The following is a 57448-nucleotide window of genomic DNA, read 5'->3' on the forward strand; positions in this document are numbered from 1 at the left end:
TCTGACCGACTGCGAGCCGCCCAAGAGCAGCGCCTATCACCCTGGGCCGAACGAGTCACCTGGCTGAATCTAGAAGAGATTCCCGACGACAGCATCACCGGCTGCTTTTTCACTAACGAACTGGTCGATGCCCTACCTGTGCATCAGGTGGTAATGACAGAATCGGGCTTGCAAGAAGTCTACATCACCCTATCCGACGGCCCAGACGCTTCTGTAGTAGAAGTCTTGGATTCTCCATCAACCCCGCGTCTAGCCGACTACTTTGCCTTTGTCGGCATCGACTTGGCCGACCCCCAGTATGCCTCCGGCTATCGCACCGAAGTTCACCTTGCCGCGCTCGACTGGATGAAAACGGTTGCGGCCAAACTGCACCGGGGCTATGTGCTCACCGTCGACTACGGCTACCCCGCCAGCCGCTACTACAGTCGCGCCCGTTCCCAGGGCACGCTCCAGTGCTACTACCAGCACGCCCACCACGACAATCCCTACAGTCACCTCGGCCACCAAGACATTACCGCCCATGTCAACTTCACCGCGCTGGAGCGCCAGGGAGAACACTGCGGCCTCGAAACCCTGGGAGCAACGCAGCAGGGCATATTTTTGATGGCGCTGGGCTTGGGCGATCGCCTCGCTGCTCTGGGCCAAATTCAGGCCAGCGACCCCACCACCGTCAATCTTGCTATTCAGCGGCGCGACAAACTTCACCAGCTGATCAACCCCATGGGCTTGGGAAATTTTGTGGTGCTGGTGCAGGGCAAGGGGCTAACACCTGCGGCCAAGACGCTGAAGGGGCTGACGGTGCCGCCGTTGATGTAGAGCGCGATCGCATTCACTTAACCTGCACTTAAAGCCGACGTTTCCCTAAGCCTCTACAGGCTCTAGTGGTTTAGCCTGCTGCTGCTCAACCCGACGGGGCTGGCCCCATATCACCGTTTCCTGTTTGTAGATCACCATGCCAGGGCGTGCTCCCTTGGGTTTGTAGACATGGCGGGGCTGGGTGTAAATCACCGGCACCTGGTCGGCCTGACGGGCGCGGCTAAAGTAGGCGGCTAAGTCAGCAACGTAGGCCAGGTCGCGATCGCTGGGCACATCCCCCGCCCCCAGCCGCAGCAGCACGTGGCTACCAGGAATTTCCTGGGTGTGGAACCAGAGGTCGTAGTCGGTGGCCACCGTCGAGATCAACAGATCGTTTTGGCGGTTGTTGCGGCCCACCAGCACCGGCAAACCATCGGGGGTCTGGAGGCGACGGAAGCCCTCATCATTGGCCCTGCGGTCGGTTGGGCGGTAGTCGGGCGAGGTCATATAGCCCTGCTGAATCAGCTCGTTGCGAATGTCGATCAACGCCTCCAGATCCGCCGGTTCGTCGTAGGTAGGGAGCTGAGTCAGGGCCGCCTCTACCTGCTCTAGGTAGGCCAGTTCGCCCTGCACCTCGGCCAGCAGCGGGGCCACCGCATCCTTCGCCCGCTTCAGTTTTTGATGCTGTTTGTAGAGGCGCTGGGCCTGCTGAATCGCCGTTTTGTCGGGGTCAATGGTGAGGGTGACGGGCGCTCCGGTGTCAAAATCTTCCACGGTGAGCTGGGTCATCCCAGGCTGCCACTGGTGGCTATAGGTCATCAGCAGATCAGCCTGCTGGCGATATTGGTCGGCCTGAGCCGACTGGTCGAGGCGCTGCCCAAAGGTGTTGGCTTTGAGCCGCAGCTTGTCGAGCACGCCCTTGAGCCGCTGCTGAATCTGGTTTTTGAGGCGATCGAACTGCTGTAGGGCAATCTCACGACCATAGTATTCATTTAGCAGTGTATGCACATCTGCCACCGGGGCCACCCCTTCCCAGTCGAGCACGGTGTAGCCGCCCTCCGCCCAGCCAGGGTAAAACTCGCCCTTCTCAAGACAGACCAGCCAGCGCTGCCACACCTCAAACAGGCGATCCCAGTCGCTTTGAGTGAGGCTTCCGGCAGCTTGGTCGGGGGTTAAGCGGGCGGCTGAGAGGAGCGATCGCACCAGCGACGAACTTAGCCCCCCATAGCTTTGCATCAGCATTTTTTTGAGCGTCGTGGGCACCAGCGTCACCCGCTCTTGCCAAGTATTCTGGGATTCCTTCAGGTTGGGCAGCGTATTCATGATCGCCGGGGGCAGCACGTAGGCATCGCCGGTTTGAATGGGCCGCACCCGCGACTGCTGATCGCTCACCTGGTGGGCAGCGGTAACAATCTGGTTCTGAGCATTGGCCAAAATCACATTGCTGTACTTGCCCATGATCTCAACGTACAGGTGCCACTGGGGTGGGTCGCCAGGGCGAGGGCCAAACTGCAAATCGATCGCGCGCTCCCAGGGGGCAACAGGGGCGATCGCCACCAGTGCCAGCTGGCTAATCTGGTGCTTCAACTGCTGGCTAAACGTAAACGTATCCTGCCCCTTAGGCGGCGCATCACCCAGATGCAGCCGCGCCGCCTGGGGGTGCCACGAAATCGTCAGCCAACTGCGGCGATCGAGGGTTCTAAGCGCCAGCGCCAGGGTGGTCGTGTCAATCTGCACCACGGTCTCGCAGCGGGCAGGCACCCAGTCAGCCTCAAGGCTCTGGCACAGGGCCATCAGAGTAGTAAAGTCAACCGGCTGCACAACACAATCCTCCAGGCTGAAACAGGGTAAGCAGGGCACCCTCTAAGGCTAGGTTAGCCAGGGAAACCCAAAAAAGGGCTAAGAAGTCCCGATTGGGCTGCCCTTAGGTCGAGCGATGTAGCCCAGGGAACGAAAACGCCAAAAATCTGAAATTTCGCCCGATATTCACCCTCAGCACCAGACGGATTCGTTAGTATGGCAATAAGTCTGATCTGGGCTCAAATGTAGAGCATAGTGCCAAAAAGCCTCGGGTTTTCTGGCTAGTCGGGGGTCAACCCTGGCGTTAGCACCAGCACCTCCCGTTATCGCCCTTCTATATATTATGGACATCAAGCTTATCAATATCGGCTTTGGCAACATCGTATCGGCCAATCGGGTGATTGCCATCGTTAGTCCCGAGTCTGCCCCCATTAAGCGCATCATCTCCGACGCCCGCGAGCGGGGGCAACTCGTCGACGCCACCTACGGTCGCCGCACCCGTGCCGTCATTATTACCGACTCAGGCCATACCATTCTGTCCGCCATTCAGCCCGAAACCGTTGCCCACCGATTTGTCAGCGGCAAAGATAGCGACGGCAAGGGGTAGAAAGACGAGGGGATGAGGAAGGTGAGGCGTTGAAGCAGGGGGAGTGCAAAATTCAAAATTTTGAATTCTCCAATTTTGAATTTTGAATTTATCCATCTCCCCACCCCCCTTATCTTCCCTATCCCCCTGATCTCCCTCATCCTCCGACACCGCTTGGTAGACTACTAGGAGGCCGTTACCCCATCCACCCCATGCCCGCCGATCGCCCCGAGTCTATTGAGAAAATTGTGGCCCGCTTTCAAAAGGCCGCTGACCCTAAGCGTCGCTACGAGCAGCTGCTGTGGTTTGCCAAGAAACTCGATCCCCTGCCCGAGGAGTACAAAACCCCTGACAACAAAGTGCCGGGCTGTGTCTCCCAGGTGTTTGTGGTAGCTGATTTGATTGACGGCAAAGTAGTCTATCAGGCTGACTCTGATGCTCAAATCACCAAAGGACTGGTGGCTCTGCTGATCAAAGCCCTCAACGGTCTGACCCCCGACGAAATTGTCACCCTGACTCCCGATTTCATTAAAGACACCCAGCTCGATGTCAGCCTCACACCGTCGCGGGCCAACGGCTTCTACAACATTTTTAAGACCATGCAGCAAAAAGCTCGGGGCCTGCACGATGGGGCGGCACCAGGGGCACTGCTAAGCTAAACTCCAGGCTGAACTTATCCCAAACAGTAGTAGTTACACCAAGGTGCTAGATGGTCTCTTGCTCTGGCACTTCCTCAAACTTTGGTAAACTTTGGAATGCGATTCAGCCTCGGTTGAATTCTGCCTGCATTCCTTCTGCCACTGGTTGGGCCTAATTCCATGAGCGAGTACAGTATTTTCACCTCTGAGTCGGTGTCTGAAGGCCATCCCGACAAAATGGCCGACCAGATTTCCGACGCCGTTTTAGACGCCATTCTTAAAGAAGACCTGCATGCCCGCGTCGCGGTCGAAACTTTGGTTAAGACCGGCATGGCCGTGATCGCTGGGGAGGTGCGCACCAACACCTACGTCGATCTAGAAGACATTGTCCGCAATGTGATTTTGGCCATTGGCTACGACAGCTCCGATGTGGGCTTTGACGGGGCCTCCTGCGCGGTGCTTAATGCCATTGGCAAGCAGTCGTCAGACATTGCCATGGGCGTCGATGTGGCCACCGACAAAGATTTGGGCGCAGGCGACCAGGGGCTGATGTTTGGCTACGCCACCAACGAAACCGACACCCTCATGCCCGCCCCAATTTACTACGCTCACCGGCTGGTGGAGCGCCAGGCCCATCTGCGTAAGCACGGCGTGCTGCCCTGGCTGCGCCCCGACGCCAAGAGCCAGGTGACCTTGCGCTACGAAAACCTCAAGCCCGTGGCGGTCGAAGCCGTGGTGCTCTCTACCCAGCACGACCCCGATATTTCTCAAGCCGACATCCGCGAAGCGGTGATGGAAGAGATCATCAAGCCGGTGCTGCCCAACGGCTGGCTCCATGCCGATACCCAGTACCACATCAACCCCACGGGGCAGTTCATTATCGGCGGCCCCGTCGGCGACTGCGGTCTTACCGGGCGCAAAATTATTGTCGATACCTACGGCGGCATGGCTCGCCACGGCGGCGGTGCCTTCTCGGGCAAAGACCCCACTAAGGTCGATCGCTCGGCGGCCTATGCTGGGCGCTACGTGGCCAAAAATATTGTGGCGGCGGGGCTGGCCGATCGCTGCGAAATTCAGGTCTCCTACGCCATTGGGGTGGCCCAGCCCACCTCGATCTCAATCAACACCTTTGGCACGGGCAAGATTGCGGACGGGGCGATCGCAGAGCTGGTGCGCAAACACTTTGACCTGCGTCCCCAGGGCCTGATCGACATGCTCGATCTGCGCCGCCCGATTTATCAACAGACGGCGGCCTATGGTCACTTTGGCCGCGAGCTGCCCGATTTTACCTGGGAAAAAACCGACAAAGCCGATCTGCTCAAAACCGCTCTTTAGGGTGTAACTTGGGCAGATACGACAACAAAAGGGGGCGGTTAGCTGACCGCCCCCTTTTGTTGCTGAATAAAACCTTCTACTGATTGATGACGGTGGTCTGGTGGGGCAAAGCGCGTTCGTCGTGGGGTTCGCTCTGGGTGCCGTCGTCGTGGTCTTTAGCGTCTTCGGTGCGGCGACGGCTCAGCAGTTCCTTGAGGGGGTCGCGCTTTTCTTCAGACATGTGAATTTGAATGTTGGGCCCCGATCGCGCCAGACGAATGACAATGCCGTCTTCTACAGGGACTTCGGTAATGCGACGACCATCGAGGTAGGTACCGTTGGTACCAATACTTTTCACCGCCCAGCCATTGTCGGTACGGTGGATTTCAACGTGGTGGCGAGAGACCACAGCGCTATAGAGAACCACGTTGTTATCGGTCGATCGACCAATGCGAATCACCGATTCTTGATCAAAAGACCAGCTCTGCACTGGAGTTTTGTGGAGAGGATGGAGCAGCGAGAGGGTAATCACATTACTCAATCAAAAACGATCCCTGTAGTGTCTAATCATAGAAGAGTCTGACGAAGCCCAACCCCCATTTTAGGATTCTCAGCCGCTGGCGGTCGGTAGGTACCGTCTATCTCCAAGACTGTCGAGCAGCCTGCTTAGATGATAGTTCAGCACCGCAGCAATTCAGAGAGGAGTGAAACCCCTGGTCGATTGGCCCTAGCTAGTGGCCGTCGCTGCCAGGTCGAGATCACCCACCGCTGAGCGATCGAGCAGCCAGCGCAGTTCTCCCTGAGGGCGCACCAGCCGGGAGGGATAGGCCTCGTCGTCGCCATCGGCGGCAAACACCTGGCTTAGGGCGGCCTGCTTGTCGGCCCCGGCCACCAAAAACATGACCCGATGGCTGTGGTTGATCAGCGGGGCGGTGAAGGTGAGGCGAGGGTCGCTGCCCTTTTGGCCCACGGTAACTAGGCGATCGTCTACCCCCAGCGCCTCGGTGTGGGGAAAGAGGGATGCAGTATGGCCATCGTCGCCCATGCCCAGCAAAATTAGGTCAAAGCGAGGCACCTGGCTGGGGCCGAGGCCTTGAAGCCCGCCAAAAATCGATTTGACCATCGCCTCGTACTGGCGGGCTGACGCTACTGGATCCCCCTCTAGGGTAGGAGCATAGAGAATGTGATCGGGCGGAATGGGCACCCGGTCGAGCCAGGCAGCCTTGGCCATGCCCCCGTTGCTGTCGGGATGGTCGAGGGGCACGTAGCGCTCGTCGCTCCAAAAAATGTAGAGTTTTTCCCAGGGCAGGTCTTGCTCGGCCAGGCCACTGTAGAGGGGTTTAGGAGTACTGCCACCGGCCAGCGCCAGGGTGCAGTAGTCATGGTCGGCTACGGCGCTGTGGATGGCCTCGACCACCAAGGCCAAAGCCCGCTGCACTAGGGCAGGCTTGTCGGGCAAGATCTCAAGCTGCGGCGCGGTCATAGGCAGGGGTTACCAATAAGGGTTATGGCATGCCTCAGGGGCTAGTAGTCTTTAAGTCAACGGTGACAAATTAGCGGGGGTGAGGGTTCACGATGCACGGTAGACCTTGAATCTGAAACCCCAGGCCCTTAGAGCCTGTCACCATTCGCTTGGTCAAGTACTAGGGGCTGAGGACGTTTTTGCCTGGTTCTGATCAGCAGACTAACGTAGTTATCATCCCAACGGCGATGGCTTAAGCTTTAATTTTGAAGCCAGAACTCGGTCGGATAAAGGCGTTGGTTGACAAGCCGCCCAAAACCTTGAAAGCTTACGGTTAGCTCTGTACCCTGCGATCGCATCTTGCCCCATGCAACTGACCCCCCAGGAAAAAGACAAGCTGCTGATTTTTACCGCTGCCCTGGTGGCCGAACGCCGCAAAGACCGGGGGCTGAAGCTTAACCATCCCGAGGCCGTCGCCTATATTTCTGCGGCTATTTTAGAGGGGGCACGCGATGGGCGCACTGTGGCTGACCTGATGAGCTATGGCACCACCCTGCTCAGCCGGGCCGATGTGATGGACGGGGTGGCGGAGATGATTCACGACGTGCAGGTGGAGGCGACCTTCCCCGATGGCACCAAGCTAGTTACTGTTCACGAACCGATTCGGTAGGGCAATCCATGGCTGTTTCTGGCTCCAACCCTGGGGAGATTGTGCTGGACGCTGATGCGATCGAGGCCGTGCTGGGAGCACTGGTCACGCAGCTCGACGCCTATGTGTTTCCAGAAGTCGCGGAAAAAATTCAGGCCGATCTTGAACAGCGCCTAGAGTCAGGGGGCTACGGCGACATTAGTGGTGGGCAGCAGTTGGCGGATACACTGACGGCTCAGCTTCAGCAGATGAGCGGCGATCGCAACCTGCGCCTGCACTTTAGCCCCGCCCCCCTGCCCCATATCGAACCCGATGTCACTCCCAGCACTGAAGAAATCGAGCGCCAATACCAGGCCAGTCGCCGCCGCAATTTTGACTTCAACAAAGTTGAGCGTCTGCCGGGCAACGTGGGCTACATTCAGCTATTTAGCTTTGAACCGCCGGAGTTCGCCGGCGATACCCTGGCCGCCGCCATGACCCTAGTGGCCCATACCGACGCCCTCATCTTTGACCTGCGTCACAACCAGGGGGGCTCTCCGGCTATGGTGGCGCTGCTGTGCAGCTATCTACTTCCGGCTCACCCGCCAGTTCACCTCAACGACCTGTACTGGAGCGAGACCGACGAAACCCACCAGTGGTGGACGGTGCCCTACGTGCCGGGCCAGCGCTACCTCGACAAGCCAGTGTTTGCGCTCACCAGCCCTGAAACCTTCTCAGCAGCGGAGGAGTTTGCCTACAACCTGCAAGTGCTGAAGCGCGGGGCCGTGGTGGGCGAAACCACGCGCGGTGGAGCCAATCCGGGGCGCGGCTTTCGTCTGCACGACCACTTTTGGGTATTTATGCCCACGGGCCAGGCGATCAACCCCACCACCGGCAAAAACTGGGATGGGACAGGGGTGATTCCCACCGTTAAGGTACCGGCGGAAACGGCCCTCGACACCGCCCACCTGATGGCCCTCAACCACCTGATGGAGGCGGAACCCAAGGGTGTGGCCCGCCGCGAACTGGAGGAAACCCTGCCCCGAGTTGAGCGATCGCTCCAGCAAAAGCGCCAAGACTTAATTGCCAACCTAGGAGGCCCGACATGATTCCTGGAGAACTGCTGCCCGCTGAGGGCGAAATTGAGCTGAATGCGGGCAAAGAAACCGTGACCCTGGCAGTGGCCAATACGGGCGATCGCCCCATTCAGGTCGGCTCCCACTTCCATTTTTTTGAGGTGAACGCGGCCCTCAGTTTCGACCGCAACCAGACGCGGGGTATGCGGCTCGATATTCCGGCGGGGACTGCGGTGCGGTTTGAGCCGGGCGACGAGCGCGACGTAACTTTGGTGCCGTTGGCTGGAGAGCGACGGGTATACGGCTTCAACGCCCAGATCGAAGGGGCGCTGTAGCCACTCCAGTCTCGGTAACGGTGGTGCTGAACAGATCGAAAAGAGGGAGGGAGGCTTACTGCTGTTTTGGTGGGGCTTTGGTGAAGCCAGTTGGATCAAGAGCCTTGGTGATGCCCATGATACAAAGGGGTGATTGAGTGAATAATGCTAGTCCCTCACGACTTTGCCTCGGATGCGGCGGTAGATTTTTTCGGCTTCGACCCAGACAAACAGCAGAGTGCTAAAGCCAAAGCAGATCAGCAGTTCGAAGGGGCTGAGCAGGTGGGTGCCAAAGAAGTTCCGTAGCGGCTCCACATAGATCAGCATGAGCTGAAGCACGCAGGTTAAAAGCACCGCCCCCAGCACAAACGGGTTTGACCAGGGCGACATTTCTACCGTCAGACGACTGCCAGAGCGCACAGCGATCGCATGGCCCATTTGAGCCAGGCAGAGGGTGGTAAACACCATTGTCTTCCAGCGATCGGGGTCGCCGCCCTGCTGGGCATGCTGGTAGGCCCACACCATCATCGACACCGAGATGATGGCAAACACAATACCGATGCGCAGCATATAGGCCCCCAGCCCACGGGCAAAAATGCCCTCCTGGGGGTCGTGGGGCGGCTGCTCCATCACGTCGGGTTCAGCCGGTTCCACCGCCAGGGCCAGGGCAGGGAAACCGTCGGTGACCAGGTTCATCCACAAAATTTGCAGCGGACTGAGGGGCACATCTAAAATCGGCAGCAGCAGCGGCGAGAGGGCAATAGTGAGCAGTTCGCCAATGTTGGAGCCGAGAATGTATTTCACAAACCGGCGAATGTTGGTGTAGACCACCCGGCCCTCTTCGGTGGCGGCGACGATGGTGGCAAAGTTGTCGTCGAGCAGCACCATGTCGCTGGCCTCTTTGCTGACGTCAGTGCCGGTGATGCCCATGGCAATGCCGATCTCGGCCTGTTTGAGGGCGGGGGCATCGTTGACGCCATCGCCGGTCATGGCGACGATCTGGTGGTCTTTTTGTAGGGCTTTGACAATGCGAAGCTTGTGCTCGGGCGACACTCGGGCATAGATGCTGACTTCTTTGACCACAGACTCTAGCTCGGCCTGGCCCATGGCCTCTAGCTCAGCGCCGCTGAGGGCGCGGGCCTCAGCATCGGCAATGCCGAGGTCTTGGGCGATCGCCATAGCGGTGAGCTGGTGGTCACCAGTAATCATCATCGGGCGAATGCCAGCGGCCCGACAGCGCTGCACCGCCACCCGCACCTCAGGCCGCAGGGCGTCGATCATGCCAACCAGGCCCAGCCACACGAGGTCGCGCTCGGCCAGGTCGGGATCGCCCTCGTCGGGCACGGTGGTGATCGGGCGATAGGCAAAGCCCAGCACCCGCAGCCCCTGGGCGGCCAGCCCAGCGCTGTTGTCTAGAATGCGCGATCGCACCTCCTGATCCAGCTCAAACTGCTCTACCCCCTGCAAACCACTGGTGCAGCATTCGAGCAGCATCTCCGGTGACCCCTTGGCCAGCATTAGGTAGGGGGCATTAACCAGGGCTTTGGGCAGCGCTAGATCGGCGGCGAGGGCATCCACACCGCTAAACACCACGCTCATGCGCTTGCGCTCTGAGGAGAACGGAAACTCTACGACCCGCTGCAACTCGTGGCCCAGGCGATGGCGATCGAGGCCGCTTTTCGCCGCCATCACTACCAGCGCTCCCTCGGTGGGGTCGCCCATAATCGCCCAGTCGCCCGCCTCCTTTTGCAGCACCGAGTCGTTGCACAGCAGGCCATCTGCCAGCAGCAGACCGGCATCGGGCACCTGGCGAGGGTCTACGGGCTGTCCTTCGTTGATAAATTCTCCCTCAGGAGCGTAGCCATCCCCAGTAATTTGTAGCGACTGGGACAGGGTGCGCACCTGCTGCACCACCATTTTGTTTTGGGTCAGAGTACCAGTTTTGTCGGAGCAAATCGTGGTGACCGAGCCCAGGGTTTCAACCGCAGGCAGGCGACGAATTAGGGCCTGGCGACGCACCATGCGCTGGGTGCCAATGGCCAGAGTGACGGTAATCACCGCTGGCAGGCCCTCGGGTACCACCGCCACGGCCATACTCAGGGCGACTTCTAGCAGTCGTTCAAAGGCTCCCCAACCGCCAAAAAATACGCCAGCGCCCACTACGATCGCCACCAGGGTCAGCGACCCAGTGACCAGCACGTTGCCCAGCTGGGTCATGCGCTGCTGGAGCGGCGTGGGCTCGGTTTCGACCCCTTGCAGCATGGCGGCAATGCGGCCCAGCTCAGTTTTCATGCCGGTGCCGGTGATCAAGACGCGACCCCGGCCTTGCACTACCTCCGTGCCCTGAAACACCAGGTTTTTGCGATCGGCCAGGCCCGTATCCGCCGCCAGGGTGCGGGTGGCCTGTTTGTTGACCCCCTGGGCTTCGCCGGTCAGGGCCGACTCGCGCAGCTGCAAATTGCTCGCCTCTAGTAGACGACCGTCGGCGGCCACCTGATCGCCCGCCTCCAGCAGCATAATGTCGCCGGGCACCAGATCTTGGGAGGGCACCTCTTGCAGGCGACCGTCGCGCTGCACCCGCACGCTGGGCGACGCCATCTGCTTGAGGGCAGCGAGGGCTTTTTCAGCCCGGCTCTCTTGCAGGTAGCCCAGCACGCCATTGAGAATGACGATCGCAAAAATCGCGATCGCATCCTTGGGAAATTCTTGATTTCTATAGGAGAGCACCCCCGACACCACCGCCACCGCAATCAGCATCAGCAGCATGATGTTGGTGAACTGGTCGAGCAAAATGCGCCAGGCCGGGCGACCGCCGACCTCTTCTAGCTCGTTGGGGCCGTACTGTTGGCGGCGATCGAGCACCGCTTGCGCCGTGAGGCCGGTGTCGTCATTGCTGTCTAGCTGGCTGAGGGCTTCGTCAATGCCAACCGAATGCCAGGCGGTCGTAGAATCTGGAGAGGGGTCATTCATGCAACGCTACCGGCTACCGTTGGATCTATGGCTCTAATGGTATAGCCTTGGCCAGAGCTACGGAACTGCCCACAAAGATTGATTTTTGGAGTGATTTTGACACAGAACGCTGGGGCTGACCGCAGGCCAATGCAATTTGCGCGCACCATGCTGAGGCGATGCGCGCAGCGACCCCTCCGGCAAGCGCTGCTGCTGCTGCTGCCCCTGCTGCTGAGCGGCTGCCTGCGCTACGACCTCACCCTGCGCTTTGACCACCAGAGCCACGGCCAAATTTCCCAGACGATTGACTTGAGCGATCGCAGTGCCGCCCTAGCCCAACCCACCCTCGAACCTTGGCTAGAGGAGCTAAAGGGGCGATCGCGCCCCCTCGGCGGTCAGCTCAACCAAAGTTCGCAAACCGTTACCCTCACCGTGCCCTTTGGTACCGCCGCCGACTTGGGCGATCGCTTTCAGCAGCTTTTTGCTGCTGCCGTTGCCCCAGAGAGTGAATCTGCTCCTGCCAAAGAACTGTCCCCCGCCGACGGCCCCACCTACCTACAACTGCCCGGCTGGGAACCCGTTCCCTTTGCCCTAAACATCGACCAAACCAACTGGCTGCTGGCCAGCCGCACCCACCTTACCTACACTCTCGACCTGCGCCAGCTCCCCCCCAACGACGATGAGGCCGATCTGGCTCCCTGGGCAGACTTGCGCTTTCGGCTACAAGTGCCCTGGGGCCTCCAACTTTTGCCTACCGCTACTCCCCCCACCCAGCAGGATGCCACCGGCGCTACCTGGCCGCTCGAGCCTGGCGAGATTACAACCATTGATGCCACCTTCTGGCTGCCCAATGCGATCGCCCTCGGCACCCTCGGCATTGCGGCCCTAGTGCTGGCTGGCTACGGTCTCCGCTACCGCATCTTTAAACCCAGGTTCCCCAACCCCTAAGCACTTCCCCACCCTCTGCTTCGACTGGTAAAGCCTCTATGCCAACAGCACCAAACTCCCTCACCTTCCCCATCTTCCTCACCGCTTGACTTTACTCCCTCTCATTTCCTAAAAACCTTTACCCAAAAACAGAGTCTGCCTGGTTAAATAGACCTAGCGATTTTGACCTAGCGGTGGGAGGCCCAAAGCCATGAGGCAGATAAATTTCGTCGTTATCTTTGTAATTGCCCTAGCCCTGGTGCTATTTGGCATTGAGAACACCGAGCCCGTGATCATCCACATCGCGCCGGGGATGGATGTGGAAGCGCCCCTGTGCGTCGAGCTGATTATGGCCATGGGCATCGGCGCGGTGTTTGCCTGGGTATTTAGCGTCTGGGCTCAAGTGCAGGGCTACATGTCCTTTGGCAAGCAGGTGCAGCAGCGCGAAATTCGCATTCAGGAACTGGAGCAAGACGTGCAGCGTTACCAGGTCAAGCTCGAAGAACAGAGCCTGATGCTGCCCGCTGCCACAGTCGAGGACGGTGAAGCGGTCGCCTAGATGCAGTCAACGGAGCCAGAGGTGTGGGCGAGTCGCCATTGACCTCAGTTGTTATGATTTAGCTCATGGACTGGATGTTGCGCTAGAGAAAGCGTCATGGTGTCTGGCGACGGTGATCCGACTAAGACTACTCAACGCCCACTGCTCAAGGGAACCTTACGATTTGCCGGGGGTACAGCCCTAGGCGTTATGCTAGTTGCGCTGCCGCTCTCCTACGGCTCTCCCTTCAGCCTCGAACCAGTGCAGATCGCCAAGGCCAGTTCCGTTATCCTCGGGTGCGGGGTGATAGCGGTGATCTGGGGACAATCGCTGCTCAATGCGGTGATGGAGTCGTTAGGTAAAACGGGCCTTTGAGCTATCATGGGCCGATAGCCGCGTCATGGCGACTCAGACAGCGGGGGCTGTCTAGCGATCTCTAAGCTTTTGCACCGCCCGATCTATGTCATCGTCCCTGGCTCAAACTGCGATCGCATTTCTCATCGACCTGGCCGATCAGGGCGAAATTGACCCGTGGGATGTCAAGGTGATCGACGTGATCGATCGCTTTCTGTCGCTGCTCAAGAGCCAGGCCGAGGCGCTGGCAAGCCAGGGCCGCACCCCCTACGAAGCCAATCTGTCTGAGTCGGGCCAGGGGTTTCTCTACGCCTCTATGCTGGTGCTGCTCAAGGCCGACACCATGGTGCGGGCCGAAGCCGAAGCCGAGGCCGAAGCCAACCCTGAAGAGGTCTGGGAAGAGGACATTCCTGACCTGGTGCCCCTGCCCCGCAACCTGGAGCGGCACCTGCACCGCCGCGCCGTCGCCCCCATTCCCCAGCGGCGGCAGGTCACGCTCCACGAACTGATTCAGCAGCTCGAGACCATGGCCACGGTGATGGCCGACCACCAGCCGCGCATTCGTGCCCGGCGGGCACGGCCCCAGCCCCAGCGCCAGGCGGTGCGCGCCATCGCTCAACTGGCCCACCAGGAAAATCTCTCTGAAATTGCCGCCGCCCTTGAAGCCTTCCTCGACCAGTATTGGGATGAGCTGGGCGAAGATACCCTGTGGATCGACTTTGAGCTGCTGCTGGAGCATTGGCCCCAGTTTAAGCCCGCCGATCTCGAAGACGCCCACGACTTTGAAACGCCTCACGCCGCTGCCATCCACGAAAAGGTAGGGGTGTTTTGGGGACTGCTATTTCTCTCGGCCCAGTCCAAGGTAGAACTCGGCCAAGATCAGTTCTATGGCGATTTGCGGGTCAGAAATCTCAATCGCGCCCCTCTCACCGCAGCAGAGGCCGAACTGCCGGCTTTTATTCTGCCTGACTAAGACGGACAGACCCTCAGGAAGATTACCGTTTCTAAGGATGCCGGGCTATTTTAAAGAAAGTGTAAGGACTCGTTGAAGGTCGATGGGTTACCGGTGCTCTGGTTTTAGGCGCTGTTAGCATGACCGAGTGCGATCGCCCCAGGTTGACGTTATTTCCAGCTTTTTCTGGGTAGGCGGCTACAGCCTTAACTAGCCAACCTGCTCTAATCATCACCCCATAAATTTAAGGATCCTATTTATATGAAAGCCATGATCTTGGCTGCCGGTAAAGGCACCCGTGTCCGGCCCATCACCTACACCATTCCCAAACCCATGATTCCGATCATGCAGAAACCGGTGATGGAGTTCTTGCTCGAACTGCTGCGCCAGCACGGGTTTGACCAGATTATGGTCAACGTCAGCCACTTGGCCAATGAAATTGAGGGCTACTTCCGCGACGGGCAGCGATTTGGGGTCGAGCTAGCCTATTCCTTTGAAGGCCGCATCGAAGAAAATGGCGAACTGGTGGGCGACGCCATCGGTTCCGCCGGGGGAATGCGCAAGATCCAGGACTTTTCGCCTTTTTTTGACGACACCTTTGTGGTGCTCTGCGGCGATGCGCTGATCGACCTCGACCTCACTGAGGCCGTGCGCCGCCACCGCGAGAAGGGCTCGATCGCCACGATTATTACCAAGACGGTACCTCTCAAGCAGGTGCCCAGCTATGGGGTCGTGGTCACTGACTCCGAAGGGCGGGTCAAGTCGTTCCAGGAAAAGCCTTCCGTCGAAGAGGCGCTCAGCACCGAGATCAACACCGGCATCTATATCTTTGAGCCAGAGGTGTTTGACTACATTCCCTCGGGCGTGTCGTTTGATATCGGTGGCGATCTGCTGCCTAAGCTGGTGGCTAATAACGCTCCCTTCTACGGCATTCCCATGGAGTTTGAGTGGGTCGATATCGGCAAGGTACCCGACTACTGGCGGGCCATTCAAGACGTGCTCACCGGAGTGGTCAACCTGGTGGATATCCCCGGTCAGGAGATTCGCCCCGGTGTCTACGCGGGTCTCAACGTTAAGGCCAACTGGGACAAGGTCAACATCGAAGGGCCAGTCTATATCGGCGGTATGACCCACATCGAAGACGGAGCCACTATTATTGGCCCCAGCGCCATTGGCAACAACTGCTCGATTTGCAGCGGGGCGATCGTCGATAAGAGCGTGATCTTTGAATATTCGCGCATTGGCCCCGGCGTGCGCCTGGTGGACAAGCTGGTATTTGGTCGCTACTGCGTGGATAAAACCGGCGCGTCTATCGACATGAAGGCCGCCGCCCTCGACTGGCTGATTACCGACACCCGGCAGGAGTTTCCGCTGGTGCCGCCCGTGGAGCACCGGGCGATCGCCGAGTTGCTAGAGCAGCATATTTAGAGTACTCAACTCAAGCCCTAGCCAATCACCCTTTGCCCCAGAGTCACTTAACTTTGGGGCTTTGTTTTTAGTTAATCTCTATCCTTAGGTAGTGGCGGAGAACCCAGAAAACTGTGGTTTTTGATACAACTACTTCAGAGGCTTTTACCAATTCTTAGAGGATGGTGTAAAAGCTAAGGGCAGCCGTTAACGAATCGAGGTGATCTCACAGACGGTTCGGTTCGTGACCAGAGCTGTGAGTCTGACACTGTTATTGTTTGCCCCTGTACAGGAGAGAGTTCCACAATGAGCGATCGCAACCGTTCTTTTCGCCTATCGCGACGGCAGGTGGTACGGGGGCTATTGGCCTCCTCCGCCTTTGGGCTAACGGCCAAGTTGAGCACCGGCTGTGCCCAGTCGCCCAGCACCGAGGGCAGCGCCGCCACCGATGGGTCTGCCCCAGAAGAACTGGTCGTGGGCTTTATCTACGTCGGGCCTAAGGATGACTTTGGCTACAACCAGGCCCATGCCCAGGGGGCTGCGGCCATGGCAGCCAGTGTACCCGGCATTCGCCTGGTGGAAGAGGCCAGCGTGCCCGAAACCACAGCAGTCGCCGAAGCCATGCGCAGCATGATCGAGATCGACGGGGCCAAAGCGCTATTCCCCACCTCCTTTGGCTACTTTGACCCCCACATTCTCGCCATGGCCGAAGAGTTTCCCGACGTGCAGTTTTTCCACTGCGGCGGGCTTTACCAGGAGGGCGTACACCCTAAAAATGTCTGTAGCTACTTTGGTTACATCGACGAGGCCCAGTACGTGGCTGGAGTGGTCGCAGGCCATATGAGCCCAGCGGGCAAGCTGGGGTTTGTGGCGGCTAAGCCCATTCCGCAGCTGCTGCGCAATGTCAACAGCTTTACCCTAGGGGCCAGATCGGTCAACCCAGACGCCACCACCCAGGTGATCTTTACCGGCGACTGGTCGGTGCCGGTAAAAGAGGCCGAGGCCACCAACAGCATGGCCGACCAGGGCATTGAAGTGATCACCTGCCACGTCGATAGCCCCAAGGTGGTGATGGAAACCGCCGAACGGCGCGGGGTCATGACCTCGGGCTACCACGCTGACCAGAGCCCCCTGGCTCCCAAAGGCTACCTCACCGGGGCCGAGTGGGATTGGTCGAGCATTTATACCACCCTGGGTAAAGACTTAATGGCGGGCAAAACCCTGATGGCGGGAGATATTCCCCACATTTTGCGGGGTGGGCTAGCCGACAACTTCTGCAAACTGTCGGCCTACGGCCCCGCCGTCAGCGATGAAGCGAAGGCCGCTGGCGATGCTGCCCTGGCTGGCATCAAGTCTGGTGAGGTGGTGATCTACGGTGGGCCGATGATCAGCAACACCGGCAGCGAAATTTTGCCCGCCGACCAGCAGCTCAAAATTGACAATATTGAGCTTGAGAAAATGGACTACTTTGTCGAGGGTGTAATTGGATCCATTAGCTAAAACATCACCATGGCGTCTACAACAAACTGGCGGCGATCCGCAGAATCGGTGGCGTTGCCCGTGGGGGCGGTGCTGTCTGCCCTGGCGATCTTTGGGGTGTTTTGTGCCCTGGCCGGGGCCAACCCTCTGGCCGTGTATGCCTCTATTTATCGGGCCGCCTTTGGCAGCTGGAGCGCCTGGCAAAACACTTTGCTGCGCGCTTCACCGCTGATGCTGACGGCCCTGTGCACGGCCCTACCGGCCCGGCTGGGGCTGGTGATTATCGGCAACGAAGGGGCGCTGGTGATAGGGGGCTTAGCGGCGGTGCTGGTGGGTCTGGCCCTGGGGACGAGCCTGCCGGGGAGCCTGGTGCTACTGGCCATGGCCCTGGGCAGCTTAGTGGCCGGTGGCCTGTGGATCATGGCGGCGGGGGCACTGCGCCACTATCGGGGGGTGAATGAAACCATCAGCAGCCTGCTGCTGAACTACGTGGCGATCGCCCTGATGAACCACCTTGTGCAAGGCCCCCTGCGCGACCCCGCCTTTGTTAGCAAGCCCTCCAGCTTTGAGATTGCCCCGGCGGCCTGGCTGGGCAGCCTGCCCGACACGCGGGTGCACTGGGGATTGATCTACGGCCTGGTGGCCTCGGCACTGGCCTACATTTTGATGCAGCGCACCACCTTTGGCTTTGCCGCCCGCACCGCTGGGGGCAACGTGCGCGCCGCCCGCATCGCCGGTCTGCCCGTGGGCAAGCTCACCCTGGCGGTGTGTTTCTTAGCGGGCTCCTGTGCTGGGCTGGCGGGCATGGTTGAGGTCGCTGCCGTACAAAAGCGGCTGAATGAGTCGATTGTGTCAAACTACGGCTACGCCGGGATTTTGGTCGCCTTTGTGGCCCGCCACAACCCTTTGGCTACGGTGCTGGTGTCGGTGCTGCTGGGGGGCATTTTGGCCAGTGGCGGCATTTTGCAGCGATCGCACAACCTGCCCGACGCCACCGTCATGGTCTTCCAAGGCATCGTCTTTCTCTGTGTGCTCTACAGCGAATCCCTCTACGGGCGCTTCGCGGTGTTTCAGGAGCGGGAGGCCGAAGCTGAAGGTGCGGTTGTCGCCGGTTAGATGGGTGGATAGGTGGCCGGGTAAATGGGTGGATGGGTGGATGGGTGGATGCGTGGATGGGTGGATGCGTGGATGCGTGGATGCGTGGATGCGTGGATGAGTAGGGGAGGAGATCAGTAATGGCGACGGAAGCACTGGGCTGGTGGGGCGTGCCCCTAGGCATTTTGGCCGGTACCCTGCGGGGCAGCGTGCCCTTTTTGCTGGTCAGTTTGGGCGAATGCCTGACGGAGAAAAGCGGCAAAATCAACCTCGGACTGGAAGGCACTCTGCTGATGGGAGCGATGAGCGCCTACGCCGTCTCCTACCTGAGTTCGGGCGTTGTTGGCCCCACCTTGGCCCCCTGGCTGGGAGTACTGACGGCGGGGGTGGCGGGCATGGGGCTGGGGGCAATCCACGGCTGGCTAGCACAGCAGCCTCGGGTCAACGACGTGGCGGTGGGCATCGCCATGATTATCTTTGGTGGCGGACTGGCCAACTTTTTTGGCAAGCCGTTCATTCAGCCCCAGGCTCCCCAATTGCCCACCCTGGCGGCTGGCGGCTGGAGCAGCCTACCCCAGGTGCAGTCGGCACTGCAAATTAGCCCGCTGTTTTTGCTGGGGGTGGCGATCGTCCCGTTGATGAGCTGGTTTTTCAAATCAACTCGCTGGGGCCTCTATGTGCGGGCCGTGGGCGATAGTCCCGATGCCGCTCTGGCGATGGGCATTTCGATTTTTTGGGTGCGCATGGCCAGCATTGTGGCGGGCAGCTTTTTGGCGGGCATTGGCGGAGCCAGTCTGTCGCTGTTTTACCCCGGCGTCTGGACTGAGCGCATCTCCAGCGGGCAAGGGTTGATGGCGGTGGCCCTGGTGATTTTTGCTCGCTGGCAACCGTGGCAATGTCTGTGGGCCTCACTGCTGTTTGGCGGGGCGCAGGCGCTAGGGCCAGCGTTTCAGTCGGTGGGTATTGACTCGTACTATTACTTGTTCAACGCTGCCCCGTACATTTTGACTCTGCTGATCATGATTGTCACCTGCTCACCCAAGCGCACCCTGACTGGTGCTCCGGGGGCGTTGGGCCAGAGTGACTAGCCAGAGTGATCAGCCAGAGTGAAAACTGTTTGCCTCCCCAGCCAAGGTCAGGTATATGCGAAGGATCATTGCGGTGGGATAATGAGAAACGCTGGAAACCCAACGGCCTTTGCCCTTTGGCCCATAACCACCCCTACACCTAGCCTGAGACAGTCCCTATGACCCAAGCTGAGCAGCTCATTCGCATGGCAGAAGACGAGCTGACAGAGTACAGCACCGACGCCCGCAAGATTGAGAAATTGCGCCGCAAGTTTAGCTTTGCCGTACCCTACCCCCAGCAGCAAGCCGTGCGGGATGAGGTGGCGGCGAGCATTCCCAACAACTTCGTCGCCAAGCTGATTGAAGAAAACCGCCAAACAGTGGCCCTACCCTTTTGGGGCATTGGCGGGCTGGGGCTGCTGCTGGGTATTTCAGGTCAGCAGCCGCTGGATTTAATTGCTACGGGCATTGGATTTTACGTGGCGTTTCAAGTGCAAAAGCTGGGCTGGGAATTGCAGGCCAAACGGCTGGTGCTGCAAACGCTCGATGAGATCGATGCCAGCGTGAAGAATCCAGAGCCAGCCCCCTAGGGCGTTTTCGTACGCCGTTCCCCCCCATGCGGAGGCGTGAAGTCTGCGCCCTTGAGCAGAAGCAAAACGGTTGGATAGTTTCGCTGCCAGAAGGGTTTTCTGAGGGCAGAGCATTGCACCAAGTCCTGAGCTGGATGCGTTACGCTGACGCGATGGCGCGTTCTACACAACCCTAAAACCTACCTCAATCACAATCCGCTGGTTTATGGTGGGGGCTGTTGCCAAGGCGACATGGACTACTAGCATTTAATTTTTCTCTGCTATGGCCACCTCGATCGCAAACCAAACCGTTCTGATTACTGGCGCTAGCAGCGGCATTGGGGCCGCCTGTGCCCGCCAGCTCGCCGCCGCTGGAGCGAGGCTGATTTTAGCGGCCCGTCGCCAGTCACCCCTGGAGATGTTGGCCGCAGAGCTTCAGCAGCAGCACTCCACGGAAGTGTTGACGGTGGTGCTAGATGTGCGCCAGTCGGAGGCTGTCAGTGGGGCGATCGCAGGATTACCAGAGGCTTGGCAGGCGATCGACATCTTGATCAACAACGCCGGGCTCAGCCGGGGGCTCGACAAACAGTACGAAGCGCCCCTAGACGATTGGGAAGCCATGATCGACACCAACGTCAAAGGATTGCTCTACGTAACGCGGGCAGTGGTGCCGGGCATGGTGGCGCGGGGGCGCGGCCACGTGGTGAATGTGGGGTCGATCGCCGGGCGGCAGACCTATCCGGGCGGCAGCGTTTACTGCGCCACTAAGGCCGCCGTTAGATCTCTATCAGAGGGTCTCAAGCTCGACCTGCTAGGCACGCCAGTACGGGTGACTAACATTGACCCCGGCCTGGTTGAAACTGAGTTCAGCGTGGTGCGCTTTGGGGGCGATCGCGATCGCGCCCAGGGCGTCTATCAAGGCATGACACCTCTGACCGGCGACGATGTAGCCGATGTGATTGTTTTTGCCGTCACGCGCCCGCCCCACGTTAACATCAGCGACGTCATGCTGCTACCAACCGATCAATCTTCCGTTTTTCACACCCATCGTCGGGTTGAATGATGCTTTTGCATCAGCGACAACCACCTGAGCAGATGACCACCGCTATACAATGGGCGATGGCACAAATCGTCCCTTCATTTGCAAGACCGACTATGACCCTTTCCGTTGGCGACCCTGCTCCTGACTTTAGCCTGCCCGATGCTACCGGCAAGACCTATAGCCTGGCCGACCTCAAGGGTCAGCGAGTGGTGCTCTACTTTTACCCCCGCGACAACACCCCCGGCTGCACTAAAGAGGCCTGTGGATTCCGCGATCGCTACGCCGACTACCAGGGCAAAGATGCGATCGTGCTGGGGGTGAGCACCGACGACGCCAAGTCTCACAGCAAATTCATTGACAAGTTCAGCTTGCCCTTTCCGCTGCTGGTGGACGAGGGCGGCGAAGTGGCCAGCCGCTACGGCGTTTATGGCCTGAAAAAGTTCATGGGTAAAGAATATATGGGTATTACCCGCAGCACCTTTATCATCGGCCCCGACGGCAACCTGGAGAAAACCTACCTCAAGGTCAAAGCCGAAACCCATGCCGACGAGGTGCTAGCCGACTTGGAAACCCTCTAGCCCATGGCTTACTTCGCCCATATTTTACGTACCCTGCTGGGGCTGTTGCTGCGCCGCCCCATTCTCGGTACCTGCGTCATTCCGCTGCTGGCCAATGGCAATATTGTGCTGGTGCGCCGCCGCGACAACGGGCTGTGGAGCCTGCCCGGCGGCATTGTTGACTGGGGCGAAGATGTGATCACCGCTGCCGCCCGCGAACTCAAAGAAGAAGCCGGGCTCCAAACCGTGGGGCTAGAGCGTTTGGTGGGGGTATACTCCCAGCCAGGACGCGATCCCCGATTTCATTCGGTGTGTGTGACGGTGGCGGTGCGGGTGACAGGCAAGCCCTATCCAGCTGATCCCCGTGAAATTCTAGAGGCGTCATCCTTTAGCCGCGACGAACTGCCGTGGGATCGCCTCTCCCACGACCACCGTCAGCATTTGCAAGATTTCTTTAAGGGAGAAACGGTTTTAGCCTAAGCTTTTGGGTAAGTTTGCTGGGTCTGACGGACTGGGCACTGCCCTCCGGTTACCCTAGTGCCATCTACCCACCGAGTCCCTATGCCGTTACCTGCCGAGATTCCCATTCGCACTGGCCGCATGAAGCTTCCCAGCGGCAACGTGTTTTGGCATGAGGGCGGCAAAACCCAGGCAGAAACAGTAATTTTCTTACATGGGTCTTGGCAAGACAGCACCCAGTGGCTAGCGGCCATGCAGTGCTTGGCTCCTCAATATCACTGCCTAGCCCCCGATCTGCTGGGTTTTGGCGAGTCGTGGCACGAGGGAAACGCTTACTCGGTAGCCCTTCAGGTAGAAGCACTGCACAGTTTGCTGAGCGCCCTGCGCATCCATCGCTTTCGACTGGTGGGCCATTCTCTAGGGGCCTGGGTGGCGGGACAGTACGCCCTCACCTACCCCGAGCAGGTGCAGAGCCTAACGGTGTTGGCCCCTGAGGGCGTGAGCGATCGCACCTTACGAGGCCGCTGGCAGCGCGATCGCTGGCTGGTTGCCCCCTGGTCACCTCTGCCTCTGATGCTGCCCTGGCTAGGGAAAGCCCCTTGGGCTAGGGCGTTGCGCGATCGCCGCCGCTGTCTGCGCCAGTCTCCTGCCGCCTGCAAAACGCTCTTTCAGCGCCGCACCGCCGCCATCAATGGCGAACTGCTGCACCAGGGGCTAGGACAACTGTGGCTACCGATCCTGGTATTAGAGGCTGCCGCCGCTGACTCGGTAACCCACCAGCTCACCCACGCCTGGCTGCGCCTCCTGCCCGATCCGCAGTACCGCGAACTCACCGCCGCCAACACACCGTTGGGCGTGGATGAGCAGGAGTTTGCAGCGGCCCTCGGTCAGCTCAAGCTCCCCGAGGTACCCTTCCATACGCGTAAGACAACCCCCACACCCACTCAGCCCAGCTCAACGGTGTCCTAGCATTCTGTGGGGCTAGTGGCCAGCGTCGCCATCAGCAGTTGAGACAGTTCTTCGGCCCGGTTGAGCACCATCAGATGACCACCGTTGGGCACGACCACATCGGCACTGCGGTAGCCAAAGGGAAAGACGCGATCGCTACTGCCGTGTATATGAACTAAATGGGCGGGCACCACCTGATTGCGCCAGCCCACCACCTGATTGATGGCCCACTTGAGAAAACAGGGGTCGGTATCGACCAACACCTGCTTAAACAGGGAGCAGTCATCGCGATTGTTGAGGCCAAACAGCCAGGTTAAAAGCCCGTGTAACGCCCACAGCAGCTGTTTAAAGGGCACCACTAGCTGCACCGGCAGCCAGCGAAAGACCTTAAAGTAGGCCGGAATTTCTGCCCCCGTGGTCGCACTAGAAATCACAATCACCTGCGCTGGATGGCAGAGCTTCGCCATTTCGATCGCCATCAGCCCGCCAAAGGAAAGCCCCACAAGAATCGGGTTTTCTACCGTGACCTGAGTCAGCAACCGCTGGGCATACTGCTCGATGGATTCGTGGCGATCGGGACGCTGCCAAAGAATATGCACCGGTCGATAACCCTCTAGCTGCAAGCGCTGAAACACACGCCAGTCGGCACCCAGACCGCTGATGAAGTAGATTTCGCGCTCGGCGATCGCCAGATCGCTATCCTTTGCGATCGCCGGAGCTGCTTTGCCCTCTGGGGATGATGTGGCAGTGCCAGCCATGCTTGCCCTAGCCCTTGAGCGCTTCAATCTCGCGGCGAATTGCCGCCAGCTCTAGGGTCAGTGCCTCTAGATCGCTCTGCACAGCGGTGTCAACCACGGGGCTAGCCACAGTGGTGATTGTGGTCTCACTGGCTGCTGAGTTAGAGCCGCCAAAGGGGTTAGGCATTTGGCTGAGCAACCCATCCACAAACTGCCGAGCCTCGCGCTCGGTGACCTCGCCTTTGACCTCTAGCTCTTCGGTGAGGCGGTTGACGTCGCCACCCAGCTCAGAAAATTTTTGGCTTGAGGTTTCGGGATCCTGTAGGGCTTCAATTAACGATGCGGTGGCCCCAAGGGTAACGCGAATTCCCTTCTGCAAGGTTTGAGACAGGTCATCAGGGTTCATAGCTTGCTGCCTTAAAAACTTCAAATCAAGCGCTTGAGGGTCAAAGCAGACCGTTCTAAACGCAACCAGTACCGATTTGGCGGCCTTTGGCGCTCATATTCTATCGCGCCCCTCCCGCAGGATGTAGCATCTCAGGCTACTATCCCACCTGGGGTATAGAGAGGCAACTTAGCCACCCCTTAGCCCAGGTAGGTGATCACGTCGTCGTAGATCTGCGATAGCTCGGCCTCAGTGGTGACGCGAATGCGATCGTCCCGCAGGGTGAGCAGCACCTTGGCCGCAAAGGGGCTGGGCCAAATATTGGGATTGCAAAACACCTCCAGAAACACCTCGCCGCTGTGGCGATATTCCATCGGCGGCTGGGGAGTCCGACGACCGGCATCTCCTCCCTGAGCAGCGGCGCTTTTCAGCATCGTCATCAGCTCGTCTAGGGAGGTCTTGAGGGACTGGGCCGCTTCGACAGAAAAGATAAAGCGAACAGATCCCTGGGATAGGTTGAGGGTAAGGGGGGCGCTCATGGGTACAGTACTCGTTGCGATCGGTAATGGGGCGGTCAGATTGTCTCAAGTCAGTCAGGCCAAAAACGCTTTACTCGCTGGAGCTAATTCAGCCAAACGGCAAGGCTACCCCATTGTGTCACCTGGGTGTCACTGGGCGGTCAGGTTGAGCATCGAGCCTGGCGATCGCCATCACCATCCCACCTTTGTCACCCCAGCGTTGCCCCAAGCCCCTATCGACAAATGTAACGATAGGTTACGTTGTGTGTCTTGCTACGGCACAAAGCCAGTTTCTGTATAGCCCCCCAGCACGACATTCGAATCCCAAAGAAAACCCTAAAGCTTTACCAGATCAAGGGTTGACCTCTCTAAAGTGGTAAGCAACAACCCAGGTATGAGGACTAAGGTAGGTATTTAGTTCTGTAACCATACCTCTGAGTGTTTACTCCTACGGGTCTTCGTTTGGCTTAGCAGATTGGTTTAACCCCCAACCGCCATTCGAAGCCCGTCCCCAGACCGCACTGCTCACCGCTGGAGATGGCATGGCCGCAAATTTCCCCTCGTTGTTATCCCCGGCTACGGCCCGTGAAGCGCTGTGGCCTAGCAATAATGCTGCTCCTACCCCGGTCGATCGCATTCGCCGACTGGTTTGGAAGATTGCCGTAGCCACCCTCGCCCTCATGGCCGTCGGTAGCGCCACCCGGGTAATGAATGCGGGTCTGGCCTGCCCCGACTGGCCCCTGTGCTACGGCCAACTGGTGCCTCAGCAGCAGATGAACCTCCAGGTGTTCTTAGAGTGGTTCCACCGGCTTGATGCCGCCCTAATTGGTCTCAGCACCCTGTGGCTGGTCGCCCTCAGCCTGTGGTATCGGCGGCAGGTGCCCGGCTGGCTGCCCTGGGCATCAGTGGGGGCGCTGGCGCTCATTGGCGTGCAGGGAGCGCTCGGCGGCCTGACAGTAACTCAGCTGCTGCGCTTCGACATTGTCACCGCCCACCTAGGTACGGCGCTGTTGTTCTTTAGCGCCATGCTGGTGATTGCCTGTTGCCTGCTGCCCTACCGCAGCACCGGCACTGTGGGTCGCTTGCCCTGGCTTGGCTTGGCAGCACTGACCGTGGTCTATACCCAGTGCCTGTTAGGGGGATTAGTGGGGTCACGCTGGGCGGCGCACCAGTGCTTGGGGCTCAAGGAGCTATGCCAGGTGATGAATAGCCATCTACTGGGCATTGTGCCCACCACTGCCATGGTGCTGGCTCTCACCTGGACGGTGTGGCGCACTCCGGCACTAACGTATCCATTGCGGCGGCTGGGCAGCCTGGTTAGCGTGCTGCTAGTGCTTCAGCTCGTGATGGGCATTGCCACCTTTCGACTCCGGCTACAGATTGAGCCGCTGACGGTGGCTCATCACACCCTGGGGGCAGCGCTGGTGGGCACTCTGGTGTGCTTTACGGTGCTGGCTTGGCGCGATGCACGCAGCGATTTGTCCCAAAATCGGCTAGAGTCGCTCCCTAGCGATGCTCGCCTCGGCTCCGCCGAAAAACCCTCTACTCCCACAGTTTCTACCGCCGAGGCCTAATGTTTGCCATCACGACGCGGTTAATATCAACTCTTTTAAGCCGATTGAGCTGACAGCTACGGTTTTAGAACCATTTAGGATCTTTTGCATGAATCAGACCACCACATGGAATGCCCCTACTCGGCACCACGAGACCTTTAGGGCCGTTGTGCAGAGCTATGTGCAGCTCACCAAGCCTCGCATCATCCCCCTGCTGCTGATTGAGACTGCGGCAGCGATGTGGGTAGCGAGTCAGGGGGAGATCGACCCGGTGCTGCTGATGGTGACCCTGCTGAGCGGCACCCTGGCGGCGGCTTCGGCCCAGACCATCAACTGCATCTACGATCGCGACATCGACTTTGACATGGAGCGCACTCGTCACCGTCCTATTCCCTCTGGGCGCATTCAGGTGCGCGACGCGCTGGTGTTTGCTGGGGTGCTGGCGGCGCTGTCGTTTGGACTCCAAGTTTGGGTGGCCAACCTGCTCAGCGCCGGGCTAGCCATGTTAGGCATTGCCATTTACGTGGGGGTCTATACCCTCTGGCTAAAGCGCTCTTCACCTCAAAACATCGTCATCGGCGGCGCTGCTGGAGCGATTCCGCCCCTGGTGGGCTGGGCTGCGGTGACGGGCGATCTGCCCCTGGCGGCATGGCTATTCTTTGCGATCGTGTTTATCTGGACGCCGCCCCACTTTTGGGGACTGGCCATGCTCATTCAAGATGAATATGCCAAGGTCAACGTGCCGATGATGCCGGTGATCGCAGGCGACGAGGCCACGGCGCAGCAGATCTGGTACTACACCCTGGTGTTGGTGCCCCTGACACTGATGATGACGTTTCCCCTGGGAGCGACTGGTGCGGTGTATGCGGCGATCGCCCTAGTGCTGGGCGGCATGTTTATTCAGCGGGCCTGGGCATTGCTGAATGAGCCGAGCGATCGCGACCTAGCAAAAGGACTATTCAAGTTCTCGATTCTCTACATGATGCTGCTGTCGGCGGGCATGGTAGTCGATAGCTGGCCCGTGACCCGTGCCCTGGTAGCCAGCGTATCGGGTCATTTAAAGCCGCTGGTGAGTATGCTGCCGTTCTAGTGGAATGGGTGGAGCAATCCCTGCATTTCTCGCAGATCTAAACAAATAGGTCGTTGCGGTAGACCATCCCCCGTGTGGGGGTGAATGGCTGGGTCACTGGGTAAAATCCAAAATTCTTGATTTAGAAAATCCTGCCCCCCTTCGCCCAAAGGAGTTCTGTAGAATAACCAATGTAGGAACCAATACGTTTGGGGTTAGCTCTACAGATGGCCGCGGCGGTAACAATTCAAAACTTGAAGAAGTCCTACGGGGCGGTGGAAGCGGTGCGTGATGTATCGCTTACCATCGAACCTGGCGAAATTTTTGGCCTGCTGGGGCCGAACGGAGCGGGCAAAACCACCACCATCCGCTGCCTCTGCACTCTGGCCACCCCCGACAGCGGCACCCTTGAAGTAATGGGGGTTTCGGTGGTCGAGCAGCCTCGGCTGGTGCGCCAATATCTTGGCTATATCGCCCAGGAAGTTGCCCTGGACAAGGTGCTGACCGGACGCGAGCTGTTGCGGCTACAGGCCGATATCTACCACATGCCTAAGGGTGTCTCTGGCCCTCGCATTAACCAGATGATCGACCTGCTAGAGCTAGGCGACTGGGCCGACAAAAAGACTGGCACCTATTCTGGGGGATTGAGAAAGCGCCTAGATTTGGCCCTGGGGCTGCTGCATCAGCCCGATTTGCTGGTGCTGGACGAGCCCACGGTTGGCCTTGATATTGAGACGCGATCGGCGGTGTGGAGCTTTTTGCGGCAGCTACGGGCGGCGGGCACCACGATTTTAATTACCAGCCACTACCTCGAAGAAGTCGACGCCTTGGCTGACCGAGTAGCGATTATTGACCGAGGCCGAGTAATTTCAGCCGGCACCCCCAGCGATCTGAAGGATAAGATTGGGGGCGATCGCATCACTCTGCGCATTCGCGAGTTCACCTCTGACTACGAGGCCGCCAACGCCCGCGCCATGCTAGCTGAGCTGCCCTTTGTGCGCGAGGTGATCGTCAACACGGCCCAGGGAAATTCTCTCAATCTAGTCGTTGATCGGCAGCCCGATGTGCTGTTGACGGTACAGCAGGCGCTCAAAGCCGCCGATCTGCCTGTGTTTGGCATTGCCCAATCGCGCCCTAGCCTTGACGATGTGTATCTGGCCGCCACAGGCCGCACCTTGATGGATGCGGAGCTAGCCGCCGTCGGCCAGCGCGACCTCAAGAAAGAAAAGAAACAGGCCATGAAGGGACGCTAGGATAACACCATGAGCACCACTATTCCCACCCCATCCCCCCGGCGCGAGGCTGCCCCCAGCCTTGAAAATTCAGACCTCAAAGCCTGGAAGGCTGACCTGATCAAATCCCAAGGGCTGGTCTCTGGAGCCTTTGTGCAAGAGACCTTGGCCATGACCCGGCGACTATTTATTCAGCTTCAGCGTCGCCCGACCACTCTGGTGGCCGGAGTCATTCAGCCGCTGATTTGGCTGGTGCTGTTTGGGGCACTGTTTCAAAACGTGCCCGCTGGGCTATTTGGCGAAAGCCGCAACTACGGCCAGTTCTTAGGGGCAGGCATCATTGTGTTTACCGCCTTTGGGGGGGCGCTCAACGCCGGGCTGCCGGTGATGTTTGACCGCGAGTTTGGCTTTTTGAACCGATTTTTGGTGGCACCCTTGGCCTCGCGCTACTCCATTGTGGTGGCGTCGGCGCTATTTATTGCCGCCCTGAGCCTAGTCCAGACGGCGGCGATTTTAGCTCTTAGCGCTGTGCTGGGTGCCGGGTTGCCGAGCCTGCCGGGATTACTGCTAGTGCTGTTTATTGTCATGGCGCTGGTGCTGGGTGTGACGGCCCTCAGCCTAGGATTAACCTTTGCGCTACCCGGCCACATTGAGTTGATTGGGGTGATCTTTGTGACTAACCTGCCCCTGCTGTTTTCGAGTACGGCTCTGGTGCCGCTAGACTTTATGCCCCAGTGGCTTCAGGTGGTAGCTAGCTTAAACCCACTCACCTATGCTATCGAGCCCATTCGCTATGTCTACCTGCACCCAGCTTGGAGTTTCGGTGACACAGTGCTGCAAACCCCTTTTGCAGCCGTTTCGCTGGGGGCTTGCCTGGCGGTTTTGGTGGTTTTCTGCGGTCTGTCGTTAGGGCTAATTCAGCCTCTGCTGCGCCGTCGGATCGCTTAGTGGCTAGCTCTGGTGAGCCAGTCGCAGAGCTGGTCTGTAGGGGTCGGCAGCTAGCGAGTTAGCCGCTACAATGGCAAGCGTAGGTAGCACAGTCGCCCTGTGCCCAAAGTTTTAGTTGTTATGGTGTCAAGGAGTGCTCCTATGGCTTACCCAATTTTTTCCCCTAAACCGGTAGCGGTTGCGATCGCCGCTGCCAGTCTCTTAGTTCTAGCTCCAGCGGCCTTAGCCCAGTCTACGGCTACCGACCCTAGCCGCACCCCCCGCGTCGACACCAATGAAGGCTTTGGCGACAGCGATGCCAACGGCGGCATTTTTGGCGAGAGCAGCAGCCCCTTCGATCTGATTCACCGGGCGGTGCTGATGAACGACCGCAGCCCTAGCGACTTTAGCCGCCAGCATCGGGGCCGCATCAGCGACGAGGCCCTTAATTTCCGCACCCTTCAGCAGAATGCCCTGCGCCGTCAGCAGTCTCAGCCTACCCAAACCGAGGCGACCGAGGCAGTTCCTTCCGAAACTGGAGAAGAGTAAGCCATTCTTCCTAGGGCAAAAGGCAGCAGGTCTATCTGCTCGGCGAAAAAGACACACTTCAAAACAACAAGAATCGCCGTTGAGAGTTTAACGGCGATTTTTTTAATACCTGCTTCGAGTAGCTACATGAAAGACGGAATGCAGGCTTGGCATCCCGGCACTTTCTAAGTTTTACCACTGTCCGCCCGCTACAGCTGGCAGGTAAACAGGCGGCTGAGAAAATAGTTGACCATTTTGGCACCATAGGGAGAATCCCACCAGACAATCGGGTAGCAGCCGACGGGGTCATCAAGGTCATGGCGGGCTTGGTCAATCGTTTTCCACTGGTCATCTTGACGCCAGCCTACCTGTTCGGCCAGGCGATTTAGGATGGCGGCGTCTTGAATCAGCGCTGATTCAAGGGTGCCACCCACGGCTTGGTAGATCTGGAGCTGTACGCTAAAGCCAAACCGACCGCCCGTGTAGGTCGTCCACAAACGATCTACCACCCGCAGCACGCTGCAAGGAAACAGGCGGATGGCATCGGGGGTGAGATCTTCGCGATCGGGGGTGCCGGCTTCCTGCAAAATCACCCGCACGGTTTCTTCGTCAGCCTCTCTCAGCTTGCCAGTCTTTAGCAGCCGCTGAAGGGGTTGATAGCGTTCCACATCGGTGACTAAAGTGAGCGCGTCTTCCAAGCGAGCGATGCGCTCCGTTATCCCCTGCTGAATAAAGCCTTCTACCCTGGCCTCTAGAGCCTCTAGGCGAGCAGCCAGTTCAACGTGTGACCCTTCATCCATATCCACTCCTTACAAGTATTGAGAGCCAGAGCCTCGGTCACCGGATACCAAACGAACTTGGTCAAGGCTATAAATTCTAGTATTGCTTGGTCGCAACGATTGCGATCGCCACCCTAGGCGGGGTTCTCCCCCTGCGATTCCCGGGGAGATTGCTCCGTAAATCGCATTGGTGCCATAGCCTCGTCTTCGTCTAGGACTCCGGAACCGCCCTTGCTGAAGCCACTTGAGGTAGTCACAGTCGGGGGTGCCCCTGGACCTCCGTGAAACAGCCGATCTTCTAGGCCCTTAAGCAGCACGTAGAGCACCGGCACCACTAGCAAGCTCAGCACTGTCGCCACCAGCAGCCCCCCAAACACCGTGTAGCCGACCGACCAGCGGCTGGCGCTACCCGCCCCAGTAGCAATTAGCAGTGGAAAGAAGCCCACTAGTGATGAGATCGCCGTCATAATAATTGGGCGAAATCGCTGTTCGGCGGCAGCAATTGCAGCGGGCACCAGTCCCAAACCCTGACTTCTGGCCTGGTTGGCAAATTCCACAATCAGAATGGCATTTTTGCTGGCGAGGCCAATCAGCATGACCATCCCCACCTGAGCATAGACATTGAGCTCCAGGCCTCGGAAGAACAAGAACGTCAGCGCTCCCAGCACCGCCAGAGGCACCGTCAGCAGAATAATGATGGGATCGACGTAGTTTTCGTACTGGGCCGCTAGCACCAGAAACACCACCAGCACCCCAAGCCCAAAGATTAGGATCGAGAGACCGCCAGAGGCCAATTCTTCCCGAGCTGTGCCCTGCCAGGCCTGCCCTACCACCGGCAGAGCGGCTTGGGCATGGGCTTCAGTCATGTCCGCAATTAGCTGGCCTGAGCTTGCCCCAGGGGCGGGCAGTCCCTCCAGCTTGATTGCCCGCAGCAGGTTGAAGTGGTTAATGGTAGACGGCCCGACTATCTCCTTGAGAGTGACGACTTCTCCTAGGGATACCATGGTGCCCTGGCGCGATCGCACATAGATGGCGTTGATGTCGCTGGGCTCATTGCGGAAGCTTTCGTCAGCCTGTACGTAGACGCGGTAGTTGCGTCCACCGGAGGTGTAGTCGTTGACGTAGCGGGAGCCCAGGTAGGTACTAACGGTGGTAAGCGCCTCGCTAACATCCACGTCTAGAGCTTTGAGGCGATCGCGATTGAGTTCCACCTGCACCTGGGGTGAACTGGCTGTAAACTGCGTAAACACCCCCGCTGAGGCAGGCGACTGGTTGGCCGCCCCCATGATCTCGTAGGCGTTAGCCAAAAACTGGTCAATGGTCATCTGGCTACCGCTGCGATCTTGCAGCTGCATCTCCAGGGAACCGGTAGGGCTAAAGCCGGGCACCGGCGGAGCATTAAAAGCTATTACCAGCGCCTCCTGAATCGCCGAGAGCCCCCCGTTAACCTTGGGCAAGAGCCCTGCGATCGTCGCCTCAGGGGCGCGGCGCTCCTCCCACGGAGCCAGGGTGACAAAAAACACTCCTCGGTTAGGCGAGGGCCCGTCAAAACCAAACCCCGACAGCATAAAGGTACTCGTCACCTCTGGAAACTGTGACAGGATGGTGTCGGCCTTGGCCATTACCGATTTGGTGTATTCCAGTGATACCCCATCAGGGGCCTGAACAATGCCCAGGAAGTAGCCCTGATCTTCTTCGGGCACAAAGCCCGTCGGTACCAGGCGAAACATGAATACCATGAGCATTAGCCCCACCACAAACAGGGCCACAACGCCGTAGCGCAGCCGAATCAACATTCGCACAGCCCGCCGGTAGCGCTCTACAATCCACGCCAGCATCCGGTTAAATCGGTTAAAGAAGCCGGCTAGGGGGCCGCGCCGCTGCCCTGGGGCGGACGGGCGCAGCAGCAGAGCCGACATGGCGGGCGAAAAGCTGAGGGCGTTGAAAGTCGAAATGATGATGGTAAACGCAATGGTGAGGGCAAACTGCTGGTAGATCTTGCCGGTACTGCCCGGGAAAAACGCCACCGGCACAAACACCGCAACGAGAACCAGCGAGGTGGCGATTACTGCCCCCGAGAGCTCCTGCATGGTGTCAAAGGCGGCTAGGCGCGGGCGCATGCCCTGGTCAATTTTGGCAGCAATGGCTTCTACCACAATGATTGCATCGTCAACCACTAGACCGGTGGCCAGAATGCAGCCAAACAGGGTCAAGGTATTGATCGAAAACCCAAAGAGCAGCAAGAAGGCCATGGCTCCAATCAGCGAGACCGGAATTGCGATCGCGGGGATAATGGTCGACCGCCAGTCCTGCAGAAACAAGAACAAAATCAGCAGCACTAGAGCAATGGCGATGGCTAGGGTGATTAACACCTCTTCCAGTGACACCTTCACAAATTCAGTGGTGTCAAACACCAGTTCCGCCCGGTAGCCAGGCGGAAACGACTGCTGGAGTTCAGTGATGCGATCGCGCACTGCCTCGGCCACCTGCAGGGCGTTACTGCCCGGCAGCTGGTAGATAATTAATCCTGCTGCCACCTTGCCCTGGGTCTTGGCGTCAAAGCTATAGTCCTGAGCCCCAACTTCAGCCCGCCCCACGTCACGCAGGCGCACCAGGTTGCCATTGGCCCCCACCTTGACTACCAGGTTCTCAAACTCTTCGGCCTCCTCCAGACGACCCGGCAGACGCACAGTGTACTGATAGGCCTGATCAACGCTGGTCGGGGAAGCGCCGACCGACCCAGCCCCCACCTGAATGTTTTGCTCTTGCAGGGCCGCCACCACATCGCCGGGGGTAATTGACTGACTAGCCAGGGCGGTAGGATCGAGCCAGAGTCGCATGGCGTAGCGACCCGACCCAAATATCTCGGCGCTGCCGACGCCGTCGATCTGCTTCATCTCGTCGAGAATGAACAGATCGGCGTAGTTGCTCAGGAACAGTGCATCGTAGCGATCGTCATCGGTAAAGAAGCGGTACACCAGCAAAATACTCGGTGACTGAGCCGTTACTGTCACCCCTAGTTGGCTGACCTCTGGCGGCAGTAGGGGTGTTGCTCGCGACACCCGGTTTTGCACGTTCACCTGGGATATATCTTTGTCTTGCCCAGGGCCAAACACTACGTTAATGGTGCTTTGGCCAGTGTTAGTGCTACTGGAAGTAATGTACTGCATCCCTTCCACGCCGTTGATTTCGCGCTCCAGCACCGTGGTGACGTTACTCTCTACGGTTTCAGCGTCGGCCCCGTTATAATTAGCCGCCACCGAGATCTGTAGAGGCGCAATTTCGGGCAGTTGCTCAATCGGTAGTTGCGGAATCGCGATCGCCCCCGCCAGCACAATCAGCACAGTGCACACGGTGGTCAGTACCGGGCGACGAATAAAGTTGTCGGCAATAGAGAACAGCGCCATGGGTAAACCGGGGGCTTAGAGGGTTGAGAAAGATTGTGACTCCGGAAAGAATCGCTTTACAAATGACGCCTTGCAGACGCCAAACCGTCGTCAGGAAACAAATGTTTTCATCAATTGGGCACGGGCGTGGCTGAAGCTTGAGCCTCAGGGTCAATGGGTCTGCCATCTTGCAACTGGAGAATGTTGGTCACAATCACCTCATCTCCGGCTGCTAAACCATCAATTACCTGGTAGTTGCCTCCCTGAATGGATCCCAGTTGCACCGGTCGCTGGGTGGCTACCCGCAGGGTCTGGCCGTCTTCCTGAGGCTGATCGGTGGCCACAAACACAAAACTCTGCCCAGCAATGCGAGTAACCGCTACCGTGGGCACCAGCAGCGTAGCGGTGGTGCTCCAGATCAGTCGCGCTCGCACAAACTGACCATCGCGCAAATTGCCCGCCTCATTAGGAAAGCGAGCTTTGATCAAAATCGATTGCCCCTCGCCGTCTACCTCGGGCGAAATAAAACTGACGCTCCCCGTAGCCAAGGGTTCACCTGTGTCAGGGCTAAGCAGCTCGACCGGAATTCCCGTTCGCAACTGGCTGGCTCGGGTGGTCGGCACCTGAATGCGCAAGAACAGCTCGCTGTTTTGGGTAATGGTGGCCAGGCTATCCCCCGCCTGCACATAGTCGCCGACTTTTAGGGATACATCACCCAAAAAGCCTGCCACCGGAGCCACCACCTGCTTAAAGCCTAAGTTTGCCTGGCTGACATCCACCTGGGCCTGGGCCTGTTCAAAGGTCGAGAGCGCCTGCTGAAGCTGAGCCTGGGCAGCCCGGACATTGTCTGAGGCCTGACGTTGGGCAGCCTGGGCAACATCGAGTTGGTTTTGAGCATTGTCTAACTCTTGGCGGCTCAGCGCCCCCGCCTCCACTAGCCGTTCGGTACGGCCAAAGTCAACTATGGCCAATTCGACATCGGCTTGGGCACGGGCCAGCCCTGCCTGAGCCGCATCGACCTGGGCCTGGGCGGCATTGCGGCCAAAACCAGCCGCCTGGGCAGCTGACTGGTTTACCGCCACCTCAGACTGCACTTGGTCGGTGCTGAGTTGCACCACGGGCTGACCTTGCGCAACAGCACTGCCAGAGCTAGCCAATACCTGAGTGACGCGGCCGTCAACCTCCGGTTTGAGCTCAATGCGCTGCTCAGCCTCTAGAGACCCAACAAAATCAGAGCTTTCCTCAAAGGTGCCACGCTGAAGCACCTGCACCTGCACCTGCACCGCTGGGGGGCCTGTCATGGCGTCTGGTGCTGGTCGACTACAGGCCGCTACGGCGAGCGACAGGGTGAGGGCAGCCCCCCAACCCTGTCGCGATCGACGAGTATTCACTGGCAGCATAGGATAACTAAACTTTGAGTGCTGGTTAGACATCGGATGCCATTGCTTAATGGTAATTCAGAGAACTTAGAATCATGGCGTCGTCACCGCTTGGGCTAACAAACGACGTCCCGTCGTCTCCAACTTGTTGAAAAGTCAGGGTTGCTCAATTCAGCGAACGTAGCGAACCTCCGTCGGTAAGGTAGAGCTTTAACAGGTCAATCAGCAAACGGGCATGGTCACGAAACGAGCAGGTTTGCGGTTCGTAGATGCGGTGCAGCAAAATGCCATCTACTACGCAGCTGAGAAACCCTACCAACTTTGGATCGTCTAGTCCTAGCAGGGCAGCTACATGCTGCTCGCTCTCTTGCCAAACCTCACGAAATACATCGGTCGGGACACCGCTCTCTCGGTGCTGATGCTGATAAAACTCAATCCAAATCAGCGTCTTCTTTCTTAAAAAGTCCTCGTTTTGAGCGACGTACTCTAGGGCGGCCTCGACGCGGCCTAATACACACTTTTCTTGGCTCGCGACGGCGATCGCGCTCTGAATATCTTGTAGCGTAGTTTCACGCACCAGTTGCTCAAACAGCCCTTCTTTACTGGGGAAGTAGTGATAAAGCGTGCCTGTTGACACCCCCAGTCCCTGAGCAATTTGGCGCATGGTCAGCGCAGCATAGCCCTTTTCAGCAAATAGATCAAAGCATTGGTTCAACAGCTCCCTGCGGTATTGGTCATGATCAACAATCTTGGGCATACACGCTCAGGCACTGCGGCCTAACCTCTAAGCAGCTTCAAAAGCCTACCCCCATAACCACAAATTTTATGTTGGACGGTCGGTATAAAAACCATATCCCCTTTATTTCGCCCTGTAAACCCTTTACGCTTGGCAGCCTGCGGGTCTTCCTGCATTTTTGCCAACGGCCTCTAACTTCGATACAAAACAAATCTGTGGAAGCCTAGACGCCTGAACTGAATGGAACGATAGACGAACTACAGGGTACCTCGATTAATTGAGCTTTTTAGAGGAGACGTGTCCCATTTGAGATAGGTAAGACAATCCGGATGTCTCGTGACACCGCAACGACTTGAGGTGTCGATTTTTGCTGCAACACAATGGGGTTGGAAGACTGCCCTTGGGAGCATTGACTGGCTTCAGGTCTGATTCCCCGGCCAAGTTCGCCGCCATCGTTAGTCTGGGTTTACAAATACACGCAGCGTTTCAGGTTAAATACCAAATTTTTCAGCTCCAGTTGAGTTTTGGCACGGGCCAGTCCGATGCTACGCACCACCTCGCTCCCTATGCTGGTCACCAAGTCACCAAAGATATGCTCCACTTCGGCACGGGTTTTAGAGCGCTTCCGATTGGCCGCTTGCTGCTCCTGCGTCAAGAGCCGATTCCGCTAGACTCGTTCATTGATGTCAAACCCCGTCAGCATCAACACCTCGACAATCAGCACCGATAAGTAAGCGCTATCTGCCCAGAATCCATCACCCGTATTGTCGGCATCCAGCAATTCCCCCAGCACCTGCGAATCGTGCACTGCCACATCCGTGACGTGATAGCGGCGAATAAAGCCAAAGCCCAGGTCACTGCTGACATGGTTTTTGTAGCTGTAATGAGAGCCTCAGTTCTTCTTAGTCCAGCGAGCACCCTGCCCTGCTTGATAGCTTGGTTCTCGTCCCGGGTATTTCGCTGCTTGAGCACCAGAATCAACGTCGCATCCACAATTTAAACATCCTTGGCTTTATAGCCCGCCCCTTGGAGATAGTGGTCAAACTACTCGAACAATTCCTCCACTAAACCGTTTTGCTGCAACTGCTCTCGAAACAATCATACTGTCGTGGCATCGGGCACCCCATCCTCCAGCCCCAGAAACTGCATGAAGGAAAATCGGTCATTCACTTGATATCCCGAAGCCTCATTACTAATATCGGATAGCTTTTGGAACCCCAGCATTTTGAACAGCAACAGCGCATCGGTCGGTTTGCGACCCGCGCTATTTTTGCGAACCTTCCCAGAAATCCACATGAGCGTAGGCCGGAAGGTCTCCCAGTTAATTCAGGACGTCCTTCTTCTGCTCCGATTTTCGCTGACGAGCCTCCACATCCCAGAATCCTTGCTGTCCCATTAGCCCTGTATTCTTCGCAAGATTGGCCTTATGATTTCATATTGAGGTCGCTCTGGTCATCTTTTGATGTGCCCTAAAGTATTAGCTTACTAATCATAGGTGCATAGGTTCGCAATGATGTTCTCCACCCAGTCATTAGCAGCAACACAACTCAGCTACTAATAACCAGCTAACTTCCGGTGCCAACATTTCTATGGTTTCACGCTTTTCTGCCCAACATATTACCAGATAAACGTTTGGCAAAATAGAAACGGATACTGTGTTGGCTATAAATCTTTAAGCTACATTCAAACCCAGAATTTTCTTTAAATAGGCGCGGGGAATAGGCTATCATGAACCATCCCCCAGGCTATGTTAGAGTACTTTTCTAAACAGCTCCCAAAACAGGAACTTTTGCCGGAATAGGATAATACAAATTTTCGTCTATAAGCTGCATGAGATAGGTACCATAATCGCTTTTAGCTAGAGGTTTAGCCAAGTGATAGAGCTGCTCACCAGAAATATAACCTTTCTGATAAGCAATCTCCTCCACACAAGCAATCTTTAGACCCTGACGTTCTTCCAATGTCTGAATAAAGCTAGACGCTTGGTGAAGAGATTCGTGGGTGCCGGTGTCCAGCCAAGCATAACCGCGGCCCAACAGCTCAACCTGTAGCTCGCCCTGTTCAAGATAGCAACGGTTTAGATCAGTAATTTCTATTTCTCCCCGTGCAGAAGGTGTTAGAGTAGCCGCCAAATCGCAAGCTTGGGAGTCATAGAAATAAATACCTGGGATAGCATAAGGTGATTTGGGAAACTGAGGTTTTTCTTCAAAACCCAGCACTCGCCCACCCTGGTCAAACTCAATTACACCGTAGCGCTGTGGGTTTGCGACCTGATAACCAAAGATTAAAGCTCCCCGCTGTAGACGAGCGGCCTGCTGCAATAGTCCTCCCAAACCATCACCGTAGAGGATGTTATCGCCTAGCACCAAACAAGCTGGTTCACCATTCAGAAATGAGCGGCCAAGAATAAAAGCTTCGGCGACACCTCCGGGATAGGGTTGCTCTATGTAGCTAAACTGCAAACCCCATTGGCCGCCATCACCAAATAATTGTTGAAACAAAGGTAACGATTCAGGGGTAGAAATCACCAAAATCTCTCGAATACCAGCTAACATCAATACCGAGAGAGGGTAATAAATCATCGGCTTGTTGTAGACAGGCATAAGCTGCTTGTTTACGGTAAGCGTAAGAGGGTAGAGACGAGTTCCAGTTCCACCAGCCAGGATGATGCCTTTCATAGAGAATCCTCCAAAGTTTTATAAGCGCAGTGATAAAAATCTTTCTCAGAATATGTACTAGCTTTTAACTAACCGACTTGCATAGTTTTCATGAAGCCAATCACGATAATCATCAGATTGCACTTGCTTAACCCAGTCAAAATTTTCGAGGTACCATTTAACGGTCTTCAACAGGCCGCTAGCAAAGCTTTCCTTAGGCTCCCAACCCAATTCAGCATAAATTTTTTGGCAGTTAATAGCATAGCGCTTGTCGTGGCCAGGGCGATCTTTAACGAAGGTGATTAACGAGGAATGTTTGATGTCAGGATTGGGAGCTAGCTCGTCCAATAAAGCACAAATAGATTCGACTACTGAAAGATTTGTTTTCTCATTAAGACCACCAATATTATAAGTTTCGCCTATTTTTCCCTGTTGAAGAACTTGATGAATTGCATCACAATGATCTTCGACATAAAGCCAATCTCTAATATTCTGACCATCTCCATAAATTGGTAGTGGCTTACCTTCAAGCGCACTAAGGATAGTCAAAGGAATTAGTTTTTCTGGAAATTGGTAAGGACCATAGTTATTTGAGCAATTAGTGGTCAGAGTAGGCAGTCCGTAAGTATGATGATAGGCTCGAACTAAGTGATCTGATGCTGCTTTACTCGCAGAGTACGGGCTGTTAGGTGCGTAGGGAGTATCTTCACGAAAAGGTGCATCTTCAGGGCCGAGAGAGCCATACACTTCATCGGTAGAAACATGTAGAAAACGAAATGCACGCTGAGCGTCTAGAGGTAACTCGTTCCAATAACTACGAGTAGCCTCTAGCAATCGGAAAGTGCCTAAAATGTTAGTCTGAATAAATGCCTCAGGCCCAATGATAGAGCGATCAACATGGCTCTCCGCAGCAAAATTTAGAATGGCATCAGGACGGTGGCGAAGCAAGATACTAGAAACCAACTCAAGATCGCCAATATCTCCGCGAATAAGTTGGTAGCCCGGATCATCCTTCAAAACCGCTAGGCTATTAGGATTACTAGCATAGGTAAGCTGATCTAGGTTAATAATATTAGCCCATTGTCCCTGGCGGGCTTTGATCACAAAATTGGCACCAATAAAACCAGCACCACCAGTAACTAAGAAAGTTTTCATACACAATTTAATGACATTAAAGAACAGGGGTAGAAAGTCAAAAGAGAATGCAATCTGACTGCCTGGTATATCTCTGAAAACCCGTGATTTCTCGTCGGGGGGTTGCCCAAAAGTTCCTTAGATCAAGCTTTTCAGCTCAGAGCTATGAACCATGAGCCTCAGCTCTGAGGTAACTTATTTTCAAGGCTTTTGGGATTTGTGTCAGGCAACTAGGAATGCAATTACTCATGCTGCGTTGACAGTTGCTACTGCCATAGACAGCTTTAGCATCGGTAGACTACGCTGCCGCCAGTTGCTTAGTAGCATTAGCCAAACTGTGACTAGCTAACCATTGCTGATCACTTTCAGTGTGACTAAGCCATCGAGTAGCTAAATCGGCCCATTTCACAGGTAAGCGTAGCTGGTGCCAAGTCTCATGGGAGATTTCAGAAATACGCTCATAGAGCTTTGTGCTGGTTAGTATTTCTTCAACACAGTTTGACAAAGCCAGGTCATTACCTTCAGGAAAAATCATAGCGTTGACACCATGCTGTAGGTAGCCCTCAAACATAGGATGATCAGAGGCAACTATGGGAGTACAAGCTCTTAATGCATGATGAATAACTAGAGGAAACCCTTCAGGATAGGTGTGGCGACTAGGAACGACTACCAGATCAGCTTGATTCATCAAAGGTTCAACAGTGTGGTTGGGAACGAAGCCCAACAATTCCACATTATCTTTTATATCAAGTTTTAAAATCAAATCTTTGGCGAAGTTTGAGTGATCTGAGCCTACTATATTGAGATGAACAGAGAAGCATTTTTCTTTTAATCTCTTGACTGCTTTAAGCAAATCGCCAACTCCTTTGCTTTCACTAATGCTGCCGACATAGCATAGGTTCCAGCTACTTTTGTTCAAAGGGGAAGCCTTAGGCAAAAATCCTCCAGGATAAGAATCAACCAAAAAGTCCCAAGGTATTATTTTTTCCGACTTTACTCCTAAGCGTTTCAACCTGCGTGATGAATTAACACCATAGCTGCCAACCCACTGAACATTTGATTTATTTAACAGCCTAATGATTTTCTGATTTTTAATTCTTCGAACTGCACTATGCAAAATGCTAAAATTTCGGGTCGGGACTGTGCCAAGGAACGTAGTAAGTGTTGGAATATTATGACCAGCCGCCCAACTTAATATATCTGTATCAAATAGGGAAATGATCAAGTGGGTCGGGTTATACCCTTCAATATGCTGAATTAATTTTTGAGCAGTGATGTCTTGGTACTCACGGAATCCGCAGCCAATCACTCGAACACCATTAGGCAATTTTACGTTGTAAGATTCTTGCGTTATATAAACGAGAACTGCAACTTCATCTGCATACTGTTTAAGTCCCGCATAAGCCTCGAGGGAATATTTTTGAGCGTAGTATGTTTCGTCACCGCCAGAGGCAAGGCGGTGAAAATCTGCGCGAATATCACCAGCAAAGTTAACGATTAAAAGTCGCATCTGAATTCACTTTCTTCAAATATTTAAAGTACTTTCTGAGCAGTTCAAGGCTGGCTTTAACAATTTCTAAATCAATGATTGCTGAACTATAGAAATGATAAAATCTGCTTCTTCAAAGGTCAGATCGGCGAAGAGAGGCAGCCGGACAATGCGATCGCAAATGTCCTCCGTAACTATTAATTCACCTGACTGTCGGCCATATTTTCGTCCTGCTGGAGCACTGTGTAAGGGAACATAGTGAAAGGTTGCTTGCACACCATGGCGTTTTAAGTTGGCAAGAATTTTAGAACGAGTTTCCAAACTATTTACTAAGAGATAATAAATATGGGCGTTGTGTTGACATGACTGAGGAATGAGAGGACGCTGAACCTTCTGATCCGTCTCAAGCCTTTCAAAGGCATGGTGATATCGGTTCCAGATATCTAGCCGATGTTGGGTGATGGTATCAGCATGTTGAAGTTGCGACCACAAAAATGCGGCAAGAATATCGCTAGGAAGATAGGATGAACCAATGTCAACCCAGGTGTACTTATCTACATCACCTCGGAAAAATTGACTGCGATTAGTACCTTTCTCCCAAATTATTTCTGCTCGATCTACCAGTGAAGGATCATTGACGGCTAGTGCACCCCCTTCACCGGATACGATATTCTTCGTTCCATGGAAGCTAAACGCAGCCGTGTTTCCAAAGCTTCCAACCGGCTTACCATCGTATTTAGAGCAAATTCCTTGGGCTGCATCCTCAATTACCTGAAGACCATGCTGATGAGCTAGTTCAAGAATTGTGGGCATTTCACAGCTAAGTCCAGCATAGTGAACAGGCGCGATCGCCTTTGTTCTATCTGTGATTGCAGCTTTGAGCTTGGCTTCATCCAAATTTAGAGTATCTGGTCGGATATCGACAAAGACAGGAACACCTCCCCTAAGGACTACAGCATTTGCGGTCGATACAAATGTATAAGACGGCATAATTACTTCATCACCTGGCTGAATATCAGCCAGAATAAAAGCCATCTCTAGGGCTGCTGTACATGAATGAGTTAGCAGCACTTTCTCTGCGCCGAGATATTCTTTCAGCCATATCTGACAAAGTTTTGTGTAGTGACCATCACCTATGATCTGACCGCTATCAATGGCCTCTTTGATATGAAATAACTCCTCTCCACTAGTGCTCAATTTGCTAAAAGGAATATTCTTAATTGCTTGATCTTGAGGTATAGATATCATCACAACGCAAATTCACGAACGATTATTGAACGAAACAAGTAGTTAAAAGGAAATGCTTCACAAGGCTTGCATCTAAAACCCTGTCACTCAAACCACCAAAACAAAGCGTTGATAACGCCATATCTTCAGGAGAGGATTTCAGCAAATACCTTCGCAGGCTTTGCTACAAGCACTATTTTTGGTTTTACAGACGAAGTCGACTAACTATCTAGATCAAGACTCAAGTTTCGTCGTAATTCTTAGAATTTAATCTTTGATTCAAAAGGACTTTAATCTTGCTTAAAGAGCCGACGGCCAGCAGTGCAGCGGAAGATATTAATTCCGTTAGAAAAGGAATAGACTATTGAGTCTATATCTGAACTGAGAGAGAAGCTTTCTCATCGCACTCCATTGGGAACTAGCCTATGTAATGTGTCTGACAATACTGAATATGCACCGCAATTAGTATGATCAAACTGATTGTTTCAGAAATAGACAGTTCATTTACAATTTCACTTCAATAGATAAAAGCTTGATGAAGCCTAAGCAATTTCTAGTTAGTTGTTTATCATTGTTGCGGTCAAGCAATATAATACCAAATCCGACTTATATGACCCTGAAATAGTGTAGGTTTGAGGAATGGCTAGACCCCTCCATCTCGAACCTCATTTTTCAGCCGACGAGCTGAAAGCGCGATATCGCGCTAGCGGTGACCCGGTTGAGTCTCGACGTTGGCATCTGCTGTGGCTGGTTCACACGGAAACGTCCCTGACGGATGCGGCAAAAGCCGTGGGCTTAAACTACGACTATGCCCGAGCGGTCGTGAAAGACTACAACCGTGATGGTGCTGATGGCCTGCGTAATCGACGGAAAGACCAGCGACCGCAACAGTCTCGGAGTCTGCTCAACCCCGAGCAACTCGAAGCCTTAGAGGCTCGATTGCAATCGCCCCCGGACGATGACGGGGTCTGGAGTGGACCTAAGGTGGCGCGCGTCATCGCTGAGGTAACTGGAGTCCCTAAGGTCTGGCCCCAACGGGGGTGGGACTATCTCAAGCGCTTGGAGCAATCCCTGCAGGTGCCTCGTCCCCGGCATCGCAAAGGGGACCCTGAGGCCCAGGAGGCCTTTAAAAAAACTCCCGGAGCGCAAGGCTGAACTGGAGCAGCAATATCCTGAAGCCCTCGTCGAAGCCTGGTCGTTTGATGAGCATCGCCTGGGTTTGAAACCGATTATTCGTAAAGTGTGGGCCAAAGTCGGGCAGCGACCGTTGGCCTGGGTGAATCCACGCTATGAGTGGACGTACCTCTACGGGTTTGTTCATCCAACAACCGGCGATACCGAATGGCTCATTCTGCCTCGAGTGAATGGTTCTTGGTTTAATCAAGCCCTGGCCGCCTTTGCTGAGCAAGTTGGGGCTGGCCCGCATAAGCAGATCCTGTTGGTGGTTGATGGGGCCGGATGGCACAACTGCAAAGACCTCGTGATACCCGAGGGCATTCATCTGGAGGTGTTACCGCCTTACTCACCCGAGTTGCAGCCAGCAGAACGACTCTGGCGACTAGCCGATGAACCTTTAGTCAATCGCTGCTTTGGCGCCCTCAGTGATCTCGAAGAGGTTCTTGAGGCTCGCTGCCGCACGTTGCTGTCGATGCAATCCGAGATTAAAGCCTTGACCAATTATCACTGGTGGCCCGCATGAAACGCCTAATCGTTTCGGGGGTAATCTATTCGGATTTAGTATAAGTAGATTTTCTATTGCCATTACATCGAACTGTTTATCTAACAACGTCGACCAAGTGCTTATACCTACTCAATCCGAAGGCAAACAAATGTCGGACATAGGATGAAGAAGCACGATCGCAAAGAAAGGATTTCAGCTTGACACGATGAATTTAGCGGATTTTGGAGAAATTTTAGGGTTAAAGCATACCTTACTGACTTTAAAGGCCCCTACAACCCTAGTCGGGCGCTAATGGTAGCTAGCACTGACTGACTTAACGCATCGTAATCGTAGCCGCCTTCAAGGCCAAACAGAATTTGGTCGGTAACACTCAGGCATTGCTGGGTAAATGTGCCGTAGTCCTCGGGGTTTAGGTTGATATTGGCCAGCGGGTCGGCGGCGTTGGCGTCATACCCAGCGCTAATAATGAGCAGATCGGGATTGAATGCCTTGAGAAAGGGAATTACCTTTTGTTCGAACTGCATCTGATAAGTGTCGCTAGCGCTGCCAGGGGGCATGGGTAGGTTGAGGACATTTTGGTGAAAGCCAGTTTCACTGCTGTGGCCAGTGCCAGGGTAGGCGGGGAGCTGATGGAGCGAGCAGTAGGCGATCGCAGCATTCCCCTCTACCAAAGCTTGCGTTCCATTGCCGTGGTGTACATCCCAATCAAGGATAGCAACGCGATTGATCGTGGATTGGTTTAGAGCGTAGTGAGCCGCGATCGCCGCATTGGAAAACAGACAAAACCCCATGCCGCGATCGCGTACTGCATGATGCCCCGGTGGTCGTGCCAGGACAAAGGCCGATTGCCCCGTCTCAAGCACATAATCGACCCCGTCAAGCCAAGCACTCACCGCCAGCTGCGCAACGGCATAGCTCTCCTCAGACACCACCGTATCGCCATCGATGTGGCCACCGCCAGTGTGGGCAATCTCCCGCAGAGCCCTGACGTAGCGAGGGTTATGAAGCTGGGCGATTAGGGTGTCCACATCGGCCCGCTGAGCCACCGGAGTTGGTTCGCGCCAGTCAAGATGGTCGACCCAAGAGACCTTCTCCAAAGCGGCTACGATCGCCGTCAACCGTCCCGCATTTTCGGGGTGAAAACTACCCGTATCGTGGGCCAAAAAGGCAGGTGAATAGATAACAGCAAAATCGGCCAGGGTAAGAGCATAGTGCACGGCAAACTCAGGGGTAGTGAACTACTACGAATTAAAGATTTGGCCGGGGCGGCGAAACAACGCCAAATCAAGCCTCTTGTGCCCCTGCATCTACCATAGCGCCCGCCTATTTGAACCGGGGAATTCGTGCTAAAATATAACTCACATGAGTCCGCAAAAAACATACTGATCAAGCGCTATTCAGCACCGCTCGGTGCGAGGGTCTGACTAGCGCTTTGTTGTTCGCAAATTCGGAGTTTTTGAGCCTATGGCGACCCCAGAAGAGCGCATCGTCCCTACCGATCTGCGCGTTGAAATGCAAAGCTCTTACCTGGAATACGCCATGAGCGTAATCGTAGGTCGAGCGCTGCCAGACGCCAGGGACGGACTCAAGCCGGTGCACCGCCGCATTCTCTACGCCATGCACGAGCTGGGTTTAGCCGCCGATCGCCCCTTTCGTAAGTGCGCCCGTGTGGTGGGTGAAGTGCTCGGTAAGTATCACCCCCACGGCGACACAGCGGTGTACGACGCCCTGGTGCGCATGGCCCAAGACTTTTCCATGCGGGTGCCGCTGATCAACGGCCACGGCAACTTTGGCTCCATCGACAACGACCCCCCAGCGGCGATGCGATATACCGAGTGTCGCCTGCAATCGCTGACCAGCGACTCGCTGCTGCAAGACATTGAGTCTGACACGGTCGATTTCGCCGACAACTTTGATGGTTCCCAGCAGGAACCGGTGGTGATGCCCTCGCGGCTGCCCCAGCTATTGCTCAACGGCTCTTCGGGCATTGCCGTGGGCATGGCCACCAACATTCCCCCCCACAACCCCGGTGAGCTGATTGACGGTGTGATTGCCCTGATCAATAACCCCGACATCTCCACTGCCGAGCTGATGGAGATCATCCCTGGCCCCGACTTCCCCACGGGCGGGCAGATCTTGGGCCGCAGCGGCATTCGCGATGCCTATATGACCGGGCGCGGCTCGGTGACCATGCGCGGCGTGGCCAGCATGGAAACCATTGAGCACCGGGGACGGCCCGATCGCGAAGCCATTATCATCACCGAGCTGCCCTACCAGACCAACAAGGCGGGCATGATCGAGCGGATCGCCGAAATGGTGAACGAGCGCCGCCTGGAGGGCATTTCGGACATCAGGGATGAGAGCGATCGCGACGGCATGCGCATCGTCATCGAGTTAAAGCGCGATGCCTATCCGCGGGTGGTGCTCAACAACCTCTACAAGCAGACGCCCCTGCAAAACAACTTCGGCGTCAACATGCTGGCCCTGGTTAACGGCGAGCCTCAGCTCCTCGGCATCAAGCGCATGCTGGAGGTCTTCCTTGAGTTTCGCGAAGAAACCATCGTTCGCCGCACCCGGTACGAATTGCGGCGAGCCGAAGAAAAAGATCACATTCTCCAGGGCTACCTAATTGCCCTGACGAATTTGGATGCCATCATTGCGCTGATTCGCGGGGCTGCCGACACCCCTGCCGCCAAGCAAGAGCTGATGGACACCTACAGCCTGTCAGACTTGCAGGCCGATGCCATTTTACAAATGCAGCTGCGCCGCCTCACTGCCCTAGAAGCCGACAAAATTCAGCAAGAGCACGAAGAGCTGGTTGCCAAAATCACTGATTTGCAAGACATTTTGGCCCGGCGCGAGCGCATTCTCGAAATCATCACTACCGAGCTGGGGGAGCTCAAAGCCAAGCACGACAGTCCCCGCCGCACCGTGATCGAGATGGACGACGGGGAACTCACCGATATCTCCCTAATCGCCAACGAGCAGGTGGTCATTTTGGTCACCGATCAGGGCTATATCAAGCGCATGCCGGTGGCCACCTTTGAGGCCCAAAGTCGCGCTACCCGAGGCAAGGCCGGGGCCAAAATGAAGGAAGACGACGGCGTGCAGCACTTCATCACTTGCTACACCCACGACTACTTGCTGTTCTTTAGCGATCGCGGCGTCACTTACGCCCTGCGGGCTTACCAGATCGCCGAAGGCTCCCGCGCTGCTCGGGGTATGCCCATTGTGCAAATGCTGCCCATTCCCAAAGAAGAGGCGATCACCTCGGTGCTGGCGGTGCGTGAGTTCACCGACGAAGATTACCTGGTGATGCTCACCCAGGGCGGCTTTGTGAAGAAAACGGCCCTATCAGCCTTTAGCAACATTCGCACCAACGGGTTAATTGCCATTTCCCTCGAAGAGGGTGACCACCTACGGTGGGTGCGCCTAGCCCGCAATACCGACAGCATTTTGATCGGTTCACGGCGGGGCATGACCATTCACTTTAAGGCCAATGACGACCAGTTGCGGCCCCTGGGTCGCCCCACCCGCGGCGTGCGCGCGATGTCTCTGCGCGACGGCGACGAGCTGATCAGCATGGATATTCTGCCTAGCCAGGTGGTCGAAGCGGTGCAGGCCGCCGAAAACGATGACGATGATGACGATACGATCACCAATGGCAGCGAGAGCGGCCCCTGGGTGCTCGTGATCACTGCATCGGGCCTTGGCAAACGGGTGCCGGTAGCCAAGTTCCGCCTGCAAAACCGGGCCGGTATGGGCCTGATGGCGATCAAGTTCCGCAAGCGTGACGACACTCTGGCCTCGCTGCTAGTGGTGGGCGAGGGCGACGAGCTGATGTTGGTCACTAACCGGGGCATCATCATCCGCCAGCGGGTGAACGACATTTCGATTCAGTCGCGACCGGCGACCGGGGTGCGGTTGCAGCGGCTTGATGCGGAGGATGCGATCGCGGCGGTTGCCGTCGTCCCCCCGGCGTTGCAGGAGGAACCCTTTGAGGACACAGTAGAAGCGATTGTGGAAGCAATCGAGGAGGCTGCCGAAGCCCCTGCTCAGGAGGAGTGAACTTGTAGGTTTGCCACCACGCCGTCTAGGCAGCTATGGAGGTGCTCTACCCTCGGGTTTATCAAACTACGCAAGTCATGGGGTGTATCTGACCACATACGCCCTTTTGCGATCGCGCTGACTCAGTAAGACCCAATCCGAATCACATAACCCCGATTCCCTAAAGGCTAAACCGTAGGGGCGTAGGCGTCGCCGAACAGGCTCGCTCTATGGCATTCGCCCTGCTGAATCGGGGATAGCCTCAACAGCAGCCCCTGGTTAGGCAGCGATTGTTGACCGCTGCCTAACCAGGGGCTGCGATCGCTCATGAGCGCCATCAGCCAAACCCTTTGACATGCTGAAAGAACGAATTAACCGCCAGAAAGCATGAGGGTGCGATCGCTAATTGCTTTTAAGTTGCGGCTTAGATCATTGCGAATGTGCCGCTCGATCAGCGCTACCGGCATCGCGCGGGGAGGACGAATCACCAGGTCATAGCCCAGGCAAACCAACTCACCAGCAACATCCTTAACAGGCTCTAACGTCCATTTGCCCTCAAACTGGCGAAAATCACCTTCCACCATTGAAAAGCGCAGTTCTCTGGGGAAAGCCTCGACCATATCGAGCACCACACGGGCGCAAAACTTGATGTTGAGAAAGCACTGGGAGCCAATTTGCTCTAGCCGAATGCCGCCGTCGGGATGACTCAACCGCTGACTGTGGGAGAGGTTTGGAATAAAGCTCGACAGGTTGTTGTAGTCTGTCAGCACCTGCCAGACCTGATCGACCGTAGCAGAAATCTGGGTTGACGCCACAATACGGCGCTGCTGCCCCTCCAGCTTTTCAGTACGGACGATGACGCCTGACACCTGAGCAAAAACCTCAGCGTCTAGGAGCGCCGATTCATGGTTGTTGGTTTCGGGGGTTGTCGCAGTCATAGGTCAAAACCAGCCGCTAAGGGTGTAGTTTGGCCAGGCCACTACGCCTGTGCCCAGAATACCAGCAAATTTTGCTGGTATGGTGTTGCCCCTATGAATTTTGGCCCTACGAATTGGGGATAGATTTGTCATGGCGTTCAAACTCAAGGGTAAAACAGGTTTGCCAGAGTTGGTCGTTGACGGGCTGGCTCGACACCTTTATAGTGCCCCCCAGCTGCTCCACTAGCCCACGGGCGAGGGCCAGTCCGGTGCCAGTGCCAGCAATGCCCTCTTTGGTGGCACTGGCACCCCGGCGAAACTTATCAAAGATGTGGGGCAAGTCGTCTGCCTCAATGGCTTGCCCTAGATTGCTAACTTGCAGAGTGACACGCCCGTTTTGGGCCTGATTGTCTGCCAAGGCAAAGGTCACAACCGTTTTAGGGGTTGAGTACTTGCGGGCGTTATTCACCAGCTCTTTTAGCACTTTGGTCAACCGCTCTGGATCGGTGGCTAACAATACTGGTCGAGACGGTAACTGTAGTGCCAGCGTTAGCTGAGCCTGGTGAAGCTGTTCCTGGGATTGATTGGCCAAATCAGTGAGCAGCTGCCCTAAATCCGTAGATTGGCGAACTTCTACAGGAACCTTAGATTCAAGGGTTTGCAGCATCAGCAGGTCGTTCACCAGGTTAATTTCGCGGGTGCACTGCTGTTCCAAAATATCTAAATACATGGCCGATCGCTCGGGGGTGAGATCGGGGCGGCGCAGCATGCGAATGGCCAGCATCATGCTGGTCAGGGGGGTGCGTAGCTCGTGGTTGAGGGTGCTGAGAAAGTCTTCTTTCAGGTAGTTGAGATAGCGCAGCTGCTCGGCATGGTGCTGGGCTTGCCCCTGGAGGTAGTGCTGGTGAAAGGCGATCGAACCTAAGCTAGCCAAGTTGGTCTGGACAGTGGGCTCAAGGCTCAACCCCTTAGTCCCCAGTAGTAGCATAGCGCCCTGCAACCCTGCCCCATCTACAGCAATGGCCGTGCAGTGCGAAATGGTGCGTAGCCAGGCAGGCGTCTCTGCTTCATTCCGCAACAGCCCTGCTAACCCCTTTTGCCAAGACAGCCGAGCCTTGCCAGCCGCTTGGGCAATGGTTTGCTGAATAAGATCTAGGGCTACCCGGCGCTGCCGGTCTAGAGTCAAGCCGATTGGGGCGTCACCAAACTGGTAGCTAGTAGTGGCTCCCCCCTGATGCCAACAGGTGTAAGTCAACCCGTGGTCAGGATAGTGGCAGAGCAGCAGACAAGCCCCTGCTCCCAAGTGGGTGCCCAGCACCTCCGCTAGGGACGGCAACATGTCAGGCTCATTGAGCGTAGCGGCTAGGGCATGAACCAGCGGCCAGGTTTCGCGACCTTCACAAAGATTAGGGTAGGTAGAGGCTAACCCCTCGGGTGGGCGAGCCTGGAACAAAACCGTCGGATTTTCCGAAGCCATGGGCAACCATCCAGCGAACTGTTCCTGACCTCCTGAGCCGAAGGTGAAGTCTGGGCTAGCCTGACCTCACCCCCGACTACCCCTAGCTTATCCACTGACTTGCAAGCCAGTATCCGTGAATACGCCAATTTTTTGCTTGCTGCCGCTTGGTAATATCCGCAATCTCGCCGCGACCGTGAGTTCAGATTTGCATCGTTTTCATCGGCTGATGACGTTGCCTCTACCCTAATCGTCAGCAGGACATTAGTATTAATGAAGTCAGGGCCGGGGATGACTAGCTCGCCACCTTGGCAAAAATTCTTTTCCTAACGGGTTCCTATGGCACGGTCAAAGCAACCTTCGGCTTCTCCGGTAATTGGCACCGTCAAGGGGCCGGGGGAAAACGGCAACCAGTACGTGTTCATTACTGCCGACAACCGTCAGGTGAAAATTGGTGAGTTTGTCTACTACACCGTCGATCTAGCGGATATCCCCAGAGCCCAAATCCTAGGCAAGATCTCCGATCGCCGCCTGATCGACCACCTGCCCGATCGCATCTTTGCCGACCCTGATATTGACCCTGAGGCGATCGCGGCCCTGGTCGGTTTCGCCCATCCCAACCCTGAAATTTACGAAGTCACCGTTGATGTGGTGGGCCACTTCCACCCCGCCCTAGGCTTTATGAACCCTCGCATCGCCCCCGACCCGGGGGCTAAGGTTACCCTAGCCGACGATGACAGCCTGCGCCAGATCATCAATAAAAAGCAGCGGGAAGAAATCGGCTCGGCTCACATCGGCTCCCTGCTGCTGCGCCCTGGCGATCGGGTACCCGTAACCCTGGATGTGAAGGAACTGGTCAGTACCCACATGGCCATTTTGGCGGGCACCGGTTCCGGCAAATCCTACACGGCTGGGGTGCTGATCGAGGAACTGCTCCGGCCTTACAATCGGGCAGCCGTGCTGATCTTTGACCCCCATGGCGAGTACGGCACCCTAACAGACATACTCGGGCATCCCAGCTTTGCTGCGGAGGATGGTTACAGCCCAGAGGTGAAAATCCTGACCCCGGATCAAATCCGCATTCGGATGTCGTCCCTCGATTACTACGACATTCTGACGTTGCTGCCAGATATGAGCGATCGCCAGCAGGCAATTCTCAACAAAGCCTTTAGCCTTTTAGGCAAACATAAGTTTAACAACCAACGTTGGGACGCGCAGGATCTGATCGCCGCCTGTTATGAGTCAGATCGTACTACCGACGACGAAGGTAACGAAAAAACTGGATCCTCTGCACCAGCTTTAGAGTGGAAGCTCAGCAAGCTGGAGCGCTCAGAGTATTTCCATCGTATGGAGCACCTTGCTCCAAAAGATCTCTTTGCCCCTGGACAAGTCACAGTTCTCCAGATGAACGAAATCAGCCAGGAGGAGCAGCAGGTAATCTGTGCAGCGGTACTGCGTCAAAGTTATCAGGCTCGCATGAACACCGCTAAGGACAAAATCACTGCCGAAGACGAAAACTACCTGCCCTACCCAGTCTTCATTGTGATCGAAGAGGCCCACCGATTTGCCCCCGCCAACGATCCTGCCCGCTGTAAACAGATTCTACGCACCATTCTCAGCGAGGGCCGCAAGTTTGGCATGGGGGTAGGGCTGATTACCCAACGCCCTGGCAAGCTTGACTCTGACGTGCTGAGTCAGTGCATGAGCCAGTTCCTCATGCGCATCGTCAACCCAGTGGATCAAGATAGCCTCAAGTATGGAGTCGAAGCCGCTGGGCGCGACTTGCTCAAAGAGCTGCCTTCGCTCACCAAAGGTCAGGTGATTGTCTCTGGAGCCTGCGTCAACACGCCAGTACTTTGCCAGGTGCGCAAGCGGTTGACCAAGCATGGCGGCGAAACGATGAATGCCCCAGAGGCCTGGCTCAGCCACTTTCAAGGCCATCGTCAGCAGGCCCGTCAGCTAGAAAAAGCTGCTCCTGCAAGCGTTGGCAAAAAGGCTGAAACCTTCAGCGGTGTGAGTATCGAATAGACCTTAGTCAGCAACCTAGGCGTTAAGCAAAGGAAAGGCTTAGGTTGCGACCTGAATTAATCCCGTCCGCTGAGGGCGCGGGCAGTTTCGCGGGATTCTTGCTTACGCTTAAGGCTTTCACGCTTGTCGTGGAGTTTCTTCCCCTTGGCTAGGGCGATCGTGGCTTTCACCCAGCCCCGCTGAAGATAGAGCTTAAGCGGCACCAGGGTAAGCCCCTTTTGCTCGACTTTGCCAATCAGCTTACGGATTTCATCGCGGTGCAGCAGCAGTTTGCGGGTGCGCTTGGCCTCATGGTTGTAGGCCTTATTAGTCATAGTGTGGGGCGAAATATGTACGTTGTGCAGCCACAGTTCCCCGTCTTTGATAAGAGCGTAGCCGTCGCGCAGGTTGACCTTACCCTGGCGAATTGACTTGACCTCTGAACCCATTAGCTCTAGACCGGCTTCGTAGGTTTCAAGAATTTCGTACTCATGACGGGCCTGGCGGTTGTCACTGACAATTTTGTATCCATCACTTGAATCGGCCACCGTGTGTCCTCCTATTCAACCACCACCCGCCATTCATGCAGTTCATACTCGACACAGTGATGCTGAATCAGCGGGTCGGCTGCCACGATGACGCGGGCTTCATCGATAGAATTGGCCCGGAATAATAGCATACCACCCCCATATTCGGCCCAGTAGCCGCTCTTGGCAGCATGGCCTTGGGCAATGAGGTCTTTAACATAGGCCACATGGGCCGGTACATGTTGGTCAAAGATGGCTTTGTTAACAACACCTTTTTCGATTTTAACGAACCAGGGCATAGCAGAAATTTGTCTTATAGCTGACCTAGGGTAGATCGACTTGAAGATCGTCTTCGCTACCCAGGTGGATAGTTTTCACCCAGCGCAGTCGCTTGGGTCGCACCGACAGGCGCATTGCCATAGTAGCGATAACTAGTAGCCAGTGCAGCATGTACAGGTTACCCCACAGGGTTTGTAAACCACTTACCCAGATGGGCTGCTGCCGAATCCGCCGCAAACCACAAAACATACCCACCATAGAAAGCGTCAGCGCCAGGCTGGATACGGGTAAAAACAGCGGCAGACGGTGGCGCAGCATGGCCATGGCGAAGTCGGGTAGAGCCACCGTGGGCAGGCCGTACTGAATCATCCAGAAAGCGGCCATATCAAAGGTCTTGGTCGGAGGCAAGCGGTGCTGGGCAATGAGTCGCCAGTAGTCGAGGTAGCGCTGGTAGCCTCCTTCGGCCCAGCGATTGCGCTGGTGCCACAGGGCCAGGGGTCGCTCAACTCCCTCTTCGCCCACGGCAGGGTGCAGCAAAAACTGAATCTCCCAGCCGCTAAAGTGCAGGCGCAGGGTGAGATCGAGGTCATCGGTAATGGTTTCTTCGTTCCAGCCGCCGCACTGGGCTAGGGCGACCCGCCGCACAAACTGGCCGTTGCCCCGCAGTTCGCCAATGCCGCCAAGGCTGATGCGCTGCTGCTGAAAGTAGCTATCGAGGGCCATCTCAGCCTGCTGACCACGGGTCCAAAGATTTTTGGCTCGGTTGACCACCGCTTTTTGCAGTTGCACAGCGCCAACCTCAGCTTGGTCGAACAGGGGCACCAGGTGGCGCAACAGATCTTTGGGCACACGGGCATCGGCATCAAATACGCCAATGATGTCCCCTTTGGTATTGGGCCATACCTGGTTCAGCGCCCCTGACTTACCCCCGCTAGCCCCAGCGGGCCGACGCAACACCCGCAGTTGAGGATAACGGGTAGTGAGGTTTTGCAGCCGCTGATGGGTGCCATCGGTGCTGTTATCGTCAATAATCCAGACTTCGTATCGGCAGGCGGGGTAGTCTAGCTGGCAGAGGGCTGCAACTAAAGGTTCTATGACGGTTTCTTCGTTTTTAGCGGCCACCAGGAGCGAGATGTAGGGCCAAGTGTCCCAGGGAGAGCCGACAATGACCGAAGACTGACTTTCGGCGATCGCATCATTAATCTGAGGTTCTTGGGTGGTCGAGGGTAGCGGCGGCGACGGCAGCAGAGGTCGGCCCAACACAATTCGCAGAGCGTGAGTGGTGAGGATGGCCGTTAACCCCAGCACGACCCAACTGCCCCAAGAGACTAGGTGCAGCACAACGGTAAGACCCCAAAGCACAGTTAAGGTCAAGGCCGCCTTGGAGCGGCGACCGGCAAATCCCGGAAAATCTTCGATTTCTAACTCTTTTAGCGGAGTGTGGAAGCGCCTAGGAGAAAAGCGTCCGGGAAAATCAACCATGAACTCAGGTGGGGAGCACAACAAAAACGACGATGGCCAGACCATGACCCAGATCAGCACCTCATGCCAGCATGGCTTCGGCCTAGGTCTATCATCCTCGATTTTGCGGAAAATTTTAGTGATACCCCCAATACCATCCTGGGGAATGCTAGCTCTAAGGTCGCGTCATCATCGGCAACCCGGCGAGGTTGGTATCCAGTATCCTAAGCATCTAACCCCGATGACCGTCCGAAGATTCGTTTGTTGACACTTGACCTAAGGCCAGACCCATGAGTTTGACGTTTGAGGCAATTCAGCCCGCAGGCAAGCAGGATATCAGCGTTTACATGCCCTACTACCAGGGCAATAAGCGAAACGCGCTGCCTTACGCCATTTCTCTTTATAAGCAGGGCAATCTGGAGGGAGAGCGGCAAATTGAGGGCAGCGATAGTATTGCCTTTATAGCCACCTGGAATGTGTCTGTACTACCGGCAGACTTGACCCGTTGTCGCATGCAGTTTGAGGGTGACAACGATCTCAGCTACGAGATTACGATGGCGACCTTTGAGTTTGTAGATTTTTTGTTTGACGTGATTGTGGCGCTGCGCCAGAAGCGCCCGGCAGACTTTTCCCAGGGGTTTTATCGCAAACTGTTGCGCTTGGATGAGTAGGTCAACCGCAAGGCCAGTCAGACTCTAAGTGCGGTTGAGCGGAGGGGTTGTGAGATGCCTGACGCTGACATCCGTAATAAGGTGGCAGAATGGGAGAGGTGCTGTGCCCTCAGACGTGTTTGACCGAATTGCTTTGTAGCGTCGAGGTCAGGGAACAGCGCATTACCCCCATGGAGGACTTGTGGCGTGCCCAGTTCAGCGAAGCGTTTGGTGATTGGTTCAACCGAGTCGTATAGCGGCAAATCGGCAATTTTACTGGGTGTGGGGCTCCAGCTTCAGGGATTGGGCGTGGACATTGGGTTTGGGAAACCCATGGGCAACTCGGTCAACGGAGATGGGAAAGACCCAGACTTAGACTTTATTGTCAATACGCTTAAGTTGCCAGCGGCGCGATTTTACCCACCAGCGATCTCGTTGACCGAAGCTACGGTGGCCGATCGCCTAGTGCTTGACGAGCAGTCTCCAGCCAGCTACAGCTTGCTGCAGTACGCCGAACAGCGGGGCGAAGATTTATTGCTGCTTGAAGGGCCTGGCAATCTAACTGAGGGGACGCTGCTGAACTTGTCTGTAGCCCACATTGCTGCCGATATTGACGCGGCGGTGGTGCTGGTAACACGCTATGATTCGCTGCTGCTGGTCGATCGCCTATTAGCTGCCAAGGCTCAACTAGGAGCACGCCTGATTGGGGTGATTATCAACGATGTACCGAAGGATGCGGCTGAGGCCTGTGCTGAGTTAGCCCGTCCTTTCTTGGAGAACCAGGGCATTCCGGTGCTGGCGGTGCTGCCGCGATCGCCCATCATGCGCAGCATCACCGTGCGCGAAATTGTCGCTCGGCTCGATGCTGAGGTGCTGTGCTGCTCCAACCGCCTTGACCTAATGGTGGAAACCCTCACGATTGGGGCTATGAACGTGAACTCGGCCCTGCGGTACTTCCGCAAAGCCACCAACATGGCCGTGGTGACGGGGGGCGATCGCACCGATATCCAGTTTGCGGCGCTAGAAACCTCCACCCAATGTTTGGTGCTAACGGGTCAAATTCCTCCTTCCCCAGAAATTTTAGAGCGAGCTTCGGATTTGGAAGTACCGATTGTCTCCGTTGACTCTGACACCCTGTCTACCGTGGAGCGCATTGACGAGCTGTTTGGTCAGGTGCGCCTACACGAGCCCATCAAGGTACAGTGCATTCAAGAGTTAGTAGCTGACCACTTTGACCTAGACCGTCTGCTGCACTTGCTCGATCTCAAACTGCCGGTTTCGGCCACCTGAGGTCTGCTGACCTTAGGGACAGATTGTAGCCAGACCCATTTGGTCTGATACAATGAAGCGCGTTATTCTCGCATTCGGTGCAGCCTTTGAGTCAGTCCATGGAAGCGTCGCTCGAATCCGCTAAAGTCGACACGTTTTTACAGGAACTTGCGGCTATTCAACAGTCAGGTTCCAAGCGGGTGGCCATTTTGGGGTCGCGCCATGTGCCGATTACCCACCAGCAACTCATCGAGCTGATGACCTATGCGCTGGCCCTCGGGGGTAATCGCATCATCACCTCTGGGGCGACTGGCACCAACTCCGCCGCCATTAAGGGGGCCATGCAAGCCGACCCTAACCTGCTGACCGTAATTTTGCCCCAGAGCCTGGAACGCCAGCCTCGCGAGTCACGCGATCAGTTAGAGCAGGTCATGCACCTGGTCGAAAACCCAGCCAACGATG

54 protein-coding genes and 1 pseudogene (2 of these 55 cut by a window edge) are annotated in these 57448 nt (G+C 56.1%); 32 read left to right on the forward strand and 23 right to left on the reverse strand.

What is annotated here, in order from left to right; translation table 11 throughout:
- A protein-coding gene (locus H6G07_RS01005; protein ID WP_073606831.1) for a class I SAM-dependent methyltransferase crosses the window boundary here: on the forward strand, positions 1 to 816 show its 3' portion. 369 nt of this gene lie to the left of the window's left edge; only the last 816 of its 1185 coding nucleotides appear in the window; its start codon lies off the left edge, out of view; the stop codon is at positions 814 to 816.
- Positions 817 to 861: 45 nt separating this feature from the next.
- Here H6G07_RS01005 and H6G07_RS01010 read toward each other — a convergent pair whose 3' ends face one another.
- A complete protein-coding gene (locus tag H6G07_RS01010) occupies positions 862 to 2616 on the reverse strand; it encodes an Rqc2 family fibronectin-binding protein (RefSeq protein ID WP_073606830.1) in 1755 nt (584 codons plus the stop codon).
- Positions 2617 to 2938: 322 nt separating this feature from the next.
- Between H6G07_RS01010 and remA the strand changes: the two genes are divergently transcribed.
- The 3 genes from remA to metK all read left to right on the forward strand — a co-directional run bounded on the left by remA (position 2939) and on the right by metK (position 5154).
- Positions 2939 to 3202, forward strand: coding sequence for an extracellular matrix/biofilm regulator RemA (gene remA / locus H6G07_RS01015; protein WP_073606829.1), 264 nt, complete (start codon positions 2939 to 2941; stop codon positions 3200 to 3202).
- A gap of 191 nt (positions 3203 to 3393) precedes the next feature.
- Complete coding sequence (locus H6G07_RS01020; protein WP_073606828.1) at positions 3394 to 3840, forward strand: SufE family protein; 447 nt, start codon at positions 3394 to 3396, stop codon at positions 3838 to 3840.
- A 159-nt stretch (positions 3841 to 3999) separates the two neighbouring features.
- Entirely contained in the window at positions 4000 to 5154 is a 1155-nt protein-coding gene (metK, locus tag H6G07_RS01025; RefSeq protein WP_073606827.1) for a methionine adenosyltransferase, read from the forward strand.
- Positions 5155 to 5230: 76 nt separating this feature from the next.
- Here metK and H6G07_RS01030 read toward each other — a convergent pair whose 3' ends face one another.
- Positions 5231 to 5665 carry an FHA domain-containing protein gene (locus H6G07_RS01030; RefSeq protein WP_073606826.1) on the reverse strand — a complete coding sequence of 145 codons (435 nt, stop codon included), beginning with the start codon at positions 5663 to 5665 and terminating at the stop codon, positions 5231 to 5233.
- A gap of 195 nt (positions 5666 to 5860) precedes the next feature.
- A complete protein-coding gene (gene pgl, locus H6G07_RS01035) occupies positions 5861 to 6616 on the reverse strand; it encodes a 6-phosphogluconolactonase (RefSeq protein WP_073606825.1) in 756 nt (251 codons plus the stop codon).
- Between the two features lie 346 nt (positions 6617 to 6962).
- Between pgl and H6G07_RS01040 the strand changes: the two genes are divergently transcribed.
- From H6G07_RS01040 to H6G07_RS01050, 3 genes are read left to right on the forward strand one after another with little or no spacing between them, the layout of a single operon-like run.
- Complete coding sequence (locus H6G07_RS01040; protein ID WP_073606824.1) at positions 6963 to 7265, forward strand: urease subunit gamma; 303 nt, start codon at positions 6963 to 6965, stop codon at positions 7263 to 7265.
- Between the two features lie 8 nt (positions 7266 to 7273).
- Positions 7274 to 8332 (forward strand): S41 family peptidase, encoded by a 1059-nt coding sequence (locus H6G07_RS01045; RefSeq protein ID WP_073606823.1) that lies wholly within the window; start codon positions 7274 to 7276, stop codon positions 8330 to 8332.
- Positions 8329 to 8634 carry an urease subunit beta gene (locus H6G07_RS01050; protein WP_073606822.1) on the forward strand — a complete coding sequence of 102 codons (306 nt, stop codon included), beginning with the start codon at positions 8329 to 8331 and terminating at the stop codon, positions 8632 to 8634. Before H6G07_RS01045 ends, H6G07_RS01050 begins: the two co-directional genes overlap by 4 nt.
- A 147-nt stretch (positions 8635 to 8781) precedes the next feature.
- Here the strand turns inward: H6G07_RS01050 and H6G07_RS01055 are convergent, their stop codons facing one another.
- Positions 8782 to 11583, reverse strand: a complete 2802-nt coding sequence (locus tag H6G07_RS01055; protein ID WP_073606821.1) for a cation-translocating P-type ATPase — start codon at positions 11581 to 11583, stop codon at positions 8782 to 8784.
- Positions 11584 to 11730: 147 nt separating this feature from the next.
- On the opposite strand from H6G07_RS01055, the gene H6G07_RS01060 reads away from it, so the two are divergent.
- From H6G07_RS01060 to H6G07_RS01120, 13 genes are all read left to right on the forward strand, one after another.
- The gene (locus tag H6G07_RS01060; RefSeq protein ID WP_171972940.1) at positions 11731 to 12510 is read left to right on the forward strand and encodes a DUF3153 domain-containing protein; all 780 of its coding nucleotides are present in this window, start codon (positions 11731 to 11733) and stop codon (positions 12508 to 12510) included.
- Between the two features lie 190 nt (positions 12511 to 12700).
- A complete protein-coding gene (locus H6G07_RS01065; RefSeq protein ID WP_073606819.1) occupies positions 12701 to 13048 on the forward strand; it encodes a lipopolysaccharide assembly protein LapA domain-containing protein in 348 nt (115 codons plus the stop codon).
- 96 nt (positions 13049 to 13144) lie between these two features.
- Positions 13145 to 13402: a hypothetical protein gene (locus tag H6G07_RS01070; RefSeq protein ID WP_073606818.1), complete on the forward strand. Its 258-nt coding sequence runs from the start codon at positions 13145 to 13147 to the stop codon at positions 13400 to 13402.
- Between the two features lie 85 nt (positions 13403 to 13487).
- The gene (locus H6G07_RS01075) at positions 13488 to 14354 is read left to right on the forward strand and encodes a segregation/condensation protein A (protein WP_073606817.1); all 867 of its coding nucleotides are present in this window, start codon (positions 13488 to 13490) and stop codon (positions 14352 to 14354) included.
- A 240-nt stretch (positions 14355 to 14594) separates the two neighbouring features.
- Positions 14595 to 15761, forward strand: a complete 1167-nt coding sequence (locus H6G07_RS01080) for a nucleotidyltransferase family protein (RefSeq protein WP_073606816.1) — start codon at positions 14595 to 14597, stop codon at positions 15759 to 15761.
- 285 nt (positions 15762 to 16046) lie between these two features.
- Positions 16047 to 17240 (forward strand): BMP family ABC transporter substrate-binding protein, encoded by a 1194-nt coding sequence (locus tag H6G07_RS01085; protein WP_073606815.1) that lies wholly within the window; start codon positions 16047 to 16049, stop codon positions 17238 to 17240.
- A 9-nt stretch (positions 17241 to 17249) separates the two neighbouring features.
- Positions 17250 to 18335, forward strand: coding sequence for an ABC transporter permease (locus tag H6G07_RS01090; RefSeq protein ID WP_073606814.1), 1086 nt, complete (start codon positions 17250 to 17252; stop codon positions 18333 to 18335).
- Between the two features lie 119 nt (positions 18336 to 18454).
- Positions 18455 to 19402 (forward strand): ABC transporter permease, encoded by a 948-nt coding sequence (locus H6G07_RS01095; protein WP_073606813.1) that lies wholly within the window; start codon positions 18455 to 18457, stop codon positions 19400 to 19402.
- Between the two features lie 158 nt (positions 19403 to 19560).
- Positions 19561 to 19971 (forward strand): hypothetical protein, encoded by a 411-nt coding sequence (locus H6G07_RS01100; RefSeq protein ID WP_073606812.1) that lies wholly within the window; start codon positions 19561 to 19563, stop codon positions 19969 to 19971.
- Between the two features lie 262 nt (positions 19972 to 20233).
- Positions 20234 to 21013, forward strand: a complete 780-nt coding sequence (locus H6G07_RS01105) for an SDR family oxidoreductase (protein ID WP_073606811.1) — start codon at positions 20234 to 20236, stop codon at positions 21011 to 21013.
- Between the two features lie 92 nt (positions 21014 to 21105).
- Positions 21106 to 21570: a thioredoxin-dependent thiol peroxidase gene (bcp, locus tag H6G07_RS01110; protein WP_073606810.1), complete on the forward strand. Its 465-nt coding sequence runs from the start codon at positions 21106 to 21108 to the stop codon at positions 21568 to 21570.
- A gap of 3 nt (positions 21571 to 21573) precedes the next feature.
- Positions 21574 to 22029 carry an NUDIX hydrolase gene (locus H6G07_RS01115; protein ID WP_073606809.1) on the forward strand — a complete coding sequence of 152 codons (456 nt, stop codon included), beginning with the start codon at positions 21574 to 21576 and terminating at the stop codon, positions 22027 to 22029.
- Positions 22030 to 22110: 81 nt separating this feature from the next.
- Complete coding sequence (locus H6G07_RS01120; RefSeq protein ID WP_073606808.1) at positions 22111 to 22977, forward strand: alpha/beta fold hydrolase; 867 nt, start codon at positions 22111 to 22113, stop codon at positions 22975 to 22977.
- Here H6G07_RS01120 and H6G07_RS01125 read toward each other — a convergent pair.
- From H6G07_RS01125 to H6G07_RS01135, 3 genes are all read right to left on the reverse strand, one after another.
- Positions 22974 to 23714 (reverse strand): alpha/beta fold hydrolase, encoded by a 741-nt coding sequence (locus H6G07_RS01125; protein ID WP_084172845.1) that lies wholly within the window; start codon positions 23712 to 23714, stop codon positions 22974 to 22976. The two genes, H6G07_RS01120 and H6G07_RS01125, sit on opposite strands and share 4 nt — an antisense overlap.
- A 7-nt stretch (positions 23715 to 23721) precedes the next feature.
- Positions 23722 to 24099 carry a hypothetical protein gene (locus H6G07_RS01130; protein ID WP_073606807.1) on the reverse strand — a complete coding sequence of 126 codons (378 nt, stop codon included), beginning with the start codon at positions 24097 to 24099 and terminating at the stop codon, positions 23722 to 23724.
- Between the two features lie 179 nt (positions 24100 to 24278).
- Positions 24279 to 24617: a hypothetical protein gene (locus H6G07_RS01135; protein WP_073606806.1), complete on the reverse strand. Its 339-nt coding sequence runs from the start codon at positions 24615 to 24617 to the stop codon at positions 24279 to 24281.
- 521 nt (positions 24618 to 25138) lie between these two features.
- Here H6G07_RS01135 and H6G07_RS01140 point away from each other — a divergent pair.
- The 5 genes from H6G07_RS01140 (at position 25139) to H6G07_RS01160 (ending at position 29926) form a co-directional block, all read left to right on the forward strand.
- Positions 25139 to 26170: a COX15/CtaA family protein gene (locus tag H6G07_RS01140; protein WP_073606805.1), complete on the forward strand. Its 1032-nt coding sequence runs from the start codon at positions 25139 to 25141 to the stop codon at positions 26168 to 26170.
- Positions 26171 to 26258: 88 nt separating this feature from the next.
- Positions 26259 to 27239: a heme o synthase gene (locus H6G07_RS01145; RefSeq protein ID WP_073606804.1), complete on the forward strand. Its 981-nt coding sequence runs from the start codon at positions 26259 to 26261 to the stop codon at positions 27237 to 27239.
- Between the two features lie 206 nt (positions 27240 to 27445).
- On the forward strand, positions 27446 to 28471 hold the full coding sequence (locus H6G07_RS01150; protein WP_073606803.1) for an ABC transporter ATP-binding protein: 1026 nt from the start codon (positions 27446 to 27448) through the stop codon (positions 28469 to 28471).
- A gap of 9 nt (positions 28472 to 28480) precedes the next feature.
- Positions 28481 to 29398 carry an ABC transporter permease gene (locus H6G07_RS01155; RefSeq protein ID WP_073606802.1) on the forward strand — a complete coding sequence of 306 codons (918 nt, stop codon included), beginning with the start codon at positions 28481 to 28483 and terminating at the stop codon, positions 29396 to 29398.
- Positions 29399 to 29539: 141 nt separating this feature from the next.
- Positions 29540 to 29926, forward strand: a complete 387-nt coding sequence (locus tag H6G07_RS01160) for a hypothetical protein (protein ID WP_073606801.1) — start codon at positions 29540 to 29542, stop codon at positions 29924 to 29926.
- A gap of 188 nt (positions 29927 to 30114) precedes the next feature.
- On the opposite strand, the gene H6G07_RS01165 is transcribed toward H6G07_RS01160, so the two are convergent.
- From H6G07_RS01165 to rffA, 9 genes and pseudogenes are all read right to left on the reverse strand, one after another.
- The gene (locus H6G07_RS01165) at positions 30115 to 30705 is read right to left on the reverse strand and encodes a GUN4 domain-containing protein (RefSeq protein WP_073606800.1); all 591 of its coding nucleotides are present in this window, start codon (positions 30703 to 30705) and stop codon (positions 30115 to 30117) included.
- Positions 30706 to 30818: 113 nt separating this feature from the next.
- Positions 30819 to 34091 (reverse strand): efflux RND transporter permease subunit, encoded by a 3273-nt coding sequence (locus H6G07_RS01170; RefSeq protein WP_073606799.1) that lies wholly within the window; start codon positions 34089 to 34091, stop codon positions 30819 to 30821.
- 110 nt (positions 34092 to 34201) lie between these two features.
- Positions 34202 to 35470, reverse strand: coding sequence for an efflux RND transporter periplasmic adaptor subunit (locus tag H6G07_RS01175; RefSeq protein ID WP_073606798.1), 1269 nt, complete (start codon positions 35468 to 35470; stop codon positions 34202 to 34204).
- 145 nt (positions 35471 to 35615) lie between these two features.
- Complete coding sequence (locus tag H6G07_RS01180) at positions 35616 to 36206, reverse strand: TetR/AcrR family transcriptional regulator (RefSeq protein WP_073606797.1); 591 nt, start codon at positions 36204 to 36206, stop codon at positions 35616 to 35618.
- Positions 36207 to 36651: 445 nt separating this feature from the next.
- A pseudogene (locus tag H6G07_RS26970) lies at positions 36652 to 37581 on the reverse strand (IS5 family transposase).
- 367 nt (positions 37582 to 37948) lie between these two features.
- On the reverse strand, positions 37949 to 38863 hold the full coding sequence (gene rfbA, locus H6G07_RS01190; RefSeq protein ID WP_073606796.1) for a glucose-1-phosphate thymidylyltransferase RfbA: 915 nt from the start codon (positions 38861 to 38863) through the stop codon (positions 37949 to 37951).
- A gap of 57 nt (positions 38864 to 38920) precedes the next feature.
- Positions 38921 to 39997, reverse strand: a complete 1077-nt coding sequence (rfbB, locus tag H6G07_RS01195; RefSeq protein ID WP_073606795.1) for a dTDP-glucose 4,6-dehydratase — start codon at positions 39995 to 39997, stop codon at positions 38921 to 38923.
- A gap of 277 nt (positions 39998 to 40274) precedes the next feature.
- A complete protein-coding gene (locus H6G07_RS01200; RefSeq protein WP_073606794.1) occupies positions 40275 to 41486 on the reverse strand; it encodes a glycosyltransferase family 4 protein in 1212 nt (403 codons plus the stop codon).
- A 66-nt stretch (positions 41487 to 41552) separates the two neighbouring features.
- Positions 41553 to 42713, reverse strand: a complete 1161-nt coding sequence (rffA, locus tag H6G07_RS01205; RefSeq protein WP_073606793.1) for a dTDP-4-amino-4,6-dideoxygalactose transaminase — start codon at positions 42711 to 42713, stop codon at positions 41553 to 41555.
- Positions 42714 to 43331: 618 nt separating this feature from the next.
- Between rffA and H6G07_RS26180 the strand changes: the two genes are divergently transcribed.
- Positions 43332 to 43847, forward strand: a complete 516-nt coding sequence (locus H6G07_RS26180) for a helix-turn-helix domain-containing protein (protein ID WP_073606792.1) — start codon at positions 43332 to 43334, stop codon at positions 43845 to 43847.
- 1 nt (position 43848) lies between these two features.
- On the forward strand, positions 43849 to 44391 hold the full coding sequence (locus H6G07_RS26185; protein ID WP_073606791.1) for an IS630 family transposase: 543 nt from the start codon (positions 43849 to 43851) through the stop codon (positions 44389 to 44391).
- Positions 44392 to 44642: 251 nt separating this feature from the next.
- Here the strand turns inward: H6G07_RS26185 and H6G07_RS01215 are convergent, their stop codons facing one another.
- Positions 44643 to 45590 carry a histone deacetylase family protein gene (locus tag H6G07_RS01215; RefSeq protein ID WP_084172842.1) on the reverse strand — a complete coding sequence of 316 codons (948 nt, stop codon included), beginning with the start codon at positions 45588 to 45590 and terminating at the stop codon, positions 44643 to 44645.
- Positions 45591 to 45837: 247 nt separating this feature from the next.
- Between H6G07_RS01215 and gyrA the strand changes: the two genes are divergently transcribed.
- Positions 45838 to 48441, forward strand: coding sequence for a DNA gyrase subunit A (gene gyrA, locus H6G07_RS01220; protein ID WP_073606790.1), 2604 nt, complete (start codon positions 45838 to 45840; stop codon positions 48439 to 48441).
- 167 nt (positions 48442 to 48608) lie between these two features.
- Here gyrA and H6G07_RS01225 read toward each other — a convergent pair whose 3' ends face one another.
- From H6G07_RS01225 to H6G07_RS01235, 3 genes are all read right to left on the reverse strand, one after another.
- Entirely contained in the window at positions 48609 to 48758 is a 150-nt protein-coding gene (locus H6G07_RS01225; RefSeq protein WP_171972939.1) for a hypothetical protein, read from the reverse strand.
- A 33-nt stretch (positions 48759 to 48791) separates the two neighbouring features.
- Positions 48792 to 49358: an SRPBCC family protein gene (locus H6G07_RS01230; protein ID WP_073606789.1), complete on the reverse strand. Its 567-nt coding sequence runs from the start codon at positions 49356 to 49358 to the stop codon at positions 48792 to 48794.
- 106 nt (positions 49359 to 49464) lie between these two features.
- Positions 49465 to 50814 carry a sensor histidine kinase gene (locus H6G07_RS01235; protein WP_073606788.1) on the reverse strand — a complete coding sequence of 450 codons (1350 nt, stop codon included), beginning with the start codon at positions 50812 to 50814 and terminating at the stop codon, positions 49465 to 49467.
- Between the two features lie 318 nt (positions 50815 to 51132).
- On the opposite strand from H6G07_RS01235, the gene H6G07_RS01240 reads away from it, so the two are divergent.
- Positions 51133 to 52821: an ATP-binding protein gene (locus tag H6G07_RS01240; RefSeq protein WP_073606787.1), complete on the forward strand. Its 1689-nt coding sequence runs from the start codon at positions 51133 to 51135 to the stop codon at positions 52819 to 52821.
- Between the two features lie 56 nt (positions 52822 to 52877).
- Here the strand turns inward: H6G07_RS01240 and smpB are convergent, their stop codons facing one another.
- The 3 genes from smpB to H6G07_RS01255 are packed head-to-tail and all read right to left on the reverse strand — an operon-like array spanning position 52878 to position 55088.
- Positions 52878 to 53348, reverse strand: a complete 471-nt coding sequence (smpB, locus tag H6G07_RS01245) for an SsrA-binding protein SmpB (RefSeq protein WP_073606786.1) — start codon at positions 53346 to 53348, stop codon at positions 52878 to 52880.
- Positions 53349 to 53359: 11 nt separating this feature from the next.
- On the reverse strand, positions 53360 to 53626 hold the full coding sequence (locus H6G07_RS01250) for a YciI family protein (protein WP_073606785.1): 267 nt from the start codon (positions 53624 to 53626) through the stop codon (positions 53360 to 53362).
- A gap of 25 nt (positions 53627 to 53651) precedes the next feature.
- Positions 53652 to 55088 (reverse strand): glycosyltransferase family 2 protein, encoded by a 1437-nt coding sequence (locus H6G07_RS01255; protein ID WP_073606784.1) that lies wholly within the window; start codon positions 55086 to 55088, stop codon positions 53652 to 53654.
- Between the two features lie 269 nt (positions 55089 to 55357).
- Here H6G07_RS01255 and ebsA point away from each other — a divergent pair, with 269 nt between their 5' ends.
- The 3 genes from ebsA to H6G07_RS01270 all read left to right on the forward strand — a co-directional run.
- Positions 55358 to 55738, forward strand: a complete 381-nt coding sequence (gene ebsA, locus H6G07_RS01260) for a type IV pilus biogenesis protein EbsA (RefSeq protein WP_073606783.1) — start codon at positions 55358 to 55360, stop codon at positions 55736 to 55738.
- A gap of 186 nt (positions 55739 to 55924) precedes the next feature.
- On the forward strand, positions 55925 to 57007 hold the full coding sequence (locus H6G07_RS01265) for a phosphotransacetylase family protein (RefSeq protein WP_073606782.1): 1083 nt from the start codon (positions 55925 to 55927) through the stop codon (positions 57005 to 57007).
- A gap of 98 nt (positions 57008 to 57105) precedes the next feature.
- Positions 57106 to 57448, forward strand: the 5' portion of a protein-coding gene (locus H6G07_RS01270; RefSeq protein ID WP_073606781.1) for a DNA-processing protein DprA. 161 nt of this gene lie beyond the right edge of the window; the window shows 343 of its 504 coding nt (coding positions 1–343); the start codon lies at positions 57106 to 57108; its stop codon lies beyond the right edge, outside the window.

Source organism: Phormidium tenue FACHB-1052 (assembly GCF_014696675.1).
In the GTDB taxonomy this organism is placed as follows: domain Bacteria; phylum Cyanobacteriota; class Cyanobacteriia; order Phormidesmidales; family Phormidesmidaceae; genus Nodosilinea; species Nodosilinea tenuis_A.

Coding starts and splice junctions, on each gene's coding strand:
- remA (WP_073606829.1), top strand. CDS start 2,939: ATGGACATCAAGCTTATCAATATCGGCTTTGGCAACATCGTATCGGCC.
- H6G07_RS01020 (WP_073606828.1), top strand. CDS start 3,394: ATGCCCGCCGATCGCCCCGAGTCTATTGAGAAAATTGTGGCCCGCTTT.
- metK (WP_073606827.1), top strand. CDS start 4,000: ATGAGCGAGTACAGTATTTTCACCTCTGAGTCGGTGTCTGAAGGCCAT.
- pgl (WP_073606825.1), bottom strand. CDS start 6,616: ATGACCGCGCCGCAGCTTGAGATCTTGCCCGACAAGCCTGCCCTAGTG.
- H6G07_RS01040 (WP_073606824.1), top strand. CDS start 6,963: ATGCAACTGACCCCCCAGGAAAAAGACAAGCTGCTGATTTTTACCGCT.
- H6G07_RS01045 (WP_073606823.1), top strand. CDS start 7,274: ATGGCTGTTTCTGGCTCCAACCCTGGGGAGATTGTGCTGGACGCTGAT.
- H6G07_RS01050 (WP_073606822.1), top strand. CDS start 8,329: ATGATTCCTGGAGAACTGCTGCCCGCTGAGGGCGAAATTGAGCTGAAT.
- H6G07_RS01055 (WP_073606821.1), bottom strand. CDS start 11,583: ATGAATGACCCCTCTCCAGATTCTACGACCGCCTGGCATTCGGTTGGC.
- H6G07_RS01060 (WP_171972940.1), top strand. CDS start 11,731: ATGCTGAGGCGATGCGCGCAGCGACCCCTCCGGCAAGCGCTGCTGCTG.
- H6G07_RS01065 (WP_073606819.1), top strand. CDS start 12,701: ATGAGGCAGATAAATTTCGTCGTTATCTTTGTAATTGCCCTAGCCCTG.
- H6G07_RS01070 (WP_073606818.1), top strand. CDS start 13,145: ATGGTGTCTGGCGACGGTGATCCGACTAAGACTACTCAACGCCCACTG.
- H6G07_RS01075 (WP_073606817.1), top strand. CDS start 13,488: ATGTCATCGTCCCTGGCTCAAACTGCGATCGCATTTCTCATCGACCTG.
- H6G07_RS01080 (WP_073606816.1), top strand. CDS start 14,595: ATGAAAGCCATGATCTTGGCTGCCGGTAAAGGCACCCGTGTCCGGCCC.
- H6G07_RS01085 (WP_073606815.1), top strand. CDS start 16,047: ATGAGCGATCGCAACCGTTCTTTTCGCCTATCGCGACGGCAGGTGGTA.
- H6G07_RS01090 (WP_073606814.1), top strand. CDS start 17,250: ATGGCGTCTACAACAAACTGGCGGCGATCCGCAGAATCGGTGGCGTTG.
- H6G07_RS01095 (WP_073606813.1), top strand. CDS start 18,455: ATGGCGACGGAAGCACTGGGCTGGTGGGGCGTGCCCCTAGGCATTTTG.
- H6G07_RS01100 (WP_073606812.1), top strand. CDS start 19,561: ATGACCCAAGCTGAGCAGCTCATTCGCATGGCAGAAGACGAGCTGACA.
- H6G07_RS01105 (WP_073606811.1), top strand. CDS start 20,234: ATGGCCACCTCGATCGCAAACCAAACCGTTCTGATTACTGGCGCTAGC.
- bcp (WP_073606810.1), top strand. CDS start 21,106: ATGACCCTTTCCGTTGGCGACCCTGCTCCTGACTTTAGCCTGCCCGAT.
- H6G07_RS01115 (WP_073606809.1), top strand. CDS start 21,574: ATGGCTTACTTCGCCCATATTTTACGTACCCTGCTGGGGCTGTTGCTG.
- H6G07_RS01120 (WP_073606808.1), top strand. CDS start 22,111: ATGCCGTTACCTGCCGAGATTCCCATTCGCACTGGCCGCATGAAGCTT.
- H6G07_RS01125 (WP_084172845.1), bottom strand. CDS start 23,714: ATGGCTGGCACTGCCACATCATCCCCAGAGGGCAAAGCAGCTCCGGCG.
- H6G07_RS01130 (WP_073606807.1), bottom strand. CDS start 24,099: ATGAACCCTGATGACCTGTCTCAAACCTTGCAGAAGGGAATTCGCGTT.
- H6G07_RS01135 (WP_073606806.1), bottom strand. CDS start 24,617: ATGAGCGCCCCCCTTACCCTCAACCTATCCCAGGGATCTGTTCGCTTT.
- H6G07_RS01140 (WP_073606805.1), top strand. CDS start 25,139: ATGGCCGCAAATTTCCCCTCGTTGTTATCCCCGGCTACGGCCCGTGAA.
- H6G07_RS01145 (WP_073606804.1), top strand. CDS start 26,259: ATGAATCAGACCACCACATGGAATGCCCCTACTCGGCACCACGAGACC.
- H6G07_RS01150 (WP_073606803.1), top strand. CDS start 27,446: ATGGCCGCGGCGGTAACAATTCAAAACTTGAAGAAGTCCTACGGGGCG.
- H6G07_RS01155 (WP_073606802.1), top strand. CDS start 28,481: ATGAGCACCACTATTCCCACCCCATCCCCCCGGCGCGAGGCTGCCCCC.
- H6G07_RS01160 (WP_073606801.1), top strand. CDS start 29,540: ATGGCTTACCCAATTTTTTCCCCTAAACCGGTAGCGGTTGCGATCGCC.
- H6G07_RS01165 (WP_073606800.1), bottom strand. CDS start 30,705: ATGGATGAAGGGTCACACGTTGAACTGGCTGCTCGCCTAGAGGCTCTA.
- H6G07_RS01170 (WP_073606799.1), bottom strand. CDS start 34,091: ATGGCGCTGTTCTCTATTGCCGACAACTTTATTCGTCGCCCGGTACTG.
- H6G07_RS01175 (WP_073606798.1), bottom strand. CDS start 35,470: ATGCTGCCAGTGAATACTCGTCGATCGCGACAGGGTTGGGGGGCTGCC.
- H6G07_RS01180 (WP_073606797.1), bottom strand. CDS start 36,206: ATGCCCAAGATTGTTGATCATGACCAATACCGCAGGGAGCTGTTGAAC.
- rfbA (WP_073606796.1), bottom strand. CDS start 38,863: ATGAAAGGCATCATCCTGGCTGGTGGAACTGGAACTCGTCTCTACCCT.
- rfbB (WP_073606795.1), bottom strand. CDS start 39,997: ATGAAAACTTTCTTAGTTACTGGTGGTGCTGGTTTTATTGGTGCCAAT.
- H6G07_RS01200 (WP_073606794.1), bottom strand. CDS start 41,486: ATGCGACTTTTAATCGTTAACTTTGCTGGTGATATTCGCGCAGATTTT.
- rffA (WP_073606793.1), bottom strand. CDS start 42,713: ATGATATCTATACCTCAAGATCAAGCAATTAAGAATATTCCTTTTAGC.
- H6G07_RS26180 (WP_073606792.1), top strand. CDS start 43,332: ATGGCTAGACCCCTCCATCTCGAACCTCATTTTTCAGCCGACGAGCTG.
- gyrA (WP_073606790.1), top strand. CDS start 45,838: ATGGCGACCCCAGAAGAGCGCATCGTCCCTACCGATCTGCGCGTTGAA.
- H6G07_RS01225 (WP_171972939.1), bottom strand. CDS start 48,758: ATGGCGCTCATGAGCGATCGCAGCCCCTGGTTAGGCAGCGGTCAACAA.
- H6G07_RS01230 (WP_073606789.1), bottom strand. CDS start 49,358: ATGACTGCGACAACCCCCGAAACCAACAACCATGAATCGGCGCTCCTA.
- H6G07_RS01235 (WP_073606788.1), bottom strand. CDS start 50,814: ATGGCTTCGGAAAATCCGACGGTTTTGTTCCAGGCTCGCCCACCCGAG.
- H6G07_RS01240 (WP_073606787.1), top strand. CDS start 51,133: ATGGCACGGTCAAAGCAACCTTCGGCTTCTCCGGTAATTGGCACCGTC.
- H6G07_RS01250 (WP_073606785.1), bottom strand. CDS start 53,626: ATGCCCTGGTTCGTTAAAATCGAAAAAGGTGTTGTTAACAAAGCCATC.
- H6G07_RS01255 (WP_073606784.1), bottom strand. CDS start 55,088: ATGGTTGATTTTCCCGGACGCTTTTCTCCTAGGCGCTTCCACACTCCG.
- ebsA (WP_073606783.1), top strand. CDS start 55,358: ATGAGTTTGACGTTTGAGGCAATTCAGCCCGCAGGCAAGCAGGATATC.